This window comes from Streptomyces sp. NPDC048278 (assembly GCF_040652195.1).
Lineage (GTDB): Bacteria > Actinomycetota > Actinomycetes > Streptomycetales > Streptomycetaceae > Streptomyces.
Window position 1 is genome coordinate 228,322 of the sequence record NZ_JBEZLP010000004.1, and the last position, 57,671, is coordinate 285,992.

Consider the following 57,671-nt stretch of genomic DNA (forward strand, 5'->3'; position numbering starts at 1 on the left):
GGGCGCGGCCATCTGACCTTCGCCGGAACCCCGGAGCAGGTCGCCGACGCGATCGAGACCTGGTTCGCCCAGGGCGCCGCCGACGGGTTCAACATCATGCCGCCCGTGCTGCCCTCCGGTCTGGAGACCTTCGTCGACCACGTCGTGCCGATCCTGCGCGCCCGCGGCCTGCTGCGCGAGGAGTACGGCCCGCGCCGGACCCTGCGGGAGCGCTACGGCCTCCCGCGCCCCGCCAACCAGTACACCGCCAGCCCTGTGTTCGCCTGAAAGGAACCGCCATGTCCCTCCAGATCACCAAGATCACCGCGAACATCGGCGCCCGGGTCTCCGGCGTCGACATCTCCCGCCCTCTCGGCCCGGAGACGGCCGCCGCCGTCCGCGAGGCGCTCAACACGCACAAGGCGCTCGTCTTCGACGACGTCGACCTCGACGACGACAGCCACCAGGCGTTCGTCCGCACCTTCGGCGAGGTCACCACCGCCCACCCGACGGTGTCCTCGGTCGACGGCGTGCCGAACGTCCTCCCGGTCGACAGCGAGCGCGGCCGGGCGGCCAACCACTGGCACACGGACGTGACCTTCGTCCTCAACCCGCCGCAGGCCACCACCCTGCGCTCGATCACGGTCCCGCCGTACGGCGGCGAGACCCTGATCGCCAGCTCGGCCGCCGCCTACCGGCAACTCCCCGAGCCGCTGCGGGCCCTGGCCGACACCCTGTGGGCGGAGCACACCAACGACTACGACTACGCCGTCCCCGACGAGGAGATCGACGAGCAGCAGGCCGCCCAGCGCGCCCAGTTCACGTCGATCAAGTACCGCACGGTCCACCCGGTGGTCCGCGTCCACCCGCTGACCGGTGAACGCGGCCTGTACATCGGCGGGTTCGCGCAGCGCGTCGTCGGCCTGTCGCCGTCCGAGTCCCGCCGGATCCTCGACCTGCTGCAGGCCTACGTCACCCGCCCGGAGAACATCCTGCGCCACCGCTGGTCCGAGAACCAGCTGGTCGTCTTCGACAACCGGATCACCCAGCACTACGCCATCGACAACTACGACGGCCGGCCGCGCCGCCTGCACCGGGTGACCCTCGCCGGCGACATCCCGGCCGGCATCGAGGGCAAGGAGAGCTACTCGATCCAGGGCGACGCCTCGCACTACACTCCCGTGGCCGCGTGACCACACCCGGTCAGGGGCCCGTCCGGATACTGGACGGACACCTCCGCTGAGCGGTGCGGCCACCCAGACTGTGGGCGTTTTTGCCCATCTCACCCATTGGACGAGCCGCGCCCATGCCGCACCGCAGCACCCCGGTCGAGACACCGCCGTCGCACGAGGACGGCGGTGTCCCGCCGTCCCCGGGCCTCTCCCCCGGCCTCAAGCAGCGCCATCTGTCGATGATCGCCCTGGGCGGGGTGATCGGCGCGGGGCTCTTCGTCGGCTCCGGCGCGGGTATCGCCGCCGCCGGACCGTCCGTCGTCCTCGCCTACACCCTCTCCGGGCTCCTCGTGATGCTGGTGATGCGGATGCTGGGCGAGATGTCGGCCGCGTACCCGTCGTCGGGCTCGTTCTCGGCGCACGCGGAGCGGGCGATCGGGCCGTGGGCGGGGTTCACGGCCGGCTGGTCGTTCTGGGTGCTGCTGTGCACGGCGGTGGGGCTGGAGGGCATCGGCGCCGCGAAGATCGTGACGGGCTGGCTGCCGGGGACGCCGGAGTGGGCCTGGGTCGCCCTGTTCATGGCCGTGTTCTGCGCGACGAACCTGGCCGCGGTGCGCAACTTCGGCGAGTTCGAGTTCTGGTTCGCGGCGCTGAAGGTGGCCGCGATCGGCCTCTTCCTCGTCCTGGGCGTGCTGGCCGTCGCCGGTGCGCTGCCCGGCACCGACTCGCCGGGCACCTCGAACCTCACCGACTTCCTCCCGCACGGCGGCGAGGGCCTGATCATCGGCGTCCTGGCCTCGATCTTCGCGTACGGCGGCCTGGAGACGGTCACCATCGCGGCGGCCGAGTCCGAGGACCCGGTCCGGGGCGTGGCGGGCGCGGTCCGCACGGCCATGTGGCGCATCGCGCTCTTCTACGTCGGCTCGATGGCGGTCATCGTCACCCTGGTCCCCTGGGACTCGAAGGAACTCGTCGAGAAGGGCCCGTACGTCGCCGCCCTCGACCAGCTGGGCATCCCCGGTGCGGGACAACTCATGAACGTCGTCGTCCTTGTCGCGTTGCTCTCCGCGATGAACGCCAACATCTACGGCTCCTCGCGCATCGTCCACTCCCTGGTGGAGCGCGGCCAGGGTCCGCGGGCGCTGGCCAGGGTCTCCGGGGGCGTCCCGCGTCTCGCGGTCCTGACCTCGTGCTTCTTCGGGTTCGTCTGCGTGCTGCTCAGCTACTGGCGCCCGGACGACGTCTTCCCCTGGCTGCTGAACATGATCGGCGCGGTGATCCTGGTCGTCTGGGCCCTCATCGCCGTCTCCCAGCTGCTGCTGCGCCGCCGCCTGGCGCGGGAGGCGCCGGAGAAGCTGGTCGTGCGCATGTGGGCGTTCCCGTACCTGACCTGGCTGGCACTGGCCGGCATGGCGGCGGTCCTCGTCCTGATGGCCCGTGAGGCGGACACCCGCGTGCAGCTGTACTACACGGGCGGGATGACGGCCGTCCTGGCGGCTGCGGGCTACGTGCGGCAGCGCAGGCGCGCCGACACCTGACGTCCCGCCCCCCCCTCCAGCCTTCCTGTTGCTAACGTGTAGTTGCAAGCTCTTCGCAATAAGAGGTCGGAGGGGACCCACACCCATGCCCGTCTACACGCTTCCCGAACTGCCCTACGACTACTCCGCACTCGCGCCCGTGATCAGCCCCGAGATCATCGAGCTGCACCACGACAAGCACCACGCGGCCTACGTCAAGGGCGCCAACGACACCCTGGAGCAGCTGGCGGAGGCGCGGGACAAGGAGAGCTGGGGCGCGGTCAACGGCCTGGAGAAGAACCTGGCCTTCCACCTCTCCGGCCACATCCTGCACAGCATCTACTGGCGGAACATGACCGGCCCGAAGGACGGCGGCGGCGAGCCGCTGGCGGCGGACGGCGTGGGCGACCTGGCGGACGCGATCACCGAGTCCTTCGGTTCCTTCGCCGGCTTCAAGGCCCAGCTCACCAAGGCGGCGGCCACCACCCAGGGCTCCGGCTGGGGCGTCCTGGCGTACGAGCCGCTCAGCGGGCGGCTGATCGTCGAGCAGGTCTACGACCACCAGGGCAACGTCGGCCAGGGCGCCGTGCCGATCCTCGTCTTCGACGCCTGGGAGCACGCCTTCTACCTGCAGTACCGGAACCAGAAGGTCGACTTCATCGACGCCATGTGGGCCGTCGTCGACTGGCAGGACGTGGCGCGCCGTCACGCCGCCGCCCGGTCCCGGGCCGATGTGCTGCTGCTGGCTCCGTGAGCCGCTGACACGTCCTGCCTCGTGATCGTCTTCTCACCGTTCACAGCGGGCAGGCGGAAGGACGGGAAGCCCCCCGGAGGACGTGACTCGCGGGGGGCTTCCCGGATGCCGGTACGGGAGACGGGGCCCGCAGGGCGCATCGGGCGGGCCGCGATGTCCGGAATCCGCCCCGATCGGACGGATTCCGGGCTCATCGCCGAAGCGGCGGTCCTTCTATGCTCCTCGTTCCCGACCGGCCGAGGAGGCGTACGTGGCCGACGTCCGATGCCCGAACTGCGAGGGGCCGCTCAAGAACTTCCGGGACCTGGAACCCGACGAGATCCCGGCCGCCGGGGCGGCGGTGAGCAAGTACCCCGGCGAGCGGGCCGAACGCTTCCGCCCCCGGGCCTACCACCGCTGCACGGAGCCGGGCTGCCGCCGGATCCAGCGCAAGGACAACTGGCGGCTGGGGGCCAATCTGCCGGAAGGCTTCCAGTGATCCCTACAGGTTGCTGAAGTCGGGGCCCTTGGTCCGGGTCCGCTTGATCTCGTAGAAGCCGGGGACGGAGGCGACCGCGACGGTGCCGTCCCACAGGCGGGCCGCCTCCTCGCCCTTGGGCGCGGGGGTGACGACCGGGCCGAAGAAGGCGATCTGCTCGCCGTCGGGGCCGGGGACCGCGATCACCGGGGTGCCGACGTCCTGGCCGACCTTGTCGATGCCCTCCTTGTGGGAGGCGCGCAGCTCGGCGTCGAACTCGAAGTCCTCCTGGTCGGCGTAGTCGATCAGGTCGGCCGGCAGGCCGACGTCCGCGAGGGCGCCCGCGACGGCCTCCACGGTCGGGCCCTCGCCGTTGTTGTGGATGCGGGTGCCGAGCGCGGTGTACAGCGGGCCGAGGATGTCGGAGCCGTGCTTCTGCCAGGCCGCGGTGACCACGCGGATCGGCTTCCACGCCTTGGTCTCCAGCAGCTCCCGGTACTCCTCGGGCAGCTCGTCGAGCTTCGGCTCGTTGAGGACCGCGAGGCTCATGATGTGCCAGCGGACCTCGATGTCGCGGACCTTCTCCACCTCCAGCACCCACCGGGAGGTCATCCAGGCCCAGGGGCACAGCGGGTCGAACCAGAAGTCGACGGGGGTCTTGCCTGAGCTGGTCACGGTCTCGGACATGGCTCTCCTCGGAATACGGGCCTTTTCCAGCGGCAACACCGGCGTCGGCCACCCCATTCCCGGGCGCCCGCCGTCAGGGGCGCGTGGGAGGATCGGTGCTGTCCCGACCGCTGACGACGATGTGTGTCGACACGAAGGAGTGCCGCCCGTGCCCGGTGAGAATCTGTCCCGCGACGAGGCCCGGGAGCGGGCCGCCCTGCTGTCGGTCGACGGGTACGACGTGTCGCTGGACGTACGGTCCGCCGTCGGGGAGGGCCAGGACGAGCCCCGCACCTTCCGCTCGGTGACCACGATCCGCTTCCGCTGCAACGAGCCGGGCGCGTCGAGCTTCGCCGACCTGATCGCGCCGGCCGTGACCGCCGTGACCCTCAACGGCAAGGACCTCGACCCCGGGGAGGTCTTCGACGGCACCCGGATCGCCCTGGAGGACCTGGCCGCGGAGAACGAGCTGGTGGTGGACGCCCGCTGCGCCTACTCCCGCACCGGCGAGGGCCTGCACCGCTTCGTCGACCCCGAGGACGGCGAGGTCTACCTCTACACGCAGTACGAACCGGCCGACTCCCGCCGGGTCTTCGCCAACTTCGAGCAGCCGGACCTCAAGGCGCCGTTCCGCTTCGAGGTGCGGGCGCCCGAGGGCTGGACGGTGTGGAGCAACGGTGCCGGTGAACTCGCCGACGGCGTATGGCGGTTCGCGGAGACCAAGCCGATCTCGACGTACATCACGTGCGTGGTGGCCGGGCCCTACCACTACGTGACGGACTCCTACTCCCGCACCCTCCCCGACGGCTCGACGCTGGAGATCCCGCTCGGCGCGATGTGCCGCAAGGGCCTCGCCCCCTACTTCGACGCGGACGACGTCTTCCTGATCACCAGGCAGGGGCTGGACTTCTTCCACGAGCACTTCGACTACCCGTACCCGTTCGGGAAGTACGACCAGGCGTTCGTGCCCGAGTACAACCTCGGCGCGATGGAGAACCCGGGTCTGGTGACCTTCCGGGAGGAGTACATCTTCCGGGGCAAGGTGACGCAGGCGTCGTACGAGGCGCGCGCCAACGTGATCCTGCACGAGATGGCGCACATGTGGTTCGGCGACCTGGTCACCATGGTGTGGTGGGACGACCTGTGGCTGAAGGAGTCCTTCGCGGACTTCATGGGCACGTTCGCGAACGTCGGCGCGACCCGCTTCGAGAACGCCTGGACCACCTTCGCCAACCGCCGCAAGGCCTGGGCGTACCGCGCCGACCAGCTGCCCTCCACGCACCCGGTCACGGCCGACATCCGCGACCTCCAGGACGCCAAGCTCAACTTCGACGGCATCACCTACGCCAAGGGCGCCTCCGTCCTCAAGCAGCTGGTGGCGTACGTCGGCCAGGACGCGTTCCTGGAGGGCGCCCGCCGCTACTTCAAGCGCAACGCGTACGGCAACACCCGCCTCGGCGACCTGCTGTCGGTCCTCGCGGAGACCAGCGGCCGGGACATGGGCGCCTGGGCCGGGAAGTGGCTCCAGACCGCGGGGGTGAACTCGCTGACCCCGCAGGTGCTCCTCGACGGGGACGGCAGGGTGGCCGAGCTGGCCGTGCTCCAGGAGGCCGCCGCATCGCACCCCGAGCTGCGCCCGCACCGGGTGGCGATCGGCCTGTACCGCCTGGAGGACGGCGACCTGGTCCGCTACGCGCGCGCCGAGGCGGACGTGGACGGCCCCCGTACGGTGATCACCGAGCTGGCCGGCGCCGAGGCCCCCGAGCTGGTCCTGGTCAACGACGACGACCTCACCTACTGCAAGATCCGCTTCGACGAGGCCTCGCTGGCGACCCTGCGCGGCCACCTCGGCGCGCTCACCGACCCGCTGGCCCGGGCGCTGTGCTGGTCGGCGCTGTGGAACCTGACCCGGGACGCGCTGCTGCCGGCCCGGGACTTCGTCGGCCTGGTGCTGCGGTTCGCGAGCCGCGAGTCGGACATCGGCGTGCTGCAGATGCTCCAGGCGTGGGCGGAGTCGGCGCTGGTGAACTACGTGGCGCCCGAGGGCCGGGAGGCGGCCGGGCGGCTGCTCGCCGAGGGCGCCCTGCGGGAGCTGCGGCAGGCGGCGCCGGGCAGCGAGCACCAGCTGGCCTGGGCTCGGTTCTTCGCGTCGACGGCGACCGACGAGCCCGACCTCCGGCTGCTCCGGGACCTCCTGTCGGGGGCTGCCGCCATCGACGGCCTGGACGTCGACCAGGAGCTGCGCTGGGCGTTCCTCGAACCCCTCGCCGCGCACGGCCTGGCCGACGAGTCGGTCCTGGCGGCCGAACTGGCCCGGGACGACACCGCGTCCGGCAAGCGGCACCAGGTGCGCTGCCTCGCCGCCCGTCCGTCGGCCGCGGTGAAGGCGCAGGCGTGGGCGCAGGTCGTGGAGTCGCAGGCGCTGTCCAACGCGCTGGTGGAGGCGACGATCGCGGGCTTCGCCCAGTCCTCGCAGCGGGAGCTGCTGGCCCCGTACGCCGAGAAGTACTTCCAGGTCATCGCCGGGATCTGGGCGGACCGCTCGATCCAGATCGGCATGGACGTGGTGCGGGGCCTGTACCCCTCCCTCCAGGACCGTCCCGAGACCCTGGCGGCGACGGACGCGTGGCTGACGGCCCACGCCGACGCGGCTCCGGCGCTGCGCCGGCTGGTCCTGGAGGCCCGGGACGACCTGGCACGGACGTTGCGCGGACAGGAGTGCGACGCGCGGGCCGCCGGGGCCCCGGCGAGCTGACCTTTGGCCAACGGTTGCCCTCCGGGTGACCGTTACGCAATTCATTCCATCATGGCCGTAACCCCTGGTCCCCACCCATCCGGACCAGGGGTTTTGGCTCCCTACTCGGCACCCGAACACTCGTCCTTTAGTCCCGTCTTGTCCGTATTTATCGACGACCGTGTAACACCGGTTAAGGACCCGGCCGGCCCCGGGAATCCCGAGGCCATGACCCACAACACCCCGCTCTCCCCCCGCCCCCTGCACCACCTGTCCGACGTCCGCCGCCGGGTGCTGACGACGGCCCAGCTCCGCTCGCACGGCGTCGCGGCCACCGAGATCGCCGAGCAGTGCCGGCCCGGCGGCCCCTGGCAGCAGCTGCTGCCCGGCGTGGTCCTGCTCCACCCCGGACCGCCGACCAGCGAGGAACGCCTGCACGGCGCCCTGCTGTTCACGTCCCGCGAACCGGCCCCCGGCGTCCCGGCGCAGCCGACCCCCGACTCCCCCCACCGCCCGGTCTACGCGGACGCGATGATCACGGGCCTGGCGGCGCTGACCCTGCACGGCTTCTCCGCGACCCCGCCGCTGCTCTCCCTGGACCACGTGGACGTCCTGGTCCCCCGGCTGCGCCGGCTGCGCTCGACCTCCTACGTCCGCGTGCTCCGCACCCCGGCCCTGCCCGCCCCCGTGCAGGTGACGGGCCTCCCGGTCGCCCCGGTCCCGCGTGCCCTCGCGGACGCGGTGGCGGACCTGACCGACGCGGAGGCGGTACGGCGGCTGCTGACCGAGGCGGTGCGCGGCGGCCACTGCGAACCGGCGTCGGTGGTACGGGAGTTGACCGAGGCGAAGCTGCTCTCCCGCCCCCATGTGGTGGACGCCGTCGACTCCCTGGTCGCCGAGGGCCGGGCCATCGCGGAGAACCGCCTCTACCGGATGGTCCACGAGTACGGCCTCCCCGACCCGGTCTGGAACGTCGACCTGAGGCTGCCGGGCGGCCCCCACCTTGGCGGCCTCGACGCCTACTGGCCGGAGCAGGGGGTCGCCCTCGAACTCGACACGCGCGCACCGCGCCAAGGCCATCGGCAGGACGAGGACGCCCTGTGGTCCGAGTACGCCCGCAAGCGCGAGCACCTGGAGCGGCTCGGCATCACCGTCGTCCACCTCACCCCGCGCAAGCTCCGCGACGCGATGGAACAGCAGGCAGCCGTGGTCCGCACAGCCCTCATGGCAGCCGCCGACCGCGACCCGGCCGCGTACGTGGTCGTACTCCCACGCTGAAAACACCCCCACGACACCGCCCCTGAAGGGGCGCGGGGAACTGCGCGACCGGCCACGACGGCGCGGCAGCCGGGCAAGGCCGTCGGTTCGGAGGGGAACCGACGGCCTCGGGCTACTCGTGACGGACGGGAGCCGCCTCGCAGGCGGCAAGGCGGGCGTCGATCTCGCGTACGCAGTGCGGCTGGCTCGCGTACATCTGCCGTAAGGCAGGCCCCAGTTCACGCACCGCACCGTCGTCCCGCAGACCCCGCCACTCGGTGAACGCCCGCTCCAGGCACCCCCGCATCCGTACCGTCTCCCGCCGGGGCGGCTCCGCGTGGAAGCGGGCCGCGCTCAGCCACAGGTGCACGGCGAGGCGGCCGTCGCCGGTGAGATGGGCGACGTGGGCGCGCACCTCGATCCAGTGCGTCGCCTCGGCCGACTTGGCGCCGTGCAGGCGGACCGCGTGGTTCTCCGACCGCCGGATGGCGTGCTCCGCCTCGGCGAGCCTGCCCAGCCGGGCGTCGCGCCAGATCCCGTCGTAGACGTCGTCGGCCGGAGCCGCGGCCAGTATCGGGTGCTGGAGCAGGGTGTGGAGACCGGCGCCGACCTGCCCCGGCAGCTCCGGCGCGGCCGGCGCACCCCGCGCGTCGCCGATCACCACGACGGCCACCCCGAGCATGATCATGGCGAGTCCGGGCCAGGCGGCACCGGTGGGCAACTGCCCCAGCCAGAGCCAGGCGACCAGCGCCGCCACCGGCGCCTCCAGCAGGAGCAGGACGCTCACCGCGGTCGCCGGGGCCCGGCCCAGGGCAAAGTTCAGCGAGAAGAGGCCCAGCAGCTGCGGCAGCAGGAGCAGGCCCAGCAGCGCGTACCAGGCCTGCGCGGTGAAGGCGACCGGCGGGGTCCCGGTGACCAGGCACAGCAGCAGCATCTCGACGGTGCACACCGAGAAGCAGAGCACCGAGTACATCGGCGTACTGACGTCCGGGCGGGCCTCCTCGCTCAGCGCGGTGTAGGCGGCCAGCGCGACGGCACCGGCGAGCGCGAGGACGTCCCCGGTCACCGCCCGCGCGCCCGTGCCGAGGTCGGCGCCGCTCGCCACCACCGCACCGGCCACCGACACGGCCAGCCCCGTCCACGCGGCCCGGGACGGGCGTCTGCCCTGCGCGGTCGCGATGAGGGCCTGCCACACCGGCTGGGTGGCCACCAGCCCGGTCGCCATCGCCACGCTGGTCAGCTGGGCGCCGGTCATGAAGGTGGCGAAGTGGACGGCCAGCGCCGTGCCCGCGCCCAGCCCGAACAGGACCGCCCGCCGCTGCTCCCTGCGGACCAGCCCGCGCTCCCCGCTGAACACGCGGTGCACCTCACGGCGCCGGGCCAGCAGGAAGGCCGGGCCCAGGGTCAGCAGCCCGAGGGCGTTGCGGCCGAACGCGAGCGCGAACGCGGGGGCCGCGGCGTAGGCGGTCAGCGGGGCGGTGGCGGAGAAGGCGAGGACGGTGACCAGGACGGCGGCACCGGAGACCGCGTCCAGTTTGGTACGCATGGTGGTGGCTGAACCTCGGGTGGGGCGGTGGGTACTGCCAGCACACCAGCGCCGCGCCCGCGGATCACTGCCGTACGCACCCCAACCCCGGGTACAGCAGGCTGTACCACCGTCCTGTCCGTCCGGCCCCGCCCGCGGCGCGGGCGGGGCCGGACGGCGCGGCACTACTGCCCGCCGACACCCGGGCGCAGCTCGTCGCGGACGTCGCCGACGACGTGGTCGAGCAGGTCGGCGTAGGCGGCGATCATCCGGGTACGGCTGAACCGCTCGCGGCTCGCCGCCAGCGCGGGCGCGAACAGCTCCCGGTCGGCCACCGCCGCCGACCAGGCGAACGCGATCGCGTCGGGGTCGAAGGGCGTCACGAACCCGTGCCCCTCGACGATCGAGGCGCTGTCGCCGACGTCCGTCGTGACCGGGACGGCGCCGCACATCATGCCCTCGATGAGGCAGAGCGGCGCGGCCTCGCCGGAGGCGGAGGTGAGGGCGACGACGTCGGAGCCGGCGTAGACGGTCTCCATGTCGTGCCGTACGCCGAGCAGGTGCAGCCGGTCGCCGAGGGCGGCCCGGTCGGCGCCGAAGGCGACCTCGATGTCGGCCCACAGAGCGGGGTTGTCCTCGGTCATCCCGGCCCCGCACATCACGACGTGCCCGCCGCCCTCGCGGGCCAGCCAGGCCCGCGCCGCCCGCAGGAAGAGCGGCACGTTCTTCATGCCGGCGTACCGGGCGGCGAAGACGACCACCGGGGCGCCGGCGGGGATGCCGAGGGACTCGCGGTAGGCGAGCCGCAGCGCCGCGTCCGGCCGGAAGCGGAGCAGGTCGACGCCGTTCGGGATCACGTGCAGCAGCTCGCCGGGGATCCCGGCGGCCTCGTACGCGTCCCGGGTGGACTCGGCGCAGCACACGCAGGCGACCACCGTGCCGTCCGCGATGGCGGCCTTGAGCTCGTCCAGCGCCTCGCCCTGGTTCTCCGGGTCGGACCGGTGCAGGCAGACGACGACGGGGCGGCGGGGCAGTCCCGCCTGGTTGAGCAGCGCGAGCGGCTGCTCCTTCAGGGACAGGATGACGTCGGCGCCGGCCATGGCCCGTGCCGTGTCGGCCAGCTCGGGGCCGCTGAAAACCGATGCCGCGACGGTGCCGTCCACGAGTCCTGCGCTGCGGCCGAGGGAGGTGACCTCGATGCCACCGGCCGTAAGCGCCCGGTAACACGCGTCGTCCTCCATGCGCTGTGTGGTGGCTTCTCGGTGGACCTCACCGTGCAGACTCAGCACCCGATGCCACTGCTGTCCGCCCTCTACCAGGCCCAGCAGCACATCACTGTGCACGATCCGGGCTCCCCCGGAGAAAAAACCCTCGTAGACCGAGAGCACACGAAGTCCGAGCCGAGCGTCCACACGACCACCAGCCTTGCACCAGATCGAGCCATCCCCGGGATCCGCGGGTTAGCCGATATGAGGCGGTACGGACGTTTCATTCGGATGAACGGAGTGTCTCGTGTCGAAGTCGGGTTCGTTTACGCGGCATGCGCCGGACGCGCTCCCGCCGACATCGTTCCGCTTCCCTCGGCGCCACCCTCCTGACCAGCACTTTTACGAGGGTGTCCGGCTCCCGTGCGCCCTCCGGACGAGCCCGGCCGACGGCAAAAAAACGGCAAGCGATGCACCCGGACGCGCGACGATGTCACGGGGCGCGGTGGGCGTTGAGCCGGGCGGCCCGGCGGGTCAGGTGGTCGCGCTCGGCGAGGTTCGGGGCCTTCAGGGCCGCCTCGGCGTACAGGCGTGCCGCGGTCGCCCGGTCGCCGTCGCGTTCATGCAGGTAGGCGGCGACCGCGGTGTACCGGGGCAGGGCGTCGTCCAGCTCGGCGAGCGCGGCGAGGCCGGCCCGCGGCCCGTCGGCCTCGCCGACCGCGACCGCCCGGTTGAGCCGGACGACGGGGCTGTCGGTCAGCTGCGCGAGTTCGTCGTACCACTCGACGATCTGCACCCAGTCGGTCTCCTCGGCGGTGGGCGCGTCCGCGTGCAGGGCGGCGATGGCCGCCTGGGCCTGGAACTCGCCGAGGCGGTCGCGGGCGAGGGCCCCCTGGAGGATCCCGACGCCCTCGGCGATCAGCCGGGTGTCCCAACGGCCGCGGTCCTGTTCGGCGAGGGGGACCAGGCTGCCGTCCGGCCCGGTGCGGGCGGCCCGCCGGGCGTGGTGGAGCAGCATCAGGGCGAGCAGCCCGGCGGCCTCGGGGTGGTCGATCCCGGCCACGAGCTGCCGGGTGAGCCGGACGGCCTCGGCGGCGAGGTCGACGTCACCGGAGTAGCCCTCGTTGAAGACCAGGTAGAGGACGCGCAGCACGGTGGCGACGTCGCCGGGCCGGTCGAGGCGGACGCCGGAGACCGTGCGCTTGGCGCGGCTGATGCGCTGGGCCATGGTCGCCTCGGGCACCAGGTAGGCGCGGGCGATCTGGCGGGTGGTGAGGCCGCCGACGGCGCGCAGGGTGAGCGCGACCGCGGCGGAGGGGGTGAGGGAGGGATGGGCGCACAGGAAGTACAGCTGGAGGGTGTCGTCGGCGGCGGGGACGGGTCCCGGCGGCGGCTCGTCGTCCACGCGGTCCTCGCGCCTGCGGCGGGCGGTGTCCGCGCGGGTCGCGTCGAGGAACCGCCGCCAGGCCACGGTGACCAGCCAGCCCTTCGGGTCCCGCGGCGGGTCGGCGGGCCAGACCCGGACCGCCTCGACCAGGGCCTCCTGCACGGCGTCCTCGGCCGCCGCGAAGTCGGCTCCGCGGCGGACGAGAACGGTGAGCACACCCGGGGTGAGGCTCCTGAGCAGGACCTCGTCCATCGTCACTCGCCCCTCGTCAGTCGTCCGGCATCAGGCGTCCGGCATCAGGCGTCCGGCGCCAGTTGTCCGGCATCAGTGGCAGGACTCCGTGACGGTGGGCGGCGCGGTCAGGAAGGGGCGCACCTCCAGCCACTCGTGGATGGGCCTGCCGCCCGCCCCGGGGGCGGCCGACAGCTCACCGGCCAGCTCGACGGCCCGCTCCTGGCTGTCGACGTCGATCACCATCCAGCCGGCGATGACGTCCTTGGTCTCGGCGAACGGGCCGTCGGTGACCGGCGGGCGCCCCTCGCCGTCGTAGCGGACCCACAGCCCGTCGGGGGCGAGGGCCTGGCCGTCGACGAACTCGCCGGTCTTCTCCAGCCGGGCCGCGAAGTCGTTCATGTACCGGATGTGGGCCGAGATCTCCTCGGGCGTCCACCGGTCCATGGGCACGTCGTTGACCGGGGCCGGGGCGCCGCGGTAGTGCTTCAGCAGCAGGTACTTGGCCATGGTGTTCTCCTCGGTGCTCGTGCGGCCCATTGTGGCCGCCTTCACCCCTGGGACGGAGCCGGCCACGGGTTCTCGACATCGCCGCCGAAGATTTTTCAGGCCTTCTTCAGGACCAGCTCCGTGTTCCGGTCCGTCGGGTTCCCCGCGAGGGCCTTGCTCGCGCCGGGAGCGTTGAAGGCCAGCTCGCGGTAGAGCGCGGCGAGGCCGGTCTGGGAGAGGTCGGAGAAGTCGGTGCGGTGCGGGGCGGCGGACTCGATCAGGGTGGTGAAGAGCGAGATCGTGCCGTCCTTGTTGTCCACCAGCTCGACGATCCGCGCGAGGTGCGGGTAGTCGACGTGCGAGGCGGTGGTGATCTCCCAGAAGGTGTTGCCGTTGGAGGCCTTGTGCGGGGTGACGAGGTTGCGGTGGATGTGGCCGTTCACCCAGGCCAGTACGTTGGCGTGGCGGTTGAGCAGGGTGACCACCTCGGCGCCGGTGTGACGGCGGTCGCTCGGGTGGGCCGGGTCGGGGCGGGTGTTGGTCATCGACTGGCTGGTGTGGTGGCTGAAGACGACCGCGTAGGAGTCCTTGTTCTCCTTCAGGGTCTTCTCCAGCCAGGCCAGCTGGACCGTGCCGATCGACCCGTCGTAGTGGCCGCCCGCGTCCGTCGTGTCCAGGCTGATGCCGATGACGTCGTCGGAGATGCGGAAGGCGTAGTACTGGGTGCCCGCGGCCACGTTGGCGCTGGAGTAGCCGTGGCCGACCGGGCCGAGGCCCTGGTAGGCCGGGTCCAGGTGGGCCTTGAGGTACTCCGCGGGGGTGTAGGGGGCGCGCTTCTCGTCGGCGGTGACCGAGCGCATCGACCGGGCGTGCGCCTTGAGGAAGTCGCGGTAGCCGCTGCCCTTGGGGTCCTGGGCGTTGTGGATGGCGTCCTGGAGCTTCTTGGCGTCGGCGTCGCCGACCGACATCAGCTTCTTGCCGGCGACCGCGGCCTGGACCAGGTAGGGGTCGGCGTGCGAGCCGTAGCAGCCGAGCGGCAGCGCGTCGTGGTTGCCGACGGTCGAGTACCAGGGGAGGTTGAGGCCGGGGCTCTTCACCTCGCGGATCGCGGCGGCCAGGTAGCCCGCGAGGTGCGGGAAGCCGAGCGCCTTGTCCTGGTCGCGGACGGTCGAGGAGGCCTGCCAGTACAGCTTCATCCCGCTGTTCTGGACGCCCTCGTAGTGCTTGGGGTCACCGGTGTTGGGGGTGATCCGGCCGCCGCTCATCACCTTCATGAACCACTCCAGTTCGGAGTGGGCGTTGTTGTCGGTGTTGTCGCCGGTCGTCATCACGAAGTGCAGCGGCGAGCCGGTGACCGGGGCGCCGCGCAGCGCGTTGACCCGCTCGACGAGCGAGACCGCGCCGGGCACGGTGAGCGCCTCGTGGGGACGCCAGGCGTGCCGGTCGTGGACGCGCACGTACTCCAGGCGCAGCGGGTGCTGGACGTCCATCAGGTGCAGGTCGGTGAACTGCACGAACGCGGCGAGGGCGGTACGGCGGCTCTCCCGCCCGGACTTGGCCGCGGCCAGGTCGGAGCGCAGCACGCGCGACCAGCCGGCGCCGTCGCCGAGCCGCTGGTAGCCGGAGCTGTTGCGGGGCGCGGCGACGGAGGCGAGGGTGGTGCCCTTGGTGTACGGGGCGAGGGCCGCCGCGGCGGCCCTGCGGCCCTCGGCGACCGGCTGCTCCTCGGCCGCGGCGGGCGCGGCCTCGCGGTCGGTGGGACGCAGTGCGTAGCCGACGCCCGCGGAGAGCGAGACGGCTCCGGCGGCGGCGAGCACGGTACGGCGGTTGATCTCCAGTGCCTCGCGGCCCTTGTGGGCCGCGGAGGTGGCGACAGAGCGTATGCGCGACATGGCGCGATCTCCCCGAGTACGAACGCGTCGGCAGTGGTCACGGGCGATCGCTTCCGCGAACTTCCCGCTCACTGTGGATCGTTGGCACCGGGGGTGACCTGCGCGTGAACGCGGCGGCAACGTGCAGCGCCGATCACCGTACGTGGATCAGGTGAGGTGGGGACCGGTCATGGACCGGATTGCGGGCGGCCCGGACCCGGCTACTCCGCGTTCATCTGCCGGGGTAGGGGAGGGTCTCCGGTGCTTACGACTGCTCTTGTGCAAACCGTCCCGCGGCCGGACGCTCCCGCCACAGCCGCAGGGCGACGTCGACCAGCCGGACGCGCCTCAGGTCCGGTACGGCGTCCAGGTCGTGCCAGGCGGCCATGTCGGTGGAGCCGTTCACCTCGTTCGTCAGCTCGCCGCCGACGATCTCGCCGGAGTAGACGATCCGCACGCCGTGGTGGTCGGTGGTGCGGGACAGCAGGGTGCCCCGGGTGAAGCGCTGGTGGAAGGAGTCGATGCCGAGCAGTCCGGTCACCTCGATGCGGTAGCCGGTCTCCTCCAGGAGTTCGCGGCGGACGGTGTCGTAGGGGTCCTCGCCGTGCTCCATGCCACCGCCGGGCAGGACCCATTCGGGTGTGCCGTCGTCGGCCGGTGACCGGGCGAGGAGGATCCGGTCGTCGCGGACACACACGGCGTAGGCCGCCACCCTGAGCTTCTCGCGCACGTCGGCACGGTAGGGGGTGCGGTGGCCCGCGGCCAACGGGATTTCCTCCCACAGCAAGGGCACAGATAGGGGGTTTTCCCCATACGTTCATATCGATTCGGTCAACGTTCCCAAAAGACCGTTCTGTTGGGTAAAGCTGTGCGACTACGCGCCGGTACTTGACCAAGTTCCGGCCGCCCCATGCTCGTTCCTTTACCTACAAGGGATGCAGATGACCCTCAGCCCCCAGCACGACCCGATACCGGGCCACAGACGCCTGGGCCGCATAGCCGTCGCCGTCGGTGTCGTGGCCGCGCTCTCCGCCGCCGGGCCGGTACCCCTGGCCGCCGCGGCCCCGGCCGCCACCGCGTCCGCCGCCACCGCCGACCCCGGCGTCAAGTCGGCCCACGACAAGCTCGGTTCGGACGACGCCGAACTGCTCGCCGAGGCCAAGTCCGCGGGCGCCAAGAACGTCACGATGATGATCGCGACCGCGCCGGGGCAGACCGAGCAGGTCGCCGAGGAGCTGGACGCGGTCAAGGGCGGCTCGGTGGGCCGTACGTACGACAAGCTCGGTTACGTCCGGGCGACCGTCCCCACCGGGCGGGCGGACTCGGCGATCGCCGCCGCCGCGAAGCTGTCCTCGGTGCACGCGATCGACCTGCGCCAGGAGATCCGGCTCGACGACCCGACGGCGAGCGGCTCCGACACCAAGAGCGCAGAGGCGGCCAGGGCGGCCAGGGCGGCCAAGGGCACCTACGCGGGGCCGGACAAGAACACCCCCGCCGTGAACCCCTACAACCCCTCCTTCGAGACGGGCGCCGTCGACTTCGTCAAGGAGCACCCGAAGGCGGACGGCCGGGGCATCACCATCGGCATCCTGGACTCCGGCGTGGACCTCGGCCACCCGGCGCTCCAGAAGACCACCACGGGCGAGCGGAAGATCGTCGACTGGGTGACGTCGACCGACCCGATCGTCGACAGCGACCAGACCTGGCGGCCGATGGTCACGGCCGTGTCCGGGCCGAGCTTCACCTACGGGGGCAGGAGCTGGACGGCACCCGCCGGGTCGTACGAGATCAGCACCTTCAAGGAGTCGTACACCACGGGCGGCGACGCGGCCGGTGACGCCAACCGCGACGGCGACACCACGGACAGCTGGGGCGTGCTCTACGACCCGGCGACCGGCACCGTCACCGTCGACCTGAACAACAACTACGACTTCTCCGACGACACGCCGATGAAGCCGTACAAGGACGGCTACCAGGTCGGTTACTTCGGCACCGACAACCCGGCGACCGACGTCGTCGAGCGGCAGCCGTTCGTCGTGCAGATCCGCAAGGACGTCCCGATGGACCCGTACGGCGGGGACTGGGTCGGCAAGACGGCCGACTTCGTCAACATCGGGGTCATCGAGTCCGAGCACGGCACGCACGTCGCCGGCATCACCGCCGCCAACGGCCTGTTCGGCGGGAAGATGAACGGCGCGGCCCCCGGCGCGAAGATCGTCTCGTCCCGGGCGTGCACCTGGACCGGCGGCTGCACCAACGTCGCCCTCACCGAGGGCATGATCGACCTGGTCGCCAACCGGGGCGTGGACATCGTGAACATGTCGATCGGCGGCCTCCCGGCGCTGAACGACGGCAACAACGCGCGCGCCGAGCTGTACACGCGGCTCATCGACACCTACGGCGTGCAGCTGGTGATCTCGGCCGGCAACTCCGGCCCGGGTGCGAACACCATCGGCGACCCGGGGCTGGCCGACAAGGTCATCTCGGTCGGCGCGGCCATCTCCAGGGAGACCTGGGCCGCCAACTACGGCTCCCAGGTGACCACCAAGTACCAGCTGCTGCCGTTCTCCTCGCGCGGCCCGCGCGAGGACGGCGGCTTCACGCCGACGCTGGTCGCGCCGGGCGCCGCGATCAACTCCACCCAGACCTGGCTGCCCGGCTCCCCGGTCGCCGAGGCGGGCTACTCGCTCCCGGCCGGCTACTCGATGCTCCAGGGCACCTCGATGGCGTCCCCGCAGGCGGCCGGAGCGAGCGCGCTGCTGCTGAGCGCCGCCAAGGAGAAGGGCATCGCCCTCTCCCCCGCCGACCTGCGCACGGCCCTCACCTCCACCGCCCACCACATCAAGGACGTGCAGGCGTACGAGGAGGGCGCGGGCCGGATCGACATCGTCGACGCCTGGGAGTCCATCCGCGACCACGCCACGGCGCACGACTACACGGTGAAGGCGCCCGTCGACACCGCGATCGACTACGCGCTGAAGACCCCGGGCTTCGGCACCGGCCTCTACGACCGTGAGGGCGGCCTGAAGGCCGGGCAGAAGAAGACGTACGACGTCACCATCGTCCGGACCTCCGGCGCGGACAAGGCGGTCCGGCACGAGCTGCACCTGGCGAACAACGCCGGGCACACCTTCAAGATCCTCGGCTCCGACGAGGTGAAGCTGCCGCTGAACCAGCCGGTCACGGTCAAGGTGCAGGCGAAGCCGAAGAGTTCGGGCATCAAGTCGGCGATCCTGGAGGTCGACGACCCGCGGACCGAGGGCGTCGACAAGCAGATCCTGACGACGGTCGTGGTGTCGGACCCGGTCCACTACACCTACGCGGCGTCGGGTTCGGTGCAGCGCAACAGCTCCACGTCGTACTTCGTGACCGTGCCCGAGGGCGCCACCTCCCTGGAGGTCGCGATGAGCGGGCTGGCCGACAAGAGCCAGACGCGGTTCATCGCCATCCACCCGTACGGCACTCCGGTCGACAACACCGGTACCCCGTACTGCTACAACAACTACCTGAACGGCAACGGCTGCACGCCCGACGTCCGTTCGTACGCCGACCCGCAGGCCGGGGTCTGGGAGATCGAGGTCGAGGCGCGCCGCACCTCGCCGCTGCTCGACAACCCGTACAAGCTGGGCGTCACCGTGCTCGGCGCGGACTTCGACCCGGAGACCGTGACCGTGCCCGAGGCGAAGGTCGGCACGCCGGTCACCGCCTCCTGGAAGGTGACCAACAGGTTCGCCGCCCTCGACGGCTCGCTGGTCGGCGGCCCGCTCGGCTCCTCCAAGACGGCCCGCCCGGCCATCAGGGAGGGCGAGACCCAGACGACGACGGTGACCGTCCCGGCGGGCGCGAACTCCCTGGACGTGGCGATCGGCAACGTGTCGGACACCTCCGCCGACCTGGACCTGACCGTGTACGACGCGTCCGGCAAGCAGGTCGCGCAGTCCGCCGACGGCGACTCGGAGGAAGCGGTCTCCATCGCCTCGCCGGCCGCCGGGACCTACACGATCGAGGTCGTGGGCTACTCGGTCCCGGCCGACTCCACCGACTACGACTACCGGGACGTGTTCTTCTCCGCCGCGCTCGGCTCCGTCACGGTCGACGGGTCGACGCCGGTCCCGCTGCCCACGGGTGCCTCGGCCACGGTGGCCGGCCAGGTCACGGCCGCCGCGGCGGCCCCCGAGGGACGTGAGTTCTTCGGCCGGGTGCAGCTGGTCAACGCGCGCGGCACGGTCGCGGGCGTCGCCAGCGTGCAGATCGAGAAGGTCACGCAGTAGGCGGATCCGGTGCTGAGGGGGGCGGGCGTCCTGCGGGGCGCCCGCCCTTTCAGCTGTCCGGGCACGTCAGGGTCCGCGACTCGGGCAGGTCGCGGACGATCCAGGACCGCTCCGCCGCGATCCGCGTCTCCCCGACCGCGTACCGGTCGGGCACCTGCTGCCCGCGCGCGATGCCGACCAGGAGGCGGGCGCCGGTGCGGATCCGGGCGTCGGCGCCGGAGTCGAGGAGGAACTCCACCTCCTCGGCGGTCTTCGCCGGTTTGTAGGCGCGGGTCACCCGCAGGGTGACGCGTTCCTGGCCGGAGTCCGCGAGCTGCCGCACGCCGGTCACCGTGCCCTCGACGACCAGCCGGGCACAGGCGAGGTAGCCGGGGCCGCCGGCCTGCTCGTTGCCGCCCACGCCCACCGAACTCGTCGCGCTGCCCGCGGCCTTGTCGGCACTGGCACCGCTCGACATGGCGGCCGAGCCGCCGTTCGCCGCGAGCCAGCCGATGCCGAACACGGCCCCGGCGAACGCGGCTGCGAGGCCACCGGCGAGACCGAGGGCGCGGACACCGGGGTACTGCCAGGGGCGACGGCGGCCGGCCGGGCGGGGCTCCGGGCGGGGCTCCGGCCGCGGGGGGGACGCGGCGAGGGTGTCGCCGATGATCCCGAGGTGCTCGCGCAGCAGCGCCACGTCGGCGACGGCCGCCCGGTGCTCGGCCAGGAAGGCGGGGTCGGCGCGCTGCTCGGCGGTGAGCGGCCCGTCGGCGAGGACCGCGGCCAGCGCCGCGTCCAGGGTCGTGGACAGGGGCGCGGACAGGGGCTCCGGCAGGGCCTCCGGCAGGGCGTCGGTGCCGTCCGGCTCGCCCGGGTCGCCGTCGTGTCCGGCGGGCTTGTGTTCGGCGGACATGGTCACACCACCTCGTCCTCGTGCAGGCGGGCGCGCAGGGCCCGTACCGCCGTGTGCAGCCGGCTCTTGACCGTGCCCTCGGGGATGCCGAGCTCCCCGGCTATGTCGCGTACCGGCAGGTCGGCGTAGAAGCGCAGGACGAGGATCTGGCGCTGGGCGTCCGGCAGCTCGTCCAGACCGCGGGCGACGGCGACGGAGAGCAGTTTGCTGTCCTCGCCGGAGGCGGGATCGGGCTGGCGGAGGGAGGCCAGCCGTTCGCCGAGGCGTTCCTGGCGGCGCTTGGCCCGGTGCCAGTCCATGGCGAGCCGGGAGGCGACGACCGCCGCCCACGCCGACACGTCCCGGGGCGCCTCCTGGCCGCTCGCGGCCCGCTCCAGCAACCGCAGGCGGACCTGCTGTACCCCGTCCAGCAGGTCCGCCTGCGGTACGCCGCCCAGCGCGAGCACCGCCCGCACCCGGCGCTCCTGGTCCGCGTCCAGAGGATCACCGTGCTGGTCCCCCTGGGCGCGGCGGGCCTTTCTGCGCAGCACAACCCACCCCCTCACCGCGTTTCTCCTACGACGCCGCAGCCCCCGGAAACGTTCGCCCCGGTTCCCGGAAATCTTCCGCACGGTGTCCCCGGGGGCCTCCGAGGCGTACGTCACACCGGCGCGCGGCGCAGCACAGCTTGCGGTACGACGGCCAAGCGGAGGTAATTTCTGCAGCTCAGCGGGGTTACGGACGGGAGTTCCGCGGGCCGGGTGGTCCGGTCGGTGGGCATGGCGTGCAAAGAATTGGACAGGTTGGCCCTGGTCGGCCGCATGATGGAAAGGCCGTAGACACACGTCAACGTATGCAGAGGGAGTCGCTGTGAGGGTCGGAATCGTCGGAGCCACCGGTCAGGTCGGCACGGTCATGCGCAGGATCCTCGCGGAGCGGAACTTCCCCACCACGGAGCTGCGCCTGTTCGCCTCGGCCCGTTCGGCCGGGACCGTGCTCGACGGTGTGACGGTGGAGGACGCGGCGACCGCCGACTACTCGGGCCTGGACATCGTGCTGTTCTCGGCGGGCGGGGCGACCTCGAAGGCGCTCGCGGAGAAGGTCGCCGCCCAGGGTGCCGTCGTGATCGACAACTCCTCCGCCTGGCGCAAGGACCCCGAGGTCCCGCTGGTCGTCTCCGAGGTGAACCCGCACGCGATCGCCGACCGCCCGAAGGGCATCGTCGCCAACCCGAACTGCACGACCATGGCCGCGATGCCGGTCCTGAAGGTGCTGGACGCGGAGGCGGGCCTCGAAGCGCTGGTCGCCACCACCTACCAGGCCGTGTCCGGCTCCGGGCTCGCGGGCGTCGCGGAGCTGCACGGGCAGGTGCAGAAGGTCGCCGCCGACGCGGAGAAGCTCACCCACGACGGCACGGCGGTCGACTTCCCCGAGCCGCAGGTCTACAAGCGGCCCATCGCCTTCAACGTGCTCCCCTTCGCCGGCAACCTCGTCGACGACGGTCTGAACGAGACCGACGAGGAGCAGAAGCTGCGCCACGAGTCCCGCAAGATCCTGGAGCTCCCCGGGCTGAAGGTCTCCGGCACCTGCGTGCGCGTCCCGGTGTTCTCCGGGCACTCCCTCCAGATCAACGCCCGGTTCGCCCGGCCGATCTCCCCGGAGCGGGCGACCGAGCTGCTGTCCGACGCGCCCGGCGTCGAGCTGTCCGACATCCCGACCCCGCTGCAGGCGGCCGGGCAGGACCCGTCGTACGTCGGCCGGATCCGGCGGGACGAGACGGTGGAGAACGGGCTCGCGCTGTTCGTCTCCAACGACAACCTCCGCAAGGGGGCTGCGCTGAACGCCGTGCAGATCGCGGAGCTGGTGGCAGAGGAGCTGTCGGGGAAGTAAGGCCGCCCAACGGGGTGCCACGGTCTGCCGTCGTGCGGCCGCGGCACCGTCGTGGCTGGTCGCGCCCCGCGGCGGAGCCGCTGATCGACACAGCCCCGCGCCCCTACGGGGCTCGGAAATCTCGCGGGTTTTCCCTCGTCGCCCTCCTCCCGTGTCCCGTGGAAGGATGGCGCAACCCACACATAACGAGGAGATGACCGCGTGCCTGGCACAAACCTGACTCGCGAAGAGGCGCAGCAGCGGGCGAAGCTGCTCACCGTTGACTCGTACGAGATCGATCTCGACCTCTCCGGCGCGCAGGAGGGCGGTACCTACCGGTCCGTGACCACGGTGCGCTTCGACGTCGCCGAATCCGGCGCCGGATCCTTCATCGACCTGGTGGCCCCCGCGGTCCACGAGGTCACCCTGAACGGTGATCCGCTGGACGCCGCGGAGGTCTTCGCGGACTCCCGGATCGCGCTGCCGGGCCTGCTGGCGGGGCGCAACGTCCTGCGGGTGGTCGCGGACTGCGCGTACACCAACACGGGCGAGGGTCTGCACCGGTTCGTCGACCCGGTCGACGAGCAGGCGTACCTGTACACCCAGTTCGAGGTGCCGGACGCCCGCCGGGTCTTCGCCTCCTTCGAGCAGCCGGACCTGAAGGCGACCTTCCAGTTCACGGTCAAGGCGCCCACCGGCTGGACGGTCATCTCGAACTCGCCGACGCCCGAGCCCAAGGACGACACCTGGGTCTTCGAGCCGACGCCGCGCATCTCGTCGTACATCACCGCCCTGATCGTGGGCCCGTACCACTCGGTGCACAGCGTGTACGAGAAGGACGGGCAGAGCGTGCCGCTCGGCATCTACTGCCGGCCGTCGCTGGCCGAGTTCCTCGACTCGGACGCGATCTTCGAGGTGACCCGGCAGGGCTTCGACTGGTTCCAGGAGAAGTTCGACTACGCGTACCCGTTCACCAAGTACGACCAGCTGTTCGTGCCGGAGTTCAACGCGGGCGCGATGGAGAACGCGGGCGCGGTGACCATCCGCGACCAGTACGTCTTCCGGTCCAAGGTGACCGACGCGGCGTACGAGACGCGCGCCGAGACCATCCTGCACGAGCTGGCCCACATGTGGTTCGGCGACCTGGTCACCATGGAGTGGTGGAACGACCTGTGGCTGAACGAGTCGTTCGCCACCTACACCTCCATCGCCTGCCAGGCGTACGCGCCCGGCTCGCGCTGGCCGCACTCGTGGACGACGTTCGCCAACTCCATGAAGACCTGGGCGTACCGGCAGGACCAGCTGCCCTCCACGCACCCGATCATGGCCGAGATCCGCGACCTCGACGACGTCCTCGTCAACTTCGACGGCATCACGTACGCCAAGGGCGCGAGTGTGCTGAAGCAGCTCGTCGCGTACGTCGGCACGGACGAGTTCTTCACGGGCGTGCAGGCGTACTTCAAGCGGCACGCGTTCGGCAACACGCGCCTGTCCGACCTGCTGGGCGCCTTGGAGGAGACCTCCGGGCGTGACCTGAGCACCTGGTCGCAGAAGTGGCTGCAGACCGCGGGCATCAACATCCTGCGTCCGGAGGTGGAGACGGACGCCGACGGTGTCGTCACCTCCTTCGCCATCCGCCAGGAGGCCCCGGCGCTTCCGGCCGGTGCCAAGGGCGAGCCGACGCTGCGTCCGCACCGGATCGCGATCGGCCTGTACGAGCTCTCCGCCCCGGAGACAGGCACCGCGACCGGCAAGCTGGTGCGCACCGACCGGATCGAGCTGGACGTGGACGGCGAGCTGACGGCCGTACCGCAGCTGACCGGCCGCGCCCGTCCCGCGGTGTTCCTGCTCAACGACGACGACCTGTCGTACGCCAAGGTCCGCCTCGACGAGGAGTCCCTGCACTTCGTCACCGAGCACCTCGGCGACTTCGAGTCCTCGCTGCCGCGCGCGCTGTGCTGGGCGTCGGCCTGGGACATGACCCGGGACGCGGAACTCCCCACCCGTGAGTACCTGTCGCTGGTGCTGTCCGGCATCGGCAAGGAGTCCGACATCGGTGTCGTGCAGTCCCTGCAGCGGCAGGTGAAGCTCGCCATCGAGCTGTACGCCGACCCGACCGCCCGCGAGGCGCTGCTCACCCGCTGGACCGACGCGACGCTCGCCCACCTGCGGGCCGCCGCTCCGGCGAGCGACCACCAGCTGGCCTGGGCCCGGGCCTTCGCGGCCACCGCCCGCACCCCGGAGCAGCTGGACCTCCTGGACGGCCTGCTGGAGGGCACCCACACCATCGAGGGTCTGGCCGTCGACACCGAGCTGCGCTGGGCGTTCGTGGAGCGGCTGGCGGCGGTCGGCCGCTTCGACGAGACGGAGATCGCGGGCGAGTACGAGCGGGACCGGACGGCCGCCGGTGAGCGGCACGCGGCCACCGCCCGCGCCGCCCGCCCGACCGAGGAGGCGAAGGCGGAGGCCTGGGCGTCGGTCATCGACTCCGACAAGCTGCCGAACGCCGTGCAGGAGGCGGTGATCGGCGGCTTCGTCCAGACCGACCAGCGTGAGCTGCTGGCGCCGTACACCGAGAAGTACTTCGAGATCCTGAAGTCGGTGTGGGACTCCCGCTCGCACGAGATCGCCCAGCAGATCGCGGTCGGCCTCTACCCGTCCCTCCAGGTCTCCCAGGAGACCCTCACCAGGACGGACACCTGGCTGGCCTCGGCCGGTCCGAACGCGGCCCTGGCCCGGCTCGTCTCGGAGTCCCGCGCGGGCGTCGAGCGCGCCCTGAAGGCCCAGGCGGCGGACGCGGCGGCCCAGTAGGCGGTACCTCCGGGTGCCTCCCGGTACCTCTCGTCGGGGCGTTCGGTGGGTCTCCACCGGGCGCCCCGCTCTATGCGCGAAGTACCCATCACCCAGGACGAGTTGAGTATCCGTGCTCACGCCCGGGGCGGTCGCGCGTTGCGAGGATCGACGCAACGGCGCGGCAGAGAGCGCCGGTACGTTCGGCCCGGACAGCCCGAGCCGGCCTGAGCCCGTTACGGAGAACTCGCCATGTCCCGTCGTATCGCCCTGTCCGTGGTCGCCGGCGTCGTCGTGCTCGGAGGTGCCGGGGCCTTCGCCCTCGCCTACGCCGGCGACCAGGACCCGGCGCCCGCGCTGGCGCACAGCACCGCCCGCTACACCGCCCCGGAGGCCGGCCGGGACGGCTCGTTCTCCTTCACCACCGAGGTCAGCGCCCCCTCCGGGGTCAAGAGCCTGAAGGTGCTGGCCTGGCCGGAGAAGTCCGAGTTCGCCAAGAAGCACCTGACCGCCAAGGAGATGACCGAGGTCGAGTCGGCGACCTGCACGCCGGCCGGCGGCAACACCGTCCGGTGCGTGTACAAGGACACGATGTCCGCCGCCGACGTCGCGTCGTCCGTGCACGGCACCTGGCACGTCGCCGTGCTCGCCACGGCGAAGGACGGGCACACCACCTTCGACACCCAGGCCGCGCACTTCACCGTCGGCTGAGCCGGTCACCCGACGTGGGTGGCCAGCGCCTTCTCGACGTCCGGCGCCTGGGCGTCCTCGCCCGCCCAGGCCACGTACCCGTCGGGGCGCACCAGGACGGTCGTACGACGGTCGCTCGCCCAGCGGGCCACGGTCAGGCGGTCCGCACGTTCCGTACCCGGGTCGTAGGGGCCCTGGGTGATCAGCACGAACCGGCCGCCGCGCAGGGCTTCGTAGAGCCGGCCGCCGCCTGCCGTCGCGAGGTCGGGGACGCGGGTGCCGGTGAGGCGGTGCGCGCCCCTGGGGGCGGGGTACCGGTAGCCGATGCCGGTGATCTGGCCGACCGCCTTGCGGCGGGCCGGGGCGAGGTGGTCGAGTGCGGTGGTGAGCGCGGCCCGCACGGGCAGCTGCCAGCCCTTGGCCATCGCGAGGCGGACGATCGCGCCGCTGCTGCGCAGGACCGTCCGGCCGACGGGGTGCCGTTCGCTCTGGTAGGTGTCGAGCAGCTCCGGGACGGCGTGGCCGTGCAGCACGGCGGCGAGCTTCCAGCTGAGGTTGGCCGCGTCCTGGAGACCGGTGTTCATGCCCTGTCCGCCGGCCGGGGTGTGCACGTGGGCCGCGTCGCCTGCCAGGAAGACCCGGCCGACCCGGTAGCTGGGCGCCTGGCGCTCGTCGCTGTGGAAGCGGGACATCCAGCGGGCGTCGTGCATCCCGTAGTCCCGGCCCAGGGCGAGGCGGGTGATCTCCTTGACCTCGTCGAGGTCCACCGGCTCGTGGTCGGGGACGTCCCGGCCGCGGTGCCAGCAGATGACCCGGTAGTAGCCGTCGTCGAACGGGGCCAGGAACGCGAACGCGTCGCCGACCGCGGCGGCCGTCAGCAGCGTCGCGGGCTTCTCGGCGAGCAGCACGTCGGCGAGGACCACGGACCGGATCGCCGACCTGCCCGGGAACGGCAGTCCGACCGCCTCCCGCACCACACTGCGCATGCCGTCGGTGCCGACGACGTACGCGGCGCGCAGGTCCTCCCCGCCCCTGACGTGGACCGTCACACCGTCCGCGTCCTGGGTCAGGCCGGTCACCTCGTGGTCGTGCCGGAAGTCGACGCCCGCCTCGACGGCGCGGCGCTCCAGCACCTTCTCCACCTCGTACTGCGGCAGGACGAGGACGTGGTTGAAGCGGGAGGGCAGGGCGCCGAGGTCCAGGGTGAGCCCGTCGAAGAGATTCAACCGGGTGATGGGCCGGCCGACGGCCTCCAGCTCGTCGGCGAGTCCCCGAGCGTCGAGCTGCTCCAGGGCACGGGCGTGCAGGACGAAGGCGCGGGAGAGGTTGCTGATCCGGTGGGGGCGCTTTTCGAGGACGGTGACCGGGATGCCCGCGGCGGCCAGGTCACCGGCGAGGAGCAGGCCGGTGGGGCCGGAGCCGACGACGATCACGCGGGCGGTCCCGCCGGTGGTCCCCGGGGCGGGGGTGCCGTTCATGCCGGTCGAGCCGGTCGTGCCGTTCATGGTGGCCTCCTGGATGCCTGCTCTCGTTTGCCAACACCTGATGACCAACACTTGTTGGCCAACGCTTGTTGACAAGCCTAGAGGCGCACCCATTTCGCAGTCAACACTTGTTGGCCTACAGATGTTGGCCTACGCTCGTTGGCATGACCGGCACTCCCAGTAGAAACACCGGCCCGGGGAACGGCCCGGCGGCGCGCCGCTCCGACGCCAGCCGCTCCGCCATCCTGGCCGCCGCCCGCGAACGCTTCGCCGCCGACGGCTACGAGCGCGCCACCATCCGCGCCATCGCCAAGGACGCCCGCATCGACCCCTCGATGGTGATGCGCTACTTCGGCAGCAAGGACGGCCTCTTCGCGGCGGCCGTCACGCTCGACCTGCGGATGGCCGACGTGTCCCAGGTGCCGCTTGCCGAGGTCGGCCGGGCGCTGGTGAGCCACTTCCTGGACATCTGGGAGGCGAACGAGGAACTGACCGCGGTACTGCGGGTCGCCGTCACCAACAGGGCGGGGACCGAACGCCTGCAGGACATCTTCCGGGAGCAGGTGGTGCCGGTGGCGGCGCGGGTGTGCCCGGACCCCGAGCAGGTGGTGACGCGGGCGGGGCTGTGCGCCGCGCAGCTGCTGGGGCTCGCGCTGACCCGTTACGTGCTGCGGCTGCCGCCGGTCGTGGCGCTGGCGCGCGAGGAGATCATGGCGTGGCTCGGGCCGACCGTGCAGCGGTACCTGACCGCGCCGAGCCCGTGAGAGACGCGCCGAGGGCGCCGGTCGGCTCCCGTACGTGCGGTACGTACGGAAGGCGACCGGCGCCCTCGGCGGAACAGGAGCAGGGGGCTCGGGGCCCTCGGGTCTACGCCTTGGCCTTCGGCTTGATGACCCGGACCTTGGACTTGTCCAGGACCATCACCAGGCCCGCGATGACCGCGAACAGCACGAGCGGGGCCAGGACGTAGAGACCCAGCGTCTGGACGACGCTCAGGCCCTTGCCGGGGTCGTCACCGTCGTCACGCGTGAGCGCGAGGGCGGGCGACGACATGAGCAGCATCATCAGCGTCGTACCGGCAGCCAGGGCGCCGGCGCGCAGGGCGTTCTTCTTGTCCACGAAGCCAAAGTTAGCTGGCCCATCCGGGTGGCGCGCGTCCGGGGTACCCGTAAGCCGTCCTTGCCCGGCGCACGGGAGGATCTCCGGAAAAAGGTGACGTGAACTGTCACCTTTGGCGGGCACCGTGGTGCCATGGACAAGAACATGGACAAGGGCAGGGACAGGGGCAGGGGCATCAGCACCCAGGAGACCGGCGGCCCGCTCGCCGGGCGGATCGCGCTCGTCGCCGGGGCGACCCGCGGGGCCGGACGCGCCCTCGCCGTCGAACTCGGCCGCGCCGGCGCCACCGTCTACGTCACCGGCCGCACCACCCGCGAGCGTGCCAGCGAGGTCGGCCGGACCACGGAGACCATCGAGGAGACCGGGGAACTGGTCACCGCGGCCGGGGGCACCGGCATCGCGGTCCCGACCGACCACCTGGAGCCCGACCGGGTCCGGGCACTCGTCGAGCGGATCGGCCGCGAACAGGGGCGGCTCGACATCCTCGTCAACGACCTCTGGGGCGGCGAGCACCTGCTCGTCGGCTCCGTCTTCGGCAAGAAGAGCTGGGAGACACCGCTCGCCGACGGACTGCGCATCCTGGACCTCGGCGTGCGCTCGCACCTGATCACCGCGGCACTCGTCCTCCCGCTCCTGGTCCGCTCGGACGCGCCGCTGCACGTGGAGGTCACCGACGGCACGGCGGTCACCAACCGCCGCTACCGCGAGAACCTCTACTACGACCTCGCCAAGAACGCCCCCATCCGCATCGCCTTCGGGCTGGGTCAGGAACTGGCGGAGTACGGCGGCACGGCGGTCGCCGTCACGCCGGGCTTCCTGCGCTCGGAGCAGATGCTCGCCCATTTCGGCGTGACCGAGGAGAACTGGCGCGACGCCGTCGCCCAGGACCCGCACTTCGCCGTCGCCGAGTCGCCGCACTACCTCGCCCGCGCGGTCGCCGCGCTCGCCGCCGACCCGGACCGGGCCGCCCGCTGGAACGGAAGGTCCACCTCCAGCGCGGAGCTCGCCAGGATCTACGGCGTACGGGACGTGGACGGCAGCAGGCCGGACGCCCTGGCGTACTTCGAGGACGTCCTGTACGGCGGGAAGGACGGCACGCCGGACGACTACCGCTGATCGCCGTACACGGCGGCGAGGGCCCGCGCGTGTTCGCGGAAGCGGGCCCGCAGGCCCGCCGGGGCCAGCACCTCCACGTCCGCGCCCAGCCCGGTCAGCTGGCCGAAGGCGACGTCCTCCGACTCCACCGGCAGGTCGAGCGTGACCCGCCCGGCGGCGTCCGGCGCGGTCGCGGACCCGGACGCCAGCGCGACGGCCACACCGGCCGGGTCCGCCACGGCGGGCAGCCGGCGCAGGCCGCGTCCGGTCAGCCGCACGGTGACGGTCGTGCGCAGCAGCGCCCGGGCGAACCCGGCGGCGTGCGCCTGCCAGTGCGCGGCCAGGTCGAAGGACGGGTCGCGGACGAAGGGTTCGCCGGCACCGGGAGCGGGGGCGAGCGCCGTGACGCGGTCGACGCGGTAGGTGCGCCAGGCGCCGTCCCCGGCGCTCCCGCCCTCCCCGGCGTTCCCGTCGTTCCCGCCGTCCCCGCCGGGCCGTTCGGCCGGGATCCGGCCCACGACGTACCAGACCCCCGCTTTCAGGACGAGCCCGTACGGCTCCAGCAGGCGGGTCACCGTGCGGGGCGGCGCGCCGTCCCGGCCCGGCCGCGCGTAGTCCAGTTCGACGGTGCGGTCGGCCCACACGGCGCGGGCCAGCTCCGGCAGCAGCTCCGGCGTGGTCGGCTCGCGGAACCAGGCCGGGGCGTCCAGGTGGAAGCGGCGCACCGAGGACTCGGCCGCCGCGCGCAGCGAGGGGAGCAAGGTGGCCGACAGCTTCAGCCGGGCGGTGTCCGCCGCGTCCGACAGGCCCAGATCGCGCAGGGCGGTGGGCAGACCGGAGAGGTAGAGCGTCTCCGCCTCGGTGGGATGCAGCGTGGTGAGCCGGGTCCGGTGCCCCGGTGCCAGGCGGTAGCCGCCCGCCCGGCCGCGCTCGGACCGGATGGGGACGCCCGCCTCCTGCAGCGCCTGGGCGTCACGGATCACCGTGCGCCGGGAGACGTCCAGCTCGCGGGCGAGGGCGTCGGCGGTCAGTCCGGGGCTCGACTGGACGAGGAGCGCCATACGGATCAGGCGGGCGGCACGCATGGTTCAAGGATCGTGGACCGGCGCCCCGAACGGACCACGCCCCGGCTCCCGGCTCCCGGTGCTCGGCCGCCTGACGCCAGGGGGCCGAGCGCCGGGAGGGAGCCGGCCCGTCGTCACCGTCACCCCGTGGACGGGCCGTCCGTGTGCAGGGTCCGGAACAGTGCCCGTACCCGTTCGGAGGCCGTCAGCTCCTCCAGGGTCACCGGGCGGCCCTTCGTGTCGGCGATCGGGAGGCGCCAGTTCGGGTACTGGTCCCAGGTGCCGGGGAGGTTCTGGGGGCGGCGGTCGCCGACGGTGTCCGGGAGCCAGACGCCGATCATGCGGGCCGGGGTGCGGAGCAGGAAGCGGTGGACGGCCCGGATCTCGGCCTCCTCGTCGCCGGACTCGGAGGCGGCGAGCAGGCCCAGGCGGGTGAGCAGGGCCAGCCACTCCGCGGTGTCGGCCGCCGCTTCGGCGCGTTCCTCGGCGAGCGGGCGGGTGAGCAGGCCGAGGCGGTCGCGGAGTTCGACGTGTTCGCCGGTGAGGCGGGCGGCGGTGGGCGGCAGGTCGTGGGTGGTGGCGGTGGCGAGGCAGTCGGCGCGCCAGCGTTCCGGGGGCAGCGGGCGGCTGTCGCCCTCCCAGTCCCGTTCGAACCAGAGCACGGACGTGCCGAGCACCCCGTGCCGCTGGAGCGTCTCGCGCACCCCCGGCTCCACCGTGCCGAGGTCCTCCCCGATCACCACCGCTCCGGCCCGGGTCGCCTCCAGGGCCAGCAGGGCGAGCATGGCCTCGGCGTCGTAGCGGACGTAGGTGCCCTCCGTCGGCGGCCGGCCCTCGGGCACCCACCAGAGCCGGAACAGGCCCATCACGTGGTCGATGCGCAGGGCGCCCGCGTACCGGAAGAGGGCGCGCAGGAGATCGCGGAAGGGGGCGTGGCCGGAGGCGGCCAGGCGGTCCGGGCGCCAGGGCGGCAGGCCCCAGTCCTGGCCGCGGGCGTTGAAGGCGTCGGGCGGGGCGCCGACGGACATCCCGGCGGCGAAGTGGTCCTGCTGGGCCCAGGCGTCGGCGCCCGCGGGGTGCACGCCGACGGCGAGGTCGTGCACGATCCCGATGGGCATCCCGGCCTCGCGGGCGGCGCGCTGGGCGGCGGTGAGCTGGGTGACGGTGAGCCAGGCGAGGCGGGAGTGGAAGCCGACGCGGTCGGCCAGCTCGGCGCGGGCGCGGGCGGTCTCCGGGGAGCGGGGGTCGCGCAGCGCCCCGGGCCACCGGTGCCAGTCGGAGCCGTGCCGCTCGGCGAGCGCGTACCAGGTGGCGTGGTCCTCCAGGGCCTGGCCCTCCGCGGCGCGGAAGGCGTCGTAGGCGGCCTGCCGGTCGGGGGCGAGCGGGGCGGCGGCGGCCGTCTCCAGTGCCTCCCGCTTCAGCTCCCACACGGCGTCCCGGTCGATGAGGGCGCCCTGGTCGAGGACGGCGGAGCGCAGGTGTCCGGCGCGGTCGGCGAGGGCGGGGATGGCGGTGTACTCGGGGACGGTCTCCGGTCGCAGGTGGACCGGGTCGGGGAAGCGGCGGGAGGAGGGCCGGTAGGGGGACGGGTCGGTCGGGGCGCCGGGTACGGCCGCGTGCAACGGGTTGACCTGCACGAATCCGGCGCCCGCGGTGCGTCCGGCCCAGTCGGCCAGCCCGGCGAGGTCGCCGAGGTCGCCCATGCCCCAGGAGCGGCGGGACAGCAGCGAGTAGAGCTGGACGAGGATGCCGTACGAGCGGCCGGCGGGGGCGGGCAGCCGTTCGGGGGCGACGACCAGGTGGGCGCGGGCGGTGCGGCCGTCGGGTGCGGAGGCGGTCAGCAGGTGGACCCCGAGCGGCAGACCCGCCACGCCGTCCCGGGTCTGCCCGTCCTCCGTCCGCACCTCCAGGCGGGTGCCGGCGGGCAGGCCGAGGGCGGGCTCGCCGGTGCCCGCCCAGTGGACGACGGTCGGCGGCAGCAGCCGTTCGGCGAGCTCCCGCTCGCGGTCGGCGAGGGCGTCGCGGACCGTCTCCGGGCTGCTCGCGTCGACGCCCAGGGCGCCCAGCGCGGCGGTCACGGCACCGGCGGAGGCGGTGACCGTACGGTCCGGGGCGGGGCGGTAGGAGGTGGCGACGCCGTGCAGCTCAGCGAGCCGGCGCAGCCATGGGTCCAGGGCTTCGTTCATCTACAACCCCGGCTCGCTGGTCAGCGGGACCACCTCGGCCAGCGGAGGTTCGCTGGTGAGGGGCTCGGCGTCGGGCAGCGGCGGCTCACTGGTCAGCGGGGCCTCGGCGCAGGCGCTCTCGGCGCTGAACACGCTCAGGTGGAACTCCTCCTCGGTCTCCACCGGGGGTTTGAACTGGGCCGGGATCGGATGATGAACCGTTGCGGCCACGGCGGCCTCCTCGTCTGTCGTCGGGTACGGCGGCGAATGCCGGGTCCTGGCAGGCCTACCCCGTGAACGGGTCGGCACTCGCGCCGGAAACCGAACCGACTATTCACTCAGTACATGTACTCGATGCATACTGATCTCCATGAGCACCCGGCACATCCTCCTGGGGCTGCTGGAGGCCGGCCCGAGTCACGGCTACGACCTCAAGCGACGCCACGACGAGCGCTTCCCGCAGGCCCGGCCGCTGGCCTACGGGCAGGTCTACACGACCCTGCAGCGTCTGGTCCGCGACGGCCTGGCGGAGGTCGACGGCACCGACGCCGACGGCGGCCCCGAGCGGACCCGCTACCGCTCGACAAAGGCGGGCGCGCGCGAACTGGCCCGGTGGGCGGGGGCGATCACCCCGCCGGCGCCGTTCGTGGCGAACGAGATCTTCGCGAAGGTCGTGGTGTCGATCCTGGCCGGCGGCGACCCGGCCGCCTACCTGCGCGAGCAGCGCGCGGCGCACATGGAGCGGATGCGGGAGCTCACCGCCGTCAAGACGGCTTCGAAGGCCGATCTGACGACCGTGCTCTCGGCGGACTTCGCCCTCACCCACCTCGACGCCGACCTCCGTTGGATGACCACGACGGCGGCCCGGCTCACCACTCTGACCGCGGAGGTCGACTCAGCATGAGCACCAAGGGGGGCACCCCGATACCGCTGCTGGCGGGCCGGGACCTGGCCAAGGCGCACGGCAGGACCGAGGCCCTGCGCGGCGCCTCGGTCGGGCTGCACGCGGGCGAGATCCTCGCCGTGACGGGCACCAGCGGCAGCGGGAAGTCCACGCTGCTGCACTGCCTCGCCGGGATCGTCCGCCCGGACGCGGGCTCGGTGACGTACGCCGGGGAGCGGCTGGACGGGCTGCTGGAGAAGCGGCTGAGCGAGCTGCGGCGGACCGACTTCGGGGTGGTCTTCCAGTTCGGTCAGCTGATCCCGGAGCTCACGGCGCTCGACAACGTGGCGCTGCCGCTGATGCTCGCGGGGGCGGCCCGTGCGGACGCCCGGGCGCGGGCCGGGGAGTGGCTGGAGCGGTTCGGGGTGCGCGGGCAGGAGGAGCTGCGGCCGGGCGCGATGAGCGGCGGGCAGGCCCAGCGGGCCGCGCTGGCCCGGGCGCTGGTGACCGGCCCGAAGGTGGTCTTCGCGGACGAGCCGACCGGGGCGCTGGACTCGCTGGCGAGCGAGCAGGTGATGACCGCCCTGGTGCACACGGTCCGGGAGACGGGCGCGGCCGTCCTGCTGATCACGCACGACGCCCAGGTGGCGGCGTACGCGGACCGCGAGGTGCGGCTGGGCGACGGGGCCGTGCTGCCGTCGGAGGTGGCCGCGTGAGGGCCGATCTGGCGCTCGCCTGGCTGCTGACCCGGGGGTCGGACCGGCGGGAGTGGTGGCGGGTGGGGCTGACGGCGGCCGGGGCCGCCCTCGCGACCGGGCTCGGGACGGTGGTCGCCGTGCTGGTGCCGATGGACGGGCACCATCACATCGGGGTCGGCGGCGGGCTGCTGGACGACGAGGGCACCCGGGGCGGTGTGGTCGTCGCGCTGACGATGCTGCTCCTCCCGGTGTACGGGTTCCTCGGGCAGAGCGCGCGGATCGGTGCCGTGCACCGCGACCGGCGGCTGGCCGCGCTGCGGCTGGCGGGGGCCGGGGCCGCGCAGGTGCGGCGGATCGCCGGGCTGGAGTCGGGGCTCGCCTGTCTGGCCGGCTCCGCCGCGGCCACGGCGGTCTCGGTGCCGGTCCTGCTCCGCCTGTGGTCCCACCCCGTCCCCCTGGCCTGGGCCGGACTCGCCGCGATGGTCCTGCTGGTGCCGGCGGCCGGCGCGGCGGTGGGCGTGCTGTCGCTGCGCCGCGTGGTGGCGTCGCCGCTGGGTGTCGTACGGCGGGTGCGGCCGACGGGCCCGGGGCGGCAGTTCCTGGTGGCGACCGTCCTGCTGGGCGTGTCCGCGCTGTTCGTGGTGGTGGCCGTGTTCGTGCACGACCCCTTCTCGCTCCCCCTGTTCGGGCTGGCCGTCGGCCCGCTCGTGGTCTTCGCCCTGTGCCTGCTGGTGGGCGCCGTGGCGGTGTGGCTGGCGGGCTGGTCGTCCCGGTGGCTGGGCTCGGCGCTCGCCGCCCGCACCGGGAGCCCCGCGGTGCTGATCGCCGCGGAACGGCTGCGCGACGACCCGTGGGCGGCGGCCCGGACGCACGCGGCCGTGCTGCTGGTGACGGTCGTCGGCACGGCCTTCGTGGGGGTCCGGCAGGTGCTGCTCGCCGATCTGCGCGCCGCCGAGCGCGAGGGCCACCTCGGGATGGGCCTGGCCTACTACACCGGCGGGCTCGATCTGACGGCCGCCGCGATCCTCCTCGCCCTGGCGATCGTGCTGTCCGCGCTCGCCGTGGGCACCGCGGAGTCCCTGGCCACCCGGCGCCGGGGCCTGGCGGTCCAGAACGCCGCCGGGGTGCCGCGCGGGGTGCTGGCCCGGGCGCTGCTGCTGGAGACCGCGCTGCCGCTGCTCCCCGCGGTCGCGGTGGCGGGCGCGGGCGGCATGGGGATCGGGGCCCGGTACGCCGCGCTGGTCACGGAGCACGCCGCCGCGGGGGCGCCGTACGCCGCGCTGCTGGTCCCGGTGGGCGTGTACGCGTGCTGCCTGCTCGCCGCGGCCACCTCGCTGCCCCTGCTGCGCCGCTCGGTGCGCCCGGCGGAACTGCGCTACGCGTGACCGCCGCCTGATGTCAGGACGGGCGCCCGGTCCCGGGGGCGCGGGGGAGCCCCGGGGCCGGAGCGTGCGCGGAGGGACCGGCGGCGTCCCGAAGGACCCCGTGGCCGAGCCTGCGGCCACGGGGTATGCGAAGGCCCGGATCGTCAGGCGGAGATGCCGTCGATCCGGGCCAGGGCGTCGTCCGCGCCGTACGGCTGCAAGTACGGCAGCCAGCGCGGGTCCCTATGGCCGGTGCCGATGATGCGCCAGGCCAGGCCGGTGGGTGGGGCTGGTTTGTGCCGCAGCCGCCAGCCGATCTCGAAGAGATGGCGGTCGGCCTTGACGTGGTTGCAGCGGCGGCAGGACGCCACCACGTTGTCCCAGACGTGCTGACCCCCGCGACTGCGCGGGATGACGTGGTCGACGCTGGTTGCGACGCCACCGCAGTACATGCACCGGCCCCCGTCGCGGGCGAAGAGCGCCCTGCGGGTGAGAGGAACGGGCCCCCGGTAGGGAACCCGTACGAATCGCTTGAGCCGGACCACGCTGGGTGCGGGGACTGTGACGGTTGCGCTGTGCATATAGGCGCCGGATTCCTCCAAGGCGACTGCCTTGTTCTCCAGGACGAGGATGAGCGCGCGGCGGAGCGGTACGACGCCGAGCGGCTCGTACGACGCGTTGAGGACCAGGACATGCGGCACGGGTGCCTCCTTGGGCGTCGGCGGCGCGTGGCTCGCGCCGGGACGATCTGTGGCCAGTCTCCCCTCATGCCTGGTGGACGCGCCACCATCTCCCGGTAACGGGCTGGGAGTGTTTTCGACCACACCGCATTCATCCCCCGGTTGCCCCCCTCTTCAAGCGGGCCTGTTCCGGCGGGCCGGCCGCGGCGGGCCTGTCCCGGCGGGAGGGGGAGCCGCGCGTGAGCACGGTCTCTCCTTCACGTATCGGTGGGGCGCACACACAATGCCCCGTTAGTGTGGTGATCCTGCCCGTCCGGTGACCTTTTCGTGACCTTGAACGAGCCGTACGACCATGACCGCCGTACCGGAGGGCAGTACCGCACCGCCTGGAGGTACCCGCCGTGTCCTTGCCCGCCGTCCTACTGGCCGCCGGTTCGTCGCCGTCGCCGAGCCCCTCGGGTTCGTCGACCCCGACGGTGCCCACGCTCCAGGACGCCCAGGAGAGCGCCACCAACGCCGCGAGCTGGGTCGAGCAGAACTGGTCGACCTGGCTGGCGATAGGCCTGAAGGTGCTGCTGATCCTGGTGATAGCGGTGCTGCTCAGAAGGGTCGTGCTGCGGTCGATAACCAAGCTCATCGACCGGATGAACCGCACGGCCGAGTCGGCCGAGGGCACCACCCTCGGGGGGCTGCTGGTCAACGCCGAGCGGCGGCGGCAGCGGTCGCAGGCGATCGGGTCCGTGCTGCGGTCGGTGGCGAGCTTCGTGATCCTGGGCACGGCCGCGCTGACGGTGCTGTCCGCCTTCCAGATCAACCTCGCGCCGCTTCTTGCCTCCGCCGGTGTGGCCGGTGTGGCGATCGGTTTCGGCGCCCGGAACCTGGTCACGGACTTCCTGTCCGGCGTGTTCATGATCCTGGAGGACCAGTACGGCGTCGGCGACTCGATCGACTCGGGCGTCGCCTCCGGCGAGGTGGTCGAGGTCGGCCTGCGCGTGACCAAGCTGCGCGGGGCCAACGGCGAGATCTGGTACGTCCGCAACGGCGAGATCAAGCGGATCGGGAACCTCTCGCAGGGCTGGGCCACCGCGGGCGTCGACGTCACCGTGCGGGCCAACGAGGACCTGGACCGGGTCCGCGCCACCCTCGACGAGGTCGCCGAGAAGATGGCCAAGGAAGAGCCCTGGAACGAGGTCCTGTGGGGCCCGATCGAGGTGCTCGGCCTGGACTCCGTGCTCATCGACTCGATGGTGGTCCGCGTCTCCGCGAAGACCATGCCGGGCAAGGCACTGACCGTCGAGCGCGAGCTGCGCTGGCGGATCAAGCGGGCGTTCGACGCGGCCCACATCCGCATCGTGGGCGGCGAGACGGCCGTACTCCTGGACGAGGAGATCCCGGACCGCGCGGCCGGGGTGGCGGCGCCGTCGGCGTTCTCCGACTCGGACTCGCCGCAGGTGGCGGCCACGACGCCGATCGCTCCACCCCGGTCGGCGACCGGCGGACGGTAGCGGAACGGTTCAGCACGCCCGTTCGAGTGAACAGGTGGGGCATCCCGGCACAGGGGGCGCGGGGTGCCCCCATTGAGCGGGCCTCGGGTCAGCGGTGTTCGAGGGTGCGCACTATCTGGCAGAGTGCGAGGAACACGGCGCCGTGGTTGAGGGGGGCGTCCGTCGTGAGGCCTTTGCCCGCCCGGACCTCGATGCGGGCCTCGCCCGAGGACTCGTCGAAGGCGACCGTGCCGTCCGCCGTCGCCCTGCCCCGGAACGGGCGCCAGTGGAAGCCGAGCGGGTTGCCGTCGCCGACCTCGGACGCCCGCGGGGCCGCACCCAGTTCGGCGCGGACGAAGGAGAGCGGAACGCCGGTGAGGGTGTACGTCTGGGTGCGGTCGAGGACACTCTCGGAGACCGGGATACCCAGCCCGCGCGCCGCGCGTACCAGCGAGCGGACCCGCCAGGCAGCTCTCAGCGCCGAGAGCAGGAAGCAGACCAGCAAGAACACGGCCACCTCGTTCAGCGTCGACCAGGCGAAGCCGTTGCTGAGGACGGCGACGACGCACACCAGCAGCGCCAGCCACGCGCTGTCGGCGAAAGCGTGCCGCAGCATCCGTGCGAGCAGCCGTCTCCGGTGCACCATCCCGGTCCCCGCCCTCCTGGTCGACGTCGGGGTCAAAGAGCAGAGAACGCCGAGAAGAACCTCGTTGACCAGCACGGACGGGGATCGTGACGCAGCCGTGATCACAAACCGGCCGGTGGCCTGATTCAGACGGTCTTCACAGGTCCCCCGCGTTCTCCCCGCAATCGCGATGATCTATGGTCAGCCCATTACGGGCCCTTGTTCTGGAGCGCGACGTCGCCCGGGGGCCCGTCTCGAATGTGGGGAAACATGAGAAAGCTCGCCATAGGCACCGTCCTGACCGGTGCCCTGGCCCTGGCCGGCATCGCGGCGCCCGCCGCCTCCGCGGCCACTCCGAACCTGGTCTTCTCCGACGTGACCGTGAACAAGGGCAAGGCGATCGCCGTCGGCACCACCAAGACGGTGAACGTGCCCGTGACGTACACCCTGACCCGGCCGGCCGACCTGGTCATCGACAACAAGAAGACGTTCGCCGCGGTGATGCTCTACCGCGGCACGCTGAAGTCGCTCGGCAACGAGCTGGACCCGATGGTCATGCCCACCTGCACGACGACCGCCACCACGGACACCACGGTCACCGAGAGCTGCACCGAGACCCTCCCGGTCGACCCGTCCATCGACCTGTACGAGGCCGCGGACGCCACCACGTGGAAGGCCGGCGGCCTGTACGCCCACCTCGACTCCACCGTCTCGGACGACTTCCTCAGCACCGAGTCCAACGTGGCCATCTGGGGCAACCTGACCACGGCCAAGGTGCAGCGCGCCGCCAAGCTGACCGCCGACGCCTCGCCGGAGCCGGTTGCCAAGGGCAAGACGATCACCGTCAAGGGCAAGCTGACCCGCGCCGACTGGGACTCCCAGTCGTACAAGGGCTACTCGGGGCAGAAGGCCGTCCTGCAGTTCCGCGCCGCGGACAGCAAGACCTACACGAACGTCAAGGGCATCACCTCCGGCACCGGCGGCGCCCTGTCCACCACGGTGAAGGCGTCGAAGAGCGGCTACTACCGGTACGTCTTCGCGGGTACGACGACCACCGCGGCGGCGACGGCCACCGGTGACTACATCAAGGTGAAGTGACGGCCCACCGCCGCTGCGACACCCTGCAGGGCCCGTCCGGATCTCCCGGGCGGGCCCTTCGCATTCCCCTTCGCATTCCCCTTCGCATTCCCCTCCGCGTACCCCTTCGCATGCCCAAGCCCAGGTAACGACTGGGTTGCCGCCCCGGCGGACTATTGACGCTCTCCTTCCGGCGGCCTACGTTTTCCAGCCAACAGGAAACTTTCCTAACAGTGATCAACGGATGGACGGTCCGGGTCGGACACCCGGGTGGACCGGACGTCCGGATCACTGGGAAACTGAGCGGCTGGAAAGGCAGGTGTCGAACCCCATGGCAGGAACCGCCGGTACGCCGGGCACCCCGCGCGTTCTGCGCGCCATGAACGACCGCGCCGCACTGGACCTGCTGCTGGAGCACGGCCCGCTCTCGCGCACCCGGATCGGCAAGCTCACCGGCCTCTCCAAGCCGACCGCCTCCCAGCTGCTGGCCCGCCTGGAGGCGGCCGGGCTGGTGCTGGCGACCGGCACCAGCGAGGGCCGGCCGGGCCCCAACGCCCAGCTGTACTCGGTGAACCCGCGTGCGGCCCACGCCGCCGGCCTCGACGTCAACCCGGGCCGGATCCGGGCCGCCGTCGCCGACGTCACCGGCCGCACGGTCGGCGAGTACGAGCTGCCGACCCCCGGCCGCCGGTCCGCGCAGTCCGTCGTACGGCAGGTCACCGACGCCCTCGACGGCGCCGTGAAGGCGGCCGGGCTGGCCCGGGACGACGTGCACCGGGTCGTCGTGGGCACGCCGGGCGCCTTCGACCCGAACACCGGCCGGCTGCGGTACGCCTCGCACCTGCCCGGCTGGCACTCCCCCGCACTGCTCGACGAGCTCGCCGCCGCCCTGCCGATGCCGGTCGAGTACGAGAACGACGTCAACCTCGCCGCCATCGCCGAACAGCGGCTCGGCGCGGCCCGCGGCCACGGCGACTTCGTGCTGCTGTGGAGCCAGGAGGGCCTCGGTGCCGCCCTGGTCCTCGGCGGCCGGCTGCACCGCGGCTGGACCGGCGGCGCCGGCGAGGTCGGCTTCCTGCCGGTGCCGGGCACCCCGCTGGTCCGCCAGGTCACCAAGGCCAACAGCGGTGGTTACCAGGAACTCGCCGGTTCGCAGTCCGTGCCCCGGCTGGCGCGCGAACTGGGCATCGAGGACCTGCCGGCCGGGCCGTACGACGAGGTGGCCGCCGAACTCGTCGCGCGCGCCGCCGACCACGCCACCGGCCCCTACCACCAGCTGCTGCGCACCTACGCGACCCGGCTCGCCACCGGTCTCGCCTCCCTCGTCTCCGTCCTCGACCCCGAACTCGTCGTCCTCAGCGGCACCGCCCTGACCGCCGGCGGCGAGGTGCTGCGCGCCCTCGTCCAGGCCGAACTGGAGGAGCTGGCCGCCGCCCGGCCGCATCTCGTCGTCGGCGACGTCCGTCAACACCCCGTGCTGCGCGGCGCGCTGGAGAGCGCGCTCGCGACCACCCGCGACGAGGTCTTCGACACCTCGCGCTGAACCCCTCAGACCCCCGCACAGCCAGTCCTTCCCTCGCACACCGCCCGCCCCGGGAGATCTCGCCATGCCCATACCCTCCGCTGCCCGAAAGACGGCTTTTGCCCTGACCGCGGCGGCCAGTTCGCTGGCCCTGCTCACCGCCTGTACCGGCCAGTCGTCCTCCGGCGCCTCCGACGACGCCTCCGCGAACACCACCATCAACTTCTGGCACGCCTGGAGCGCCCCGAACGAGGTGAAGGCGGTCAACGCGCTGATCGCCGGCTTCGAGAAGGCGCACCCCAACATCCACGTCAACGTCGTCAGCAACATGACCGACGACAAGATCAACCAGGCACTGCGCAGCGGCGGCGACAAGGCCCCCGACGTCATCTCGTCGTTCACCACCAACAACGTGGGCAAGTTCTGCTCCTCGGGCGCGCTGGTCGACCTCAACCCGTTCTTCAAGAAGGCCGGCATCGACCCGGAGACGACGTTCCCGAAGGCGATGAACGAGTACACCCAGTACGACGGCAACCGCTGCACGGCGCCGCTGCTCGGGGACGCGTACGGCCTCTACTACAACAAGACGGCGTTCAAGGCGGCCGGCATCACCAGCCCGCCGAAGACGTGGACCGAATTCACGGCGGACGCCAAGAAGCTGACGATCGCCCAGGGCGACAGCTACAAGCAGCTCGGTTTCATGCCGGACTACCACGGCTGGGAGACCACGACCGAGCACTACGCGGCGCAGTTCTCGCCGACGTACTTCACCTCCGACGGCAAGTCGAACATCGCCAAGGACCCGGCTTTCACCGAGGCGTTCACGCTGCAGAAGAACCTGGTCGACGAACTCGGCGGATTCCAGAAGCTGGAGAAGTACCGGGCGACGCTGGGCGACGAGTGGGGCGACAAGCACCCCTTCCAGACCGGTCAGGTCGCCATGCAGCTCGACGGCGAGTGGCGGCTCGGCATGGCCGTGGACGCCAAGACGAAGTTCGACATCGGCGTCGCGCCGCTGCCCGTGCCCGACGACCAGGTCGCGCAGTACGGCAAGGGCTACATCACCGGCACCATCGCCGGCATCGCCGCCACCAGCAAGAAGCAGAACGCGGCCTGGGAATTCGTCAAGTACATCACCACGGACACCGACGCGGTGGTGAACTTCTCCAACGCCATCCACAACGTGCCGTCCACGCTGGCCGCCCTGAAGTCGCCGAAGCTGAAGTACGACCCGCGCTTCAAGACCTTCCTGGACATCGCCGCGAACCCGAACTCCACGACGTCGCCCGCCTCCATCAACGGCGGTGTGTACCTGACGACGATCCAGAACTTCGGATACGACTACGAGAGCGGCAAGGCCAAGGACCTCAAGTCCGGTCTGGAGGCCACGGCCAAGCAGATCGACACGGACATCGCGCAGGCCAAGTAGCGATGAGCACCATCACGTTGGCGTCGAAGCGCCGCCGGTCGGCGCTTCGGACGATCGCTTTCATGTCGCCCTGGCTGATCGGGTTCGCGGTCTTCTTCGCGTACCCGCTGCTCTCCACGGTCTATTTCTCCTTCATGCACTACGACGGCTTCAAACCGCCGACGTGGACCGGCACGAAGAACTGGACGTACGTCTTCGAGCACTACCCCTACTTCTGGCCCGCGCTGCGCAACACCCTGTGGCTGGTCGTCGTGATGGTGTCGCTGCGGGTCGTCTTCGGCCTCGGCGTCGGCATGCTGATCACGAAGATCAAGACGGGTACGGGCGTCTTCCGGACCCTCTTCTACCTGCCCTACCTGGCCCCGCCGGTCGCGGCGACCATGGCGTTCGCGTTCCTGCTCAACCCCGGTACCGGGCCGGTCAACTCGATCCTGGAGAAGGTCGGCATCCCGGCGCCCGGCTGGTTCAACGACCCGACCTGGTCCAAGCCGGCCCTGACCCTGCTCGCGTTGTGGGGCGTCGGCGACCTGATGGTCATCTTCATGGCCGCGCTGCTCGACGTGCCGAAGGAGCAGTACGAGGCGGCGGAACTGGACGGCGCGTCGGCCTGGCAACGGTTCCGGTTCGTCACGCTGCCCAACATCTCGCCGATCGTGATGTTCGCGGTGGTGACCGGTGTCATCCAGACGATGCAGTACTACACACAGCCGCTCATCGCCGGAAAGGTCGCCTCGGGTGTCATCCAGGGCGCGGGCACCCAGTTCGAGCCCGGCTATCCCGAGAAGTCGACGCTCACCCTCCCCCAGCTGGTCTACAACCTCGGCTTCCAGCGCTTCGACTACGGCTCCGCTTGTGTCGTCGCCCTCGTGCTCTTCGCCCTGTCCATGGTGTTCACCGCGTTCCTGATGCGGCGCCGGGGCGGTCTCATCCAGGCAGGTGACTGACGATGACCCAGGTACTGGACCGGCCGACGGAGCTGAAGGCCCCGGTGTCGGAGGCCGAACGCACCGCCCGCCGAAAGGCGTTGCTGAACTGGGTGGCGGTGCACTCCCTCGGCGTCGCCGCCGCCCTGTTCTTCACCCTCCCCTTCGTGTTCGTGTTCCTGACCTCGCTGATGAGCGACAGCCAGGCGCTCAGCCGGGACCTGATCCCGCACACCTGGGAGTGGGGCAACTACAGGAAGGTGTTCGACACCCCGGGCTTTCTGACCTGGTGGAAGAACACCCTGATCTACGCCGGCCTGGGCACCGTCCTGACCGTCGTCTCCTCGCTCCCGGTGGCGTACGCGCTCGCGAAGTTCCGCTTCCGGGGCCGCAACCTGTCGCTCATGCTGGTGATCTCGATGATGATGCTGCCGCCGCAGGTGGTCATCATCCCGATGTACCTGTTCTGGGCGAAGCAGCTGGACCTGTCCGGCACGCTGTGGCCGCTGATCGTGCCGATGGCGTTCGGCGACGCGTTCTCCATCTTCCTGCTGCGCCAGTTCCTGATGACGATCCCGAACGAGTACCTGGACGCGGCGAAGGTGGACGGCTGCGGCGACCTCAGGACCCTGCTCAGGGTGGTGATCCCGATGGCCAAGCCGGGCATCGCCGCCGTCGCCCTCTTCCAGTTCTTCTACGCCTGGAACGACTACTTCGGCCCCCAGATCTACGCCTCGGAGAACCCGGGCGCCTGGACCCTCTCCTACGGCCTGGAGTCGTTCAAGGGCATGCACCACACCGACTGGAACCTGACCATGGCCGCGACCGTGCTGGTCATGGCCCCCGTGATCCTCGTCTTCTTCTTCGCCCAGAAGGCGTTCGTCGAGGGCGTCACGCTCACCGGAGTGAAGGGTTAACCACGTATGAAACTCACTGTGGTCGGCGGAGGCTCGACCTACACCCCCGAACTCATCGACGGCTTCGCGCGGTTGCGGGACACCCTGCCCGTCGAGGAACTGGTCCTGGTCGACCCGGCCGCCGACCGCCTGGAACTGGTGGGCGGACTGGCCCGCCGGATCTTCGCGAAGCAGGGCCACGGCGGCCGGATCGTCACCACCTCGGACCTGGACGCGGGCGTGGAGGGCGCCGACGCGGTGCTGCTCCAGCTGCGCGTCGGCGGCCAGGCGGCCAGGCAGCAGGACGAGACCTGGCCGCTGGAGTGCGGCTGCATCGGCCAGGAGACCACCGGCGCCGGCGGCCTCGCCAAGGCCCTGCGCACGGTCCCCGTCGTCCTGGACATCGCCGAACGCGTCCGCCGCACCAACCCGAACGCCTGGATCGTCGACTTCACCAACCCGGTGGGGATCGTGACCCGTGCCCTGCTCCAGGCCGGCCACAAGGCGGTCGGGCTGTGCAACGTGGCGATCGGCTTCCAGCGGAAGTTCGCGAACCTGCTCGGTGTCACGCCGTCCGAGATCCACCTGGACCACCTCGGCCTCAACCACCTCACCTGGGAGACCGCGGTCCGCCTCGGCGGCCCCGAGGGCGAGAACGTCCTGCCCAAGCTGCTCGCGGAGCACGGCGAGACGATCGCCGCCGACCTGAAGCTGCCCCCGGCGCTCCTCGACCGCCTCGGCGGCGTGATCCCCTCCTACTACCTGCGCTACTACTACGCGCACGACGAGGTGGTGCGGGAGCTGCGCACCAAGCCGTCCCGGGCGGCGGAAGTCGCCGCGATGGAGAAGCAGTTGCTGGAGATGTACGGCGACCCGGCCCTGGACGAGAAGCCGGAGCTGCTCGCGAAGCGGGGCGGCGCCTACTACTCGGAGGCGGCCGTCGACCTGGCCGCGGCCCTGCTCGGCAGCGCCGGCAACCCCTACCAGGTCGTCAACACGTACAACGGCGGCACACTGCCCTTCCTCCCCGACGACGCGGTGATCGAGGTGCAGGCGGCGGTGGGCCAGGCCGGCCCGAGGCCGCTGCCCGTCCCGGACGTCGACCCGCTGTTCGCGGGCCTGGTGGCGAACGTGACGGCCTACGAGGAACTGGCCCTGGAGGCCGCCCTGCGCGGCGGCCGGGACCGCGTCTTCCGGGCCCTCCTGTCCCACCCCCTGGTCGGCCAGTACGAGTACGCCGACGCCCTGACCGACCGACTGATCGCGCACAACCGGGAGCACCTCGCGTGGGCCTGACCGCAAGTGTCCTCGCCATCGACGCGGGCAACAGCAAGACCGACGTCGCGGTGGTGGCGGCGGACGGCGAGATCCTCGCCACGGCCCGGGCGGGCGGCTTCCGGCCGCCGGTGGTGGGCGTGGAGCAGGCCGTGGACGAGGTGGCCACGGCGGTCGCCGAGGCGTACGGCGCCGCCGGGGTCACCTCCGCCGCCCACGTCTCGGCGTGCCTGGCCAACGCCGACTTCCCCTTCGAGGAGGAGCAGTTGGCCGCCGCGCTGGCCACGCGCGCGTGGGGGACGACGGTGGAGGTCCGCAACGACACCTTCGCGATCCTCCGGGCCGGTGTCACCGAGCCGCGCGGGGTCGCCGTCGTCTGCGGCGCCGGCATCAACTGCGTCGGCATGCGCCCCGACGGCCGCACCGCCCGCTTCCCCGCCCTCGGCCGCATCTCCGGCGACTGGGGCGGCGGCTGGGGGCTGGCGGAGGAGGCCCTGTGGCACGCGGCACGCGCGGAGGACGGCCGCGGGGAGCGTACGGCGCTGGCCCGCGCGCTCCCGGCGTACTTCGGGTACGACAGCATGCTCGCGCTGATCGAGGCGCTGCACCGGGAGGACGTCGAGCCCGCCCGGCGGCACGAGCTGACGCCGGTGCTGTTCGCGACGGCGGCCGACGGCGACCCGGTGGCCCGGGCGGTGGTGGACCGGCTGGCGCAGGAGGTGGTGGCGATGGCGGTGGTCGCGCTGACCCGCCTCGACCTGCTGGACGAGGAGACGCCGGTGCTGCTGGGGGGTGGCGTGCTGGCCGGCGGGCATCCGCAACTCGACGACGGGGTGCGCGAGTTGCTGGCGGCGCGGGCGCCGAAGGCGGTGCCGCGGGTGGTGGCGGCCCGGCCGGTACTGGGCGCCGCGCTGCTGGGGCTGGACATGGTGGGGGCGGGGGTGGCCGTGCAGGAGAGGGTGCGGCGGTACTTCGAAGGGTGACGGGGGGTGGAGAGGCGGGGGGGGACGCTCACCGGCGCTGGCCGGGTGCCTCCCCCAGCCTTCGGCCGGGGGGACCCCCAGCGCCCACCCGTGCCGCCCCAAGCGGCACGACTGCCCGCAGGCTGGGTCGGCTGACAAGGCGCCCGCGGCCGAAGCGCCCCTTTAGGGGCGCGGGGAACTGCGCGGGCAACCCCCACCGGCCCGCGCCCCGCGACGATGCAACACCACCCCCCAGGAACCGAACCGATCCCCCCGGCGTATTCATGGGCAGGGGTTCCGCTGCGATCCGATCAAGATCCAGTGAAGGCCGGTGCCGAATGTCAGTCCGGGCGGCGATACTGGGCGGCGACCGGATGACCATGGGGGAGGTCAAGTGACACACCCGCCGACGAAGAGCGCGGCACCGCCGGGCGCGGGCACCGCGCTGCCCGCGCAGCGGACCGGCTCCTCCCCCGCGCCCGACCCGGCGCCCCCGCGCCGCTCCGCGTTCGCGGAAGGCGCCGACCGGCTCCGCGCCGCCGCCACCACCGAACCCGGCCGGCTCCGCGTCATCGGTGCCGTCCTCGCCGCGCTGATCGTCGCCTTCGGCGCCGTCACCGCCTGGCAGATGACCGACCGCGCCGCCGCCGCCGACGACGTGCTGCACCGCAGCCAGCCGCTGAGTTCGGGCGCGGCCGACATCTACCGTTCGCTGGCGGACGCCAACACCGCCGCCTCCAGCGGCTTCCTGGCGGGCGGTCAGGAGACCCCCGCCTCCCGCGCCCGGTACGAGAACGACATCTCGACCGCCGCCGCCAAGCTCGTCACCGCCGCCGCCAACTCCGAGCCCGGCTCGCCCTCCGAGGCGGCCATCGCGAAGCTGAACACGCTGCTGCCGGAGTACAAGGGGCTGGTCGAGCGGGCCAGGGTGTACAACCGGCAGGGCTACCCGGTCGGCGGCGCCTACCTGCGGTACGCGAACGAGAAGATGCAGCAGGAGATGCTCCCGGCGGCGCAGGACCTCTACACGAAGGAGAACGCGCGCCTCGCCTCCGACTACTCGGACGCGACGCCGTACCCCTGGGCGGCGATCGTCCTCGGCCTCCTCGCGCTCGCCGCGCTCGCCTGGGCCCAGTTGCGCCACTACCGCCGCACCAACCGGCTGCTGAACCACGGCCTGGTCGCGGCCTCCGCCGCCACGGTGGTCACGCTGCTGTGGCTGGTCGTCGGCCACACCCTGGCCCGGGCCGGTCTGGACGGCTCCTACGACCACGGCGTCCGCTCGCTGAACGTGCTGCACGACGCCCGGATCGCCTCCCTGAAGGCGCGCGGGAACGAGAACCTGAGCCTGGTGGCGCGCGGCGCCGAGACGGTCACGGTCGGCGGGCAGACGTACGACGCGTACTACTACGACTTCGACAAGGACATGACGGCGCTCGGCAAGGGCCTCACCGAGGCCGCGGCGCTCGCGGACGACTCGGCCGGCAGCAAGCCCGTCGTGGCGGCCCAGGGGAACATGAAGGTGTGGAAGGAGCGGCACGCCGACGCCCGCACCGAGGACGAGAACGGCGACTACCAGGCGGCGCTGGACAAGGTGATAGGCACGAAGGACGCGACCGCCGAGTGCTTCGACAGCGTCGACACGAACCTGAAGAACGCGCTGGCGTACGAGGAGACCCGGTTCAAGGAGCAGGCCACCGACGGGCGGGACGCGATGTCCGGACTGCCCATCGGAGCCGCCATGCTGGGGGTCGCGGCGGCGGCCGGCGCGCTGTTCGGCATCGGGCGCAGGCTTTCGGAGTACCGGTGAGAGGGGGCGTGACGATGTTCGTGCGGCGGATGAGGGCCTCCCTGCGCGGCTGGGGCGGCGTCGGCGCGATGGCGGTCGGCTGCGCCCTGGCGCTGGCGTTCGTCCTGCTGCTGCCGCTCACCCAGTCCCGCGGTGCGGGCGGCCAGGGCGAGGGGCTGGGCGGTCCGGGGCTGGCGACCGGCAGCCCGGCGAAGGCCGACGACTGCGTCGACTCCGACGCGCAGAACGAGACCTGGTCGCCGTCGGGCGCGGACGGGTCCACCATCGACGCCATCAAGGCCCGTACCGGCGCCAAGCGGAAGCTGATCGTCGGTGTCGACCAGAACAGCTACCGCTGGGGCTACCGCAACCCGAACAACTCGGATGCGGAGCTGGAGGGTTTCGACATCGACCTGGTGCACCGGATCGCCCAGGACATCCTCGGCGACCCGGACGCGGTGCAGTTCAAGGCGATTCCGACGAGCCAGCGGATACCGGCGATCCAGGACGGCCGCGTCGACATGGTGGTGCGCACGATGACCATCAACTGCGACCGGCTGAACGACGTCGCGTTCTCCGCGCCGTACTTCAAGACCGGGCAGCAGGTCCTCGCCCCCAAGTCGTCGTCGATCACCGGGTACAACGGCACGCTGGCGCACAAGAAGATCTGCACGGCGGCCGGTTCGACCGCGTACGCCAAGCTGGACGCCGACAGGAAGTCCGGGAAGCTCGCCGCCTCGGCGGACATCTCCACCACCGTCCCCAACCAGCTCGACTGCCTGGTGCGGTTGCAGCTCGGCGAGGTCGACGCGGTGGTCACCGACGGTGCGCTGGCCGCCAGCCAGGCCGCCCAGGACCCGACGGTCGAGCTCAAGGGCGCCCCGTTCACGACCGAGTACTACGGGGTGGCGATGAAGAAGGACGCGACCGATCTGGTCCGCCGGGTCAACCAGATCCTGGTGGAGTACCGGTCGGACGGCTGGCAGGCGTCGTACGACAAGTGGTTGTCGGCGACACTGGGAGCGGACTCGACGGCGTCGAAACCACCCGCGCCGCAGTACCTGCGCACCAGCTGACCCGCATCCGCGAGGCCCAGCCCCGACGAGCAAGCGAGAGGTGATCGATGGGCGTCACGGACCCCGCCGGGCCGGTGATGGACCGGGACGAGGTGGACCGTGCGCTGGCGCGGCTCGGCGCGGAGCACGAGGCGATCGAGACCTCGCTGCTCGCCCTCCAGGACCACGCGGGCCGCAGGCTCCTCGAAGGGGCCGAGCTGACCGGGACGACCCGGGAGCGGTGGACGTCCGCCGATGCCTCGATCACCCTGCTGTGGGCGTATTTCGACGCCTACACGGACGCGTTGCGCTCCGCCCGGGAGATCAGGGCGAGACGCCGCTGGTCCAGCCGTGAGGACCTGGTGGAGCTGACCGAGCTGCTGCGCGGCGAGTCCGTGACGGTGGCGGGCAGCGCGACCGCGACGGCGAACGCGCCGACCCTGCTGTCCGCGCCCGGCCGGCTCAGCGAGCGTTTCTCGCTGATCACCCTGGTCGACCGGATGAACGAGCTGTACGCGACCTCGCTGAACATGGTCGTCACCGCCGACGCGGTGTGGTCGGCGCTGCCCGCGCGGATCGATTTACTCGCCGCCGAGCTGCAGCGCACCCGCACACTGGCGCACTCCGTCGGGGTGCGCCCCGGCGAGCACCCGGCCGGCGACGACCTGGAGCGGATCACCCGCATACTGACGAAGCTCCGCGAGGACGTGGTCTCCGACCCGCTCGCGTTCTGGGTTCCGGCGCCGGGGAGTTCGGCGCCCGGCGGCGGCCGTCCCGACACCACGGTGTACGACCGGGAGGCGCGGGCGCTGGAGGAGGTGCGGCGGGAGATCGACGCCGTGCTGACGGTACGGCAGGACGCCGAGGCCCGGCTGATCAAGCTGCGGGACGTGCTGTCCCGCGCGGACCGCACCCTCGCCGAGGCGCGCACGGCACGCGGTGAGGTGCTGGCGAAGATCGCGGCGACCGAGGTGCCGGTGGTCAGCGGCCCGCCGACCGTGCTGCAGGAGCAGCTGGCGACGGCCGCCGAGTACCGCAGAGGCGCCCAGTGGCACCGCCTGTCGCCGCTCCTGGAGTCCCTGGAGCAGAAGGCGGAGGACGAACTGCTGCGCGCCCGTGAGTCGTTGACGGCGGTCACCGCGCCGCTCGCGGTCCGCGCGGAGCTGCGCGGCCGGCTGGACGCGTACAAGGCGAAGGTGGCCCGGCACGGGCTGGCGGAGGACCCGTTCCTGATCGAGCGGTACGACGCGGCCCGGCGGATGCTGTGGAGCGCGCCCTGCGATCTCAGGGTCGCGGAGCAGGCGGTGCTGCGCTACCAGCGGTCGGTGGCCGAGGCGCTGGGGGCGCCGCGGGTGCCGCAGCAGAGCGGGCCCGAGGACCGGAGGGGGGAGTAGTCGTGAGTCAGGCGGGAGAGAGCTGCCAGCGGCCGGGCTGCGAGGGGTCGTACGAGGACGTCGGCGGCGGTGAGCTGTACTGCGACACCTGCGGTCTGGCCCCGGTCGTCTCGGCGAGCGGCATGGTCGGCTCGCCGCCCACCGGGATCACGGCGGGCGGCAAGGGCTCGGCGGGCAGCGGGAGTTCGGGGTCGAGCAGCCGCAGCAGCAGCCGCAGTTCGCGTACGTCGTCGCAGTCGTCGAAGTCGCGGCGCTCGGTCTCCGGGCGGCTGTCGCGGTCCCTGTCGGGGAAGTCGACGGGCCGCTCGGTGTCGGTGCGCAGCTCCGGTTCCTCGGCGAGCACGTCCGGGCGCAGCCGGCTGGGCGCCGGTCTGGTCACGGTGCCGCAGGTGCCGAAGCCGGACCCGCGCGAGATGGTCCAGGAGAACCCGGAGGTGCCGGAGCGCAAGCGGTTCTGCTCGCGCGCGGACTGCGGGGCGCCGGTCGGGCGGGGCCGCGGGGAGCTGCCGGGCCGGACCGAGGGGTTCTGCACCAAGTGCGGCAACCCGTATTCGTTCGTGCCCAAGCTCAAGGGCGGGGACGTGGTGCACGGCCAGTACGAGGTCGTGGGCTGTCTCGCGCACGGCGGTCTGGGCTGGATCTACCTCGCGGTGGACCGGGCCGTCTCCGACCGCTGGGTGGTCCTCAAGGGCCTGCTGGACACCGGCGACCAGGACGCGATGGCCGCGGCGATCTCCGAGCGGCGGTTCCTCGCGGAGATCGAGCACGCCAACATCGTGCGGATCTACAACTTCGTCGAGCACCTCGACCAGCGCACCGGCTCCCTCGACGGCTACATCGTCATGGAGTACGTCGGCGGCAAGTCCCTCAAGGAGATCGCCAACGACCGCCGTACCCCGGAGGGCCGCCGCGACCCGCTGCCGGTGGAGCAGGCGTGCGCGTACGGCATCGAGGCTCTCGAAGCCCTCGGCCACCTGCACAGCCGCAACCTCCTGTACTGCGACTTCAAGGTCGACAACGCCATCCAGACCGAGGACCAGCTCAAGCTGATCGACATGGGCGCGGTGCGCCGGATGGACGACGAGGAGTCGGCCATCTACGGCACGGTCGGCTACCAGGCGCCCGAGGTCGCCGAGGTCGGCCCGTCCGTCGCCTCCGACCTGTACACGGTCGGCCGGACCCTCGCGGTCCTGACCTTCGACTTCCAGGGCTACACGACCGTCTTCGTGGACTCGCTGCCCGACCCGGACAACATCGAGGTGTTCCGGCAGTACGAGTCGTTCTACCGGCTGCTGGTCCGCGCCACCGACCCCGACCCGGCCCGCCGGTTCGCCTCCGCACAGGAGATGGCGGAGCAGCTGACCGGTGTGCTGCGCGAGGTCGTCTCGGTGCAGTCCGGCACCGCCCGGCCCGCGCTGTCCACACTGTTCGGGCCCGAGGTGAAGGTCACCGACACCGAGCTGTTCCCGAAGCTGGACGGGGACGTGTCCCGCCTGGGCGCACGGGCGGTGGCCTCCCGCACCCTCGCGCTGGAGGCGCCGGGAGGGGCCGCGGCCCCCGCCGACCCCGCCCTGGTGAGACCCGTCGCCACGCCGGCCGCCGCGCTGGCCCTGCCGGTCCCGCTGGTCGACCAGAGCGACCCGAACGCCGGTTTCCTGGCGGGTCTGTCGACCTCGCTGGTGGGCGAGGTCAGCCTGCTCACCGCGCTGGCCGCGGCGCCGGCGCAGACCGTCGAGACCGAGCTGCGGCAGGTCCGCGCCCGGCTGGAGAACGGCGACTTCGAGGCCGCGCTGGTGAGCCTCGGCCGGCTGGAGGACGAGCGGCCCGACGACTGGCGGGTGGTCTGGTGCCGGGGCCTGGCGGGCCTGGTCACCGGCGACTTCGAGGGCGCGGCGCTCGCCTTCGACGCGATCTACGACGCCTTCCCCGGCGAGACCGCGCCGAAGCTGGCGCTCGGCCTGTGCGCGGAGGTGCTCGGCCAGCTGGACAACGCGGCCGAGTACTACCGGCTGGTCTGGGCGACCGACCCGGGCTTCGTCAGCTCCGCGTTCGGCCTGGGCCGGGTACAGATGGCGGCCGGGGACCGGCGGGGCGCCGTACGGACGCTGGAGTCGGTGCCGGAGGCCTCGATCCACTACACGGCGGCCCGGGTGGCGGCCGTACGGGCGCGGCTGCGGCACCGGACCGCGGCGGCCGACGACACGCCGTTCCTGGACGACCTGACGGCCGCCGCCGGGCAGATCGAGGCGCTGGACGCGTACGGTCTGGATCCGGCCCGGCGCGAGCAGTTGTCGGCGGAAGTCCTCGGCTGCGCGCTGGACTGGATACTCTCCGGGGGCCAGGACACCCGGCCGACCGTCGGCCGGGTGCTGCTCGGCAGCGGTCTGGACGAGCGGGGCCTCCGCTTCGGCCTGGAACGCTCGTACCGCACGCTGGCCAGACTGGCGACCGGCGGTGAGGAGAGGATCGACCTGGTGGAACGGGCCAACCGTTACCGCCCCCGGACGTGGGTGTAGTTGATGTCGCAGATGCCCCAGCAGGCCGCACCGGCGAAGTGCCCGAGCTGCGCGGAGCCGCTCGAATCGGGTGACCTGTTCTGCGGTGCGTGCGGGTACGACCTGTCGGCCGTGCCCGCCGCCCCGCCGGACCACCCGACCCTCACCATGGGCGCCGCCGGTGTGGGATCCTCGGGCGTGGACTGGCCCCCGCCCGAGCCGGAGAGCTCCGGTACGCCCGCGGCACCGCATCTGCCGACCGACCTGCCCGGCACCGACTCGGGCGGCAAGCAGCTGCCCGCGTCGCCGCCGCCCCCGCACGGCACGCCGGCCGCCCCGGCGCCGCACGGCTCACCCCCGGCCCCGGCGCCGCACGGCTCGCCGGTGTCGCCGGCCTCCGGGGTGCGGTTCGACCGGCCGCCGGAGCCGGACGAGTACCCGCTGCAGGCGCCGGACCCCCGGGTGGCCGCCTCCGCCGCCGAGACGGCCGGGAGCACGGGGAGCGCCGAGACCACCGAGCTGCCGAAGGTCTGCGTGGCCTGCCGCGCGGGCCGGGTCGACGACGACGGGTACTGCGAGAACTGCGGGCACGCCCAGCCGCGCGAGCGCGACCACATGGAGCAGGAGGCCGGCCCGGTGGCCGCCGTCAGCGACCGCGGGCTGCGCCACCACCGCAACGAGGACGCGTTCGCCGTCGGCCACACCACGCTGCCCGACGGCACCCCGGCCACGCTCGCGGTCGTCTGCGACGGCGTCTCCTCGGCGACCCGTCCCGACGAGGCCTCCATGGCCGCCTCCCGGGCCGCCGTCGAGGCGCTGCTGGCCGCGCTGGAGCAGGGCACCCATCCGCAGCAGGCGCTGCACGACGCGATCGTCACCGCCTCCCAGGCCGTCGACGCCCTCGCGGAGGAGCCCTCCTCGGCCCGTGAGCACGCCCCGCACCAGAACGCCCCGGCGTGCACGATCGTCGCCTCGATCGTCGCCTCGGGCCTGCTGGTGGTCGGCTGGGTCGGCGACAGCCGCGTCTACTGGGTGCCGGTGGACCGGACCGCACCGCCCGCCCGGCTCACCGAGGACGACTCCTGGGCCGCGCAGATGGTCGCCGCGGGCCTGATGAGCGAGGCGGAGGCGTACGCCGACGAGCGCGCCCACGCGATCACCGGCTGGCTCGGCGCGGACGCCTACGAGCTGGAGCCGCACACCGCGTCCTTCAAGCCGGACCGGTCCGGCGTGGTGGTGGTGTGCACCGACGGCCTGTGGAACTACGCGGAGGCGGCCGAGGAGATGGCCGAGATCGTCCCCGCCGACGCGGACGTACGGCCGCTGCACGCGGCCCGGGTGCTGGTCGGCCACGCCCTGGACGGCGGGGGCCACGACAACGTAACAGTGGCGCTGCTCCCGTTCCCGGAACCGCCGCAGGGGGCAGGATCCGCCTGAGGCCGCCGCAAAACGGCCGCAAACGGGAGAGACGCGCGGGGAAACACCGGCGGACCGGAGGGGACCGGTCCGCACACCGTCAGCACCCACCACGCGTGGGGTGGAGGGGGACCAGAGCAGTCATGGCCAATTTCTCGAAATCGAGCGTGCCGCAGTTCTCGGTGGACGTGTACCAGAACGAGTACCTGCCGGAGAACGGCCGCGAGGTCAACGCGATCGTCACGGTGACGGCGACCGGCGGCGGCACCGTCGGGACCGCGGTCGGCGCGTCGTACGCCCCCGGGCAGGGGCCCGCCGCCGGGGTCGCGATCATGGTCGACTGCTCGGGCTCGATGGACTACCCGCCGACCAAGATGCGCAACGCCCGGGACGCCACCGCGGCGGCGATCGACACCCTGCGCGACGGCACCCACTTCGCGGTGATCGGCGGCACGCACGTGGCCAAGGAGGTCTACCCGGGCGGCGGGCGGCTCGCGGTGGCCGACCGCACCTCGCGCGAGCAGGCCAAGCAGGCGCTGCGCAGGCTGAGCGCGGGCGGCGGCACGGCGATCGGCACCTGGCTGCGGCTCGCCGACCGGCTCCTGTCCTCCGCCGACGTCGCCATCCGGCACGGCATCCTGCTCACCGACGGCCGCAACGAGCACGAGTCGCCGGAGGACCTCAAGGCCGCCCTGGACTCCAGTGCCGGGCGGTTCACCTGTGACGCGCGCGGTGTCGGCACCGACTGGGAAGTGAAAGAAGTCACAGGGATCGCCTCCGCGCTCCTCGGTACCGCCGACATCGTCGCCGATCCCACGGGCCTGGCCGCCGACTTCACGCAGATGATGGAGACGGCGATGGGCAAGGAGGTCGCGGACGTCGCGCTGCGGCTGTGGACCCCGGTCGGCACGACCATCAAGTTCGTCAAGCAAGTGGCGCCCACGGTCGAGCAGTTGACCGACCGCCGCACCGAGGCCGGGCCGCGGGCCGGGGACTACCCGACCGGCTCCTGGGGCGACGAGTCCCGTGACTACCACGTCTGCGTGGAGGTCCCCACGGCCGGCCTCGGCCGGGAAATGCTCGCCGCGCGCGTGTCGTTGGTCGTCCCGCAGCCCGACGGCAGCGTCCAGAACCTCGGCGCACAGGGCCTGATCAGGGCGGTGTGGACGGACGACATGGTCGCCTCGACCTCCATCAACCCCCAGGTCGCGCACTACACGGGTCAGGCCGAACTGGCACAAGCCATCCAACAGGGCCTGGATCTCCGCAAAGCGGGTGATATGGACGGCGCAACGGCCAAACTGGGCCGGGCCGTTCAGTTGGCAAGCGCTTCCGGGAACGCGGATACTGCGAAACTGCTTGCGAAGGTGGTGGACGTGGTCGATGCCACGACGGGTACTGTGCGACTGAAGGCGAAGGTCGAGGAGGCCGACGAGATGACTCTCGAGACACGGTCCACAAAGACTGTTCGTGTAAAGAAGTGACCTGACAGTCCACCCGCAGGACCACACCACCCAGACAGGCTCAGGACGATCCTGACAGAGAGGGAAGCCCGCCATGCCGACCTGCCCGAACGGACACCAGTCGGGTTCCGACGACTGGTGCGAGGTGTGCGGTCACCGCATGGCCGGTGCCGTACCTCCGCCGCCCCCGCCGACCGCCGGCGGCTACGGCTTCCCGCCGCCCGCGCCCGGTGCCCAGGCCGGTGGCCCGATGGGCGGCGGCCGGCATCTGTCCGCCGTGCCGAACTCGGCCGAGCCGGAGCTGTGCCCGCAGTGCCGTACGCCCCGTGAGGGCGGTGCTCCGTTCTGCGAGGAGTGCCGCTGGAACTTCCTGACCAACACGGCCACCTCGTACACCCCGGCCGCCCCGCGCCCGCCCGCGGGCGGCGGCCCGGGCGGCCCGGGCGCGCCGACCTTCCGGCCGCCGGCCCCGCCGTCGTTCGGCGGCGGCGACTCGTACGAGTACCAGGGCTCGCGCCCCTCCCAGGTGAACCGTCCGGCCGAGCCGATCCCCTCCTTCGGCAGCGAGCCCTCGGGCCCGACGCCGTTCGCGGGCGAGCGCGGCGGCCAGTCCCCCTTCGGCGCCGACCGCGGCCCCTCGGGTCCGCCGCCCGGCCCGTCGGGACCCTCGGGCCCGTCCGGCTTCGGCGGCGACCGCGGCCAGTCGGGTCCGCCCGCGTTCGGCGGCGGTGACCGGGGCCAGTCCGGCCCCTCGGGCTTCGGCGGCGGCGATCGCGGCCAGTCCGGCCCGCCGGCTTTCGGCGGCGGTGACCGCGGTCCGTCCGGCCCCTCCGGCTTCGGTGGCGGCGACCGCGGCCAGTCCGGTCCGCCCGCGTTCGGCGGTGCCCCCGGCCAGTCCGCTCCCCCGCCCTACGGCGGCGAGCGCGGCCCCGCTGCTCCGCCCCCGCAGTTCGGTGGTGCCCCGGGTCAGAACCCCGGCGGCGCGTCCGCGTTCGGCGGTCCTCCCGGCGCCGGCCAGGCCGCCGGCCCCTACACCCGTGAACCCGTCGGCGGCCCCGCCGCCGGGCCCTTCGGCGGCTCGGACCCGTCCCGCCCGCCGGGCGGCCCCGGTGCGACCACCGGCGGCGCTCCCGGCGCCTTCCAGCAGTCGGCCCCGCCCGCGCCGCCCGGCTTCCCGCAGGAGACCAGGCCGCCGGCCGGCGGCCCGCCCTTCGGCGGCGGTGACGACGACTGGGTGATCTCCCCGCCCGGACAGGCCGGCGGTCCGGCGGGCCCCAGCGCACCCGGCCGCCCCGGCGGCTACGGCTACCCGCAGCCCGGCGCCACCCAGGCCCCGCCCGGCCCCGCCTTCCCGCAGGCCCCGCAGTCCCCGGCGACCTGGATGGCGACGATCGGCCCCGACCGCGAGTACTTCATGGCGATGATGCAGCGCTCGGGCCCGGAGGCGGCAGGCCTCAACCTGCCCGCCTACTCCCCGGAGCAGCAGCGCGCGCTCACCGGCAACCAGGTCACCATCGGCCGCCGCCGGCACTCCACCGGCGACACCCCCGACATCGACCTGTCGGTGCCGCCGGAGGAC

At 72.5% G+C, this 57,671-nt stretch carries 47 protein-coding genes (2 of these 47 only partly in view); 31 read left to right on the forward strand and 16 right to left on the reverse strand.

The window, feature by feature from the left end; genetic code table 11:
* The 5 genes from AB0D74_RS09665 to AB0D74_RS09685 all read left to right on the forward strand — a co-directional run.
* On the forward strand, positions 1–267 hold the 3' portion of the coding sequence (locus AB0D74_RS09665; RefSeq protein ID WP_362582407.1) for an LLM class flavin-dependent oxidoreductase. 1,071 nt of this gene lie to the left of the window's left edge; 267 of the gene's 1,338 nt are visible here — the last part of the coding sequence; its start codon lies beyond the left edge, outside the window; its stop codon occupies positions 265–267.
* 11 nt (positions 268–278) lie between these two features.
* Positions 279–1,172: a TauD/TfdA family dioxygenase gene (locus AB0D74_RS09670; RefSeq protein ID WP_362582410.1), complete on the forward strand. Its 894-nt coding sequence runs from the start codon at positions 279–281 to the stop codon at positions 1,170–1,172.
* Between the two features lie 113 nt (positions 1,173–1,285).
* Entirely contained in the window at positions 1,286–2,689 is a 1,404-nt protein-coding gene (locus tag AB0D74_RS09675) for an amino acid permease (protein ID WP_362582413.1), read from the forward strand.
* Between the two features lie 85 nt (positions 2,690–2,774).
* Positions 2,775–3,422: a superoxide dismutase gene (locus AB0D74_RS09680; protein WP_362582415.1), complete on the forward strand. Its 648-nt coding sequence runs from the start codon at positions 2,775–2,777 to the stop codon at positions 3,420–3,422.
* Positions 3,423–3,672: 250 nt separating this feature from the next.
* Positions 3,673–3,900 carry a hypothetical protein gene (locus AB0D74_RS09685; protein ID WP_362582418.1) on the forward strand — a complete coding sequence of 76 codons (228 nt, stop codon included), beginning with the start codon at positions 3,673–3,675 and terminating at the stop codon, positions 3,898–3,900.
* Positions 3,901–3,903: 3 nt separating this feature from the next.
* On the opposite strand, the gene AB0D74_RS09690 is transcribed toward AB0D74_RS09685, so the two are convergent.
* Positions 3,904–4,566: a DsbA family protein gene (locus tag AB0D74_RS09690; RefSeq protein WP_362582421.1), complete on the reverse strand. Its 663-nt coding sequence runs from the start codon at positions 4,564–4,566 to the stop codon at positions 3,904–3,906.
* A gap of 148 nt (positions 4,567–4,714) precedes the next feature.
* Here AB0D74_RS09690 and pepN (AB0D74_RS09695) point away from each other — a divergent pair, with 148 nt between their 5' ends.
* Both pepN (AB0D74_RS09695) and AB0D74_RS09700 read left to right on the forward strand, forming a co-directional pair.
* A complete protein-coding gene (gene pepN / locus AB0D74_RS09695; protein ID WP_362582424.1) occupies positions 4,715–7,300 on the forward strand; it encodes an aminopeptidase N in 2,586 nt (861 codons plus the stop codon).
* 207 nt (positions 7,301–7,507) lie between these two features.
* Entirely contained in the window at positions 7,508–8,557 is a 1,050-nt protein-coding gene (locus tag AB0D74_RS09700) for a hypothetical protein (RefSeq protein ID WP_362582427.1), read from the forward strand.
* 112 nt (positions 8,558–8,669) lie between these two features.
* On the opposite strand, the gene AB0D74_RS09705 is transcribed toward AB0D74_RS09700, so the two are convergent.
* From AB0D74_RS09705 to AB0D74_RS09730, 6 genes are all read right to left on the reverse strand, one after another.
* Positions 8,670–10,082: a DMT family transporter gene (locus AB0D74_RS09705; protein ID WP_362582429.1), complete on the reverse strand. Its 1,413-nt coding sequence runs from the start codon at positions 10,080–10,082 to the stop codon at positions 8,670–8,672.
* 164 nt (positions 10,083–10,246) lie between these two features.
* Entirely contained in the window at positions 10,247–11,449 is a 1,203-nt protein-coding gene (locus AB0D74_RS09710; RefSeq protein WP_362582432.1) for a glycosyltransferase, read from the reverse strand.
* 310 nt (positions 11,450–11,759) lie between these two features.
* A complete protein-coding gene (locus tag AB0D74_RS09715; protein WP_362583062.1) occupies positions 11,760–12,905 on the reverse strand; it encodes a DUF6596 domain-containing protein in 1,146 nt (381 codons plus the stop codon).
* A gap of 72 nt (positions 12,906–12,977) precedes the next feature.
* Positions 12,978–13,394, reverse strand: a complete 417-nt coding sequence (locus AB0D74_RS09720; RefSeq protein ID WP_362583065.1) for a YciI family protein — start codon at positions 13,392–13,394, stop codon at positions 12,978–12,980.
* 95 nt (positions 13,395–13,489) lie between these two features.
* Positions 13,490–15,265 (reverse strand): TIGR03767 family metallophosphoesterase, encoded by a 1,776-nt coding sequence (locus AB0D74_RS09725; protein WP_362582434.1) that lies wholly within the window; start codon positions 15,263–15,265, stop codon positions 13,490–13,492.
* A gap of 244 nt (positions 15,266–15,509) precedes the next feature.
* Positions 15,510–15,974, reverse strand: a complete 465-nt coding sequence (locus tag AB0D74_RS09730) for an NUDIX hydrolase (protein ID WP_362582436.1) — start codon at positions 15,972–15,974, stop codon at positions 15,510–15,512.
* Positions 15,975–16,185: 211 nt separating this feature from the next.
* On the opposite strand from AB0D74_RS09730, the gene AB0D74_RS09735 reads away from it, so the two are divergent.
* Entirely contained in the window at positions 16,186–19,515 is a 3,330-nt protein-coding gene (locus AB0D74_RS09735; protein WP_362582439.1) for a S8 family serine peptidase, read from the forward strand.
* Positions 19,516–19,564: 49 nt separating this feature from the next.
* Here AB0D74_RS09735 and AB0D74_RS09740 read toward each other — a convergent pair whose 3' ends face one another.
* Together AB0D74_RS09740 and AB0D74_RS09745 are read right to left on the reverse strand one after the other, a co-directional pair.
* Entirely contained in the window at positions 19,565–20,407 is an 843-nt protein-coding gene (locus tag AB0D74_RS09740; RefSeq protein ID WP_362582442.1) for a hypothetical protein, read from the reverse strand.
* Positions 20,408–20,409: 2 nt separating this feature from the next.
* Positions 20,410–20,937 (reverse strand): sigma-70 family RNA polymerase sigma factor, encoded by a 528-nt coding sequence (locus tag AB0D74_RS09745; RefSeq protein ID WP_362582445.1) that lies wholly within the window; start codon positions 20,935–20,937, stop codon positions 20,410–20,412.
* 319 nt (positions 20,938–21,256) lie between these two features.
* Here AB0D74_RS09745 and AB0D74_RS09750 point away from each other — a divergent pair, with 319 nt between their 5' ends.
* The 3 genes from AB0D74_RS09750 (at position 21,257) to AB0D74_RS09760 (ending at position 25,756) form a co-directional block, all read left to right on the forward strand.
* Positions 21,257–22,276 (forward strand): aspartate-semialdehyde dehydrogenase, encoded by a 1,020-nt coding sequence (locus AB0D74_RS09750; RefSeq protein ID WP_362582448.1) that lies wholly within the window; start codon positions 21,257–21,259, stop codon positions 22,274–22,276.
* 201 nt (positions 22,277–22,477) lie between these two features.
* Positions 22,478–25,066, forward strand: a complete 2,589-nt coding sequence (pepN, locus tag AB0D74_RS09755) for an aminopeptidase N (protein WP_362582451.1) — start codon at positions 22,478–22,480, stop codon at positions 25,064–25,066.
* 231 nt (positions 25,067–25,297) lie between these two features.
* On the forward strand, positions 25,298–25,756 hold the full coding sequence (locus AB0D74_RS09760) for a DUF5707 domain-containing protein (protein WP_362582454.1): 459 nt from the start codon (positions 25,298–25,300) through the stop codon (positions 25,754–25,756).
* 5 nt (positions 25,757–25,761) lie between these two features.
* On the opposite strand, the gene AB0D74_RS09765 is transcribed toward AB0D74_RS09760, so the two are convergent.
* A complete protein-coding gene (locus AB0D74_RS09765; RefSeq protein WP_362583068.1) occupies positions 25,762–27,213 on the reverse strand; it encodes an FAD-dependent monooxygenase in 1,452 nt (483 codons plus the stop codon).
* A 170-nt stretch (positions 27,214–27,383) separates the two neighbouring features.
* On the opposite strand from AB0D74_RS09765, the gene AB0D74_RS09770 reads away from it, so the two are divergent.
* The gene (locus AB0D74_RS09770; protein WP_362582457.1) at positions 27,384–27,983 is read left to right on the forward strand and encodes a TetR family transcriptional regulator; all 600 of its coding nucleotides are present in this window, start codon (positions 27,384–27,386) and stop codon (positions 27,981–27,983) included.
* 103 nt (positions 27,984–28,086) lie between these two features.
* Here the strand turns inward: AB0D74_RS09770 and AB0D74_RS09775 are convergent, their stop codons facing one another.
* Positions 28,087–28,338: a hypothetical protein gene (locus AB0D74_RS09775; RefSeq protein ID WP_362582460.1), complete on the reverse strand. Its 252-nt coding sequence runs from the start codon at positions 28,336–28,338 to the stop codon at positions 28,087–28,089.
* A 144-nt stretch (positions 28,339–28,482) separates the two neighbouring features.
* Between AB0D74_RS09775 and AB0D74_RS09780 the strand changes: the two genes are divergently transcribed.
* Complete coding sequence (locus tag AB0D74_RS09780) at positions 28,483–29,454, forward strand: SDR family oxidoreductase (protein ID WP_362583071.1); 972 nt, start codon at positions 28,483–28,485, stop codon at positions 29,452–29,454.
* Here AB0D74_RS09780 and AB0D74_RS09785 read toward each other — a convergent pair.
* From AB0D74_RS09785 to AB0D74_RS09795, 3 genes are all read right to left on the reverse strand, one after another.
* Positions 29,445–30,518, reverse strand: coding sequence for a WYL domain-containing protein (locus AB0D74_RS09785; RefSeq protein ID WP_362582463.1), 1,074 nt, complete (start codon positions 30,516–30,518; stop codon positions 29,445–29,447). The two genes, AB0D74_RS09780 and AB0D74_RS09785, sit on opposite strands and share 10 nt — an antisense overlap.
* A gap of 119 nt (positions 30,519–30,637) precedes the next feature.
* Positions 30,638–32,683 (reverse strand): 4-alpha-glucanotransferase, encoded by a 2,046-nt coding sequence (malQ, locus tag AB0D74_RS09790; RefSeq protein WP_362582466.1) that lies wholly within the window; start codon positions 32,681–32,683, stop codon positions 30,638–30,640.
* Positions 32,684–32,869: a hypothetical protein gene (locus AB0D74_RS09795; protein WP_362583075.1), complete on the reverse strand. Its 186-nt coding sequence runs from the start codon at positions 32,867–32,869 to the stop codon at positions 32,684–32,686.
* Between the two features lie 163 nt (positions 32,870–33,032).
* On the opposite strand from AB0D74_RS09795, the gene AB0D74_RS09800 reads away from it, so the two are divergent.
* The 3 genes from AB0D74_RS09800 to AB0D74_RS09810 are packed head-to-tail and all read left to right on the forward strand — an operon-like array spanning position 33,033 to position 35,628.
* The gene (locus tag AB0D74_RS09800; protein WP_362582468.1) at positions 33,033–33,566 is read left to right on the forward strand and encodes a PadR family transcriptional regulator; all 534 of its coding nucleotides are present in this window, start codon (positions 33,033–33,035) and stop codon (positions 33,564–33,566) included.
* The gene (locus tag AB0D74_RS09805; protein ID WP_362582471.1) at positions 33,563–34,261 is read left to right on the forward strand and encodes an ATP-binding cassette domain-containing protein; all 699 of its coding nucleotides are present in this window, start codon (positions 33,563–33,565) and stop codon (positions 34,259–34,261) included. Before AB0D74_RS09800 ends, AB0D74_RS09805 begins: the two co-directional genes overlap by 4 nt.
* Positions 34,258–35,628 carry an ABC transporter permease gene (locus tag AB0D74_RS09810; protein ID WP_362582475.1) on the forward strand — a complete coding sequence of 457 codons (1,371 nt, stop codon included), beginning with the start codon at positions 34,258–34,260 and terminating at the stop codon, positions 35,626–35,628. Before AB0D74_RS09805 ends, AB0D74_RS09810 begins: the two co-directional genes overlap by 4 nt.
* Before the next feature lie 143 nt (positions 35,629–35,771).
* Here the strand turns inward: AB0D74_RS09810 and AB0D74_RS09815 are convergent, their stop codons facing one another.
* Entirely contained in the window at positions 35,772–36,308 is a 537-nt protein-coding gene (locus AB0D74_RS09815) for an HNH endonuclease (RefSeq protein ID WP_093502957.1), read from the reverse strand.
* A 380-nt stretch (positions 36,309–36,688) separates the two neighbouring features.
* Here AB0D74_RS09815 and AB0D74_RS09820 point away from each other — a divergent pair, with 380 nt between their 5' ends.
* Positions 36,689–37,792 (forward strand): mechanosensitive ion channel family protein, encoded by a 1,104-nt coding sequence (locus tag AB0D74_RS09820; protein ID WP_362582478.1) that lies wholly within the window; start codon positions 36,689–36,691, stop codon positions 37,790–37,792.
* 88 nt (positions 37,793–37,880) lie between these two features.
* Here AB0D74_RS09820 and AB0D74_RS09825 read toward each other — a convergent pair whose 3' ends face one another.
* On the reverse strand, positions 37,881–38,417 hold the full coding sequence (locus tag AB0D74_RS09825) for a hypothetical protein (protein WP_362582481.1): 537 nt from the start codon (positions 38,415–38,417) through the stop codon (positions 37,881–37,883).
* A gap of 249 nt (positions 38,418–38,666) precedes the next feature.
* Here AB0D74_RS09825 and AB0D74_RS09830 point away from each other — a divergent pair, with 249 nt between their 5' ends.
* From AB0D74_RS09830 to AB0D74_RS09895, 14 genes are all read left to right on the forward strand, one after another.
* On the forward strand, positions 38,667–39,494 hold the full coding sequence (locus tag AB0D74_RS09830; RefSeq protein ID WP_362582484.1) for a hypothetical protein: 828 nt from the start codon (positions 38,667–38,669) through the stop codon (positions 39,492–39,494).
* Positions 39,495–39,804: 310 nt separating this feature from the next.
* Entirely contained in the window at positions 39,805–41,016 is a 1,212-nt protein-coding gene (locus AB0D74_RS09835) for an ROK family transcriptional regulator (protein WP_362582487.1), read from the forward strand.
* Positions 41,017–41,080: 64 nt separating this feature from the next.
* The gene (locus tag AB0D74_RS09840) at positions 41,081–42,424 is read left to right on the forward strand and encodes an ABC transporter substrate-binding protein (RefSeq protein WP_362582490.1); all 1,344 of its coding nucleotides are present in this window, start codon (positions 41,081–41,083) and stop codon (positions 42,422–42,424) included.
* Positions 42,425–42,426: 2 nt separating this feature from the next.
* Entirely contained in the window at positions 42,427–43,368 is a 942-nt protein-coding gene (locus AB0D74_RS09845) for a sugar ABC transporter permease (RefSeq protein WP_362582493.1), read from the forward strand.
* A 2-nt stretch (positions 43,369–43,370) separates the two neighbouring features.
* Positions 43,371–44,264 (forward strand): carbohydrate ABC transporter permease, encoded by an 894-nt coding sequence (locus AB0D74_RS09850; protein WP_362582496.1) that lies wholly within the window; start codon positions 43,371–43,373, stop codon positions 44,262–44,264.
* A 6-nt stretch (positions 44,265–44,270) separates the two neighbouring features.
* On the forward strand, positions 44,271–45,539 hold the full coding sequence (locus AB0D74_RS09855; RefSeq protein ID WP_362582499.1) for a 6-phospho-beta-glucosidase: 1,269 nt from the start codon (positions 44,271–44,273) through the stop codon (positions 45,537–45,539).
* A complete protein-coding gene (locus tag AB0D74_RS09860; protein ID WP_362582502.1) occupies positions 45,530–46,501 on the forward strand; it encodes a BadF/BadG/BcrA/BcrD ATPase family protein in 972 nt (323 codons plus the stop codon). Before AB0D74_RS09855 ends, AB0D74_RS09860 begins: the two co-directional genes overlap by 10 nt.
* Before the next feature lie 424 nt (positions 46,502–46,925).
* On the forward strand, positions 46,926–48,290 hold the full coding sequence (locus AB0D74_RS09865) for a hypothetical protein (RefSeq protein ID WP_362583078.1): 1,365 nt from the start codon (positions 46,926–46,928) through the stop codon (positions 48,288–48,290).
* Positions 48,291–48,304: 14 nt separating this feature from the next.
* Positions 48,305–49,345 carry a glutamate ABC transporter substrate-binding protein gene (locus AB0D74_RS09870; RefSeq protein WP_362583081.1) on the forward strand — a complete coding sequence of 347 codons (1,041 nt, stop codon included), beginning with the start codon at positions 48,305–48,307 and terminating at the stop codon, positions 49,343–49,345.
* A gap of 47 nt (positions 49,346–49,392) precedes the next feature.
* Positions 49,393–50,718, forward strand: a complete 1,326-nt coding sequence (locus tag AB0D74_RS09875; protein WP_362582505.1) for a hypothetical protein — start codon at positions 49,393–49,395, stop codon at positions 50,716–50,718.
* A gap of 2 nt (positions 50,719–50,720) precedes the next feature.
* Positions 50,721–53,234: a tetratricopeptide repeat protein gene (locus AB0D74_RS09880; RefSeq protein WP_362582508.1), complete on the forward strand. Its 2,514-nt coding sequence runs from the start codon at positions 50,721–50,723 to the stop codon at positions 53,232–53,234.
* 3 nt (positions 53,235–53,237) lie between these two features.
* Positions 53,238–54,650: a protein phosphatase 2C domain-containing protein gene (locus AB0D74_RS09885; RefSeq protein WP_362582511.1), complete on the forward strand. Its 1,413-nt coding sequence runs from the start codon at positions 53,238–53,240 to the stop codon at positions 54,648–54,650.
* A gap of 122 nt (positions 54,651–54,772) precedes the next feature.
* The gene (locus tag AB0D74_RS09890; RefSeq protein WP_362582514.1) at positions 54,773–56,113 is read left to right on the forward strand and encodes a VWA domain-containing protein; all 1,341 of its coding nucleotides are present in this window, start codon (positions 54,773–54,775) and stop codon (positions 56,111–56,113) included.
* Positions 56,114–56,186: 73 nt separating this feature from the next.
* A protein-coding gene (locus AB0D74_RS09895; protein WP_362582517.1) for an FHA domain-containing protein crosses the window boundary here: on the forward strand, positions 56,187–57,671 show its 5' portion. The gene runs 198 nt beyond the window's last position; only the first 1,485 of its 1,683 coding nucleotides appear in the window; its start codon is at positions 56,187–56,189; its stop codon lies beyond the right edge, outside the window.

What these genes read in the sequence shown, in the direction of transcription:
- AB0D74_RS09670 (WP_362582410.1), top strand. Translation starts at nt 279, where the DNA reads ATGTCCCTCCAGATCACCAAGATCACCGCGAACATCGGCGCCCGGGTC.
- AB0D74_RS09675 (WP_362582413.1), top strand. Translation starts at nt 1,286, where the DNA reads ATGCCGCACCGCAGCACCCCGGTCGAGACACCGCCGTCGCACGAGGAC.
- AB0D74_RS09680 (WP_362582415.1), top strand. Translation starts at nt 2,775, where the DNA reads ATGCCCGTCTACACGCTTCCCGAACTGCCCTACGACTACTCCGCACTC.
- AB0D74_RS09690 (WP_362582421.1), bottom strand. Translation starts at nt 4,566, where the DNA reads ATGTCCGAGACCGTGACCAGCTCAGGCAAGACCCCCGTCGACTTCTGG.
- AB0D74_RS09700 (WP_362582427.1), top strand. Translation starts at nt 7,508, where the DNA reads ATGACCCACAACACCCCGCTCTCCCCCCGCCCCCTGCACCACCTGTCC.
- AB0D74_RS09705 (WP_362582429.1), bottom strand. Translation starts at nt 10,082, where the DNA reads ATGCGTACCAAACTGGACGCGGTCTCCGGTGCCGCCGTCCTGGTCACC.
- AB0D74_RS09715 (WP_362583062.1), bottom strand. Translation starts at nt 12,905, where the DNA reads ATGGACGAGGTCCTGCTCAGGAGCCTCACCCCGGGTGTGCTCACCGTT.
- AB0D74_RS09720 (WP_362583065.1), bottom strand. Translation starts at nt 13,394, where the DNA reads ATGGCCAAGTACCTGCTGCTGAAGCACTACCGCGGCGCCCCGGCCCCG.
- AB0D74_RS09725 (WP_362582434.1), bottom strand. Translation starts at nt 15,265, where the DNA reads ATGTCGCGCATACGCTCTGTCGCCACCTCCGCGGCCCACAAGGGCCGC.
- AB0D74_RS09735 (WP_362582439.1), top strand. Translation starts at nt 16,186, where the DNA reads ATGACCCTCAGCCCCCAGCACGACCCGATACCGGGCCACAGACGCCTG.
- AB0D74_RS09740 (WP_362582442.1), bottom strand. Translation starts at nt 20,407, where the DNA reads ATGTCCGCCGAACACAAGCCCGCCGGACACGACGGCGACCCGGGCGAG.
- AB0D74_RS09760 (WP_362582454.1), top strand. Translation starts at nt 25,298, where the DNA reads ATGTCCCGTCGTATCGCCCTGTCCGTGGTCGCCGGCGTCGTCGTGCTC.
- AB0D74_RS09765 (WP_362583068.1), bottom strand. Translation starts at nt 27,213, where the DNA reads ATGAACGGCACCCCCGCCCCGGGGACCACCGGCGGGACCGCCCGCGTG.
- AB0D74_RS09770 (WP_362582457.1), top strand. Translation starts at nt 27,384, where the DNA reads ATGACCGGCACTCCCAGTAGAAACACCGGCCCGGGGAACGGCCCGGCG.
- AB0D74_RS09780 (WP_362583071.1), top strand. Translation starts at nt 28,483, where the DNA reads ATGGACAAGGGCAGGGACAGGGGCAGGGGCATCAGCACCCAGGAGACC.
- AB0D74_RS09785 (WP_362582463.1), bottom strand. Translation starts at nt 30,518, where the DNA reads ATGCGTGCCGCCCGCCTGATCCGTATGGCGCTCCTCGTCCAGTCGAGC.
- malQ (WP_362582466.1), bottom strand. Translation starts at nt 32,683, where the DNA reads ATGAACGAAGCCCTGGACCCATGGCTGCGCCGGCTCGCTGAGCTGCAC.
- AB0D74_RS09800 (WP_362582468.1), top strand. Translation starts at nt 33,033, where the DNA reads ATGAGCACCCGGCACATCCTCCTGGGGCTGCTGGAGGCCGGCCCGAGT.
- AB0D74_RS09805 (WP_362582471.1), top strand. Translation starts at nt 33,563, where the DNA reads ATGAGCACCAAGGGGGGCACCCCGATACCGCTGCTGGCGGGCCGGGAC.
- AB0D74_RS09825 (WP_362582481.1), bottom strand. Translation starts at nt 38,417, where the DNA reads ATGGTGCACCGGAGACGGCTGCTCGCACGGATGCTGCGGCACGCTTTC.
- AB0D74_RS09830 (WP_362582484.1), top strand. Translation starts at nt 38,667, where the DNA reads ATGAGAAAGCTCGCCATAGGCACCGTCCTGACCGGTGCCCTGGCCCTG.
- AB0D74_RS09835 (WP_362582487.1), top strand. Translation starts at nt 39,805, where the DNA reads ATGGCAGGAACCGCCGGTACGCCGGGCACCCCGCGCGTTCTGCGCGCC.
- AB0D74_RS09840 (WP_362582490.1), top strand. Translation starts at nt 41,081, where the DNA reads ATGCCCATACCCTCCGCTGCCCGAAAGACGGCTTTTGCCCTGACCGCG.
- AB0D74_RS09845 (WP_362582493.1), top strand. Translation starts at nt 42,427, where the DNA reads ATGAGCACCATCACGTTGGCGTCGAAGCGCCGCCGGTCGGCGCTTCGG.
- AB0D74_RS09850 (WP_362582496.1), top strand. Translation starts at nt 43,371, where the DNA reads ATGACCCAGGTACTGGACCGGCCGACGGAGCTGAAGGCCCCGGTGTCG.
- AB0D74_RS09855 (WP_362582499.1), top strand. Translation starts at nt 44,271, where the DNA reads ATGAAACTCACTGTGGTCGGCGGAGGCTCGACCTACACCCCCGAACTC.
- AB0D74_RS09870 (WP_362583081.1), top strand. Translation starts at nt 48,305, where the DNA reads ATGTTCGTGCGGCGGATGAGGGCCTCCCTGCGCGGCTGGGGCGGCGTC.
- AB0D74_RS09875 (WP_362582505.1), top strand. Translation starts at nt 49,393, where the DNA reads ATGGGCGTCACGGACCCCGCCGGGCCGGTGATGGACCGGGACGAGGTG.
- AB0D74_RS09885 (WP_362582511.1), top strand. Translation starts at nt 53,238, where the DNA reads ATGTCGCAGATGCCCCAGCAGGCCGCACCGGCGAAGTGCCCGAGCTGC.
- AB0D74_RS09890 (WP_362582514.1), top strand. Translation starts at nt 54,773, where the DNA reads ATGGCCAATTTCTCGAAATCGAGCGTGCCGCAGTTCTCGGTGGACGTG.